This is a genomic window from Algoriphagus boritolerans DSM 17298 = JCM 18970 (assembly GCF_900108085.1).
Lineage (GTDB): Bacteria > Bacteroidota > Bacteroidia > Cytophagales > Cyclobacteriaceae > Algoriphagus > Algoriphagus boritolerans.
The window spans coordinates 1-57,671 of the sequence record NZ_FNVR01000011.1 but is presented as its reverse complement, the minus strand read 5'-3'; the positions used below and the strand labels follow the sequence as shown (position 1 = coordinate 57,671).

General features: G+C 43.5%; 48 protein-coding genes and 1 tRNA gene (1 of these 49 running past the window's edge). 30 read left to right on the top strand and 19 right to left on the bottom strand.

What is annotated here, in order from left to right; all coding sequences use genetic code 11:
• From C4S61_RS11380 to lpxK, 5 genes are all read right to left on the bottom strand, one after another.
• Positions 1–543, bottom strand: partial view of a GMC oxidoreductase gene (locus C4S61_RS11380; protein WP_103924983.1) — the 5' end (the start) only. It extends 1,149 nt beyond the left edge of the window; 543 of the gene's 1,692 nt are visible here — the first part of the coding sequence; its start codon is at positions 541–543; its stop codon lies beyond the left edge, outside the window.
• 140 nt (positions 544–683) lie between these two features.
• Complete coding sequence (locus tag C4S61_RS11375) at positions 684–1,928, bottom strand: ABC transporter permease (RefSeq protein WP_103924923.1); 1,245 nt, start codon at positions 1,926–1,928, stop codon at positions 684–686.
• Between the two features lie 220 nt (positions 1,929–2,148).
• On the bottom strand, positions 2,149–2,760 hold the full coding sequence (gene miaE / locus C4S61_RS11370) for a tRNA-(ms[2]io[6]A)-hydroxylase (RefSeq protein ID WP_200820569.1): 612 nt from the start codon (positions 2,758–2,760) through the stop codon (positions 2,149–2,151).
• 299 nt (positions 2,761–3,059) lie between these two features.
• On the bottom strand, positions 3,060–5,018 hold the full coding sequence (locus tag C4S61_RS11365) for a putative porin (protein ID WP_317046051.1): 1,959 nt from the start codon (positions 5,016–5,018) through the stop codon (positions 3,060–3,062).
• On the bottom strand, positions 5,015–6,061 hold the full coding sequence (lpxK, locus tag C4S61_RS11360; RefSeq protein WP_103924922.1) for a tetraacyldisaccharide 4'-kinase: 1,047 nt from the start codon (positions 6,059–6,061) through the stop codon (positions 5,015–5,017). Before lpxK ends, C4S61_RS11365 begins: the two co-directional genes overlap by 4 nt.
• A 40-nt stretch (positions 6,062–6,101) precedes the next feature.
• Between lpxK and C4S61_RS11355 the strand changes: the two genes are divergently transcribed.
• The 3 genes from C4S61_RS11355 to C4S61_RS11345 all read left to right on the top strand — a co-directional run bounded on the left by C4S61_RS11355 (position 6,102) and on the right by C4S61_RS11345 (position 8,502).
• Positions 6,102–7,202: a Nif3-like dinuclear metal center hexameric protein gene (locus tag C4S61_RS11355; protein WP_103924921.1), complete on the top strand. Its 1,101-nt coding sequence runs from the start codon at positions 6,102–6,104 to the stop codon at positions 7,200–7,202.
• Between the two features lie 3 nt (positions 7,203–7,205).
• Positions 7,206–7,976 (top strand): zinc ribbon domain-containing protein, encoded by a 771-nt coding sequence (locus C4S61_RS11350; RefSeq protein WP_103924920.1) that lies wholly within the window; start codon positions 7,206–7,208, stop codon positions 7,974–7,976.
• A 103-nt stretch (positions 7,977–8,079) separates the two neighbouring features.
• Positions 8,080–8,502, top strand: a complete 423-nt coding sequence (locus C4S61_RS11345) for a hypothetical protein (protein ID WP_146064384.1) — start codon at positions 8,080–8,082, stop codon at positions 8,500–8,502.
• Here the strand turns inward: C4S61_RS11345 and C4S61_RS11340 are convergent.
• Positions 8,480–9,109 (bottom strand): histidine phosphatase family protein, encoded by a 630-nt coding sequence (locus C4S61_RS11340; protein WP_103924918.1) that lies wholly within the window; start codon positions 9,107–9,109, stop codon positions 8,480–8,482. The two genes, C4S61_RS11345 and C4S61_RS11340, sit on opposite strands and share 23 nt — an antisense overlap.
• Positions 9,110–9,162: 53 nt before the next feature.
• Between C4S61_RS11340 and C4S61_RS11335 the strand changes: the two genes are divergently transcribed.
• The 3 genes from C4S61_RS11335 to menD are packed head-to-tail and all read left to right on the top strand — an operon-like array spanning position 9,163 to position 12,478.
• Complete coding sequence (locus C4S61_RS11335; RefSeq protein WP_103924917.1) at positions 9,163–9,585, top strand: hotdog fold thioesterase; 423 nt, start codon at positions 9,163–9,165, stop codon at positions 9,583–9,585.
• A complete protein-coding gene (locus C4S61_RS11330; protein ID WP_103924916.1) occupies positions 9,582–10,799 on the top strand; it encodes a chorismate-binding protein in 1,218 nt (405 codons plus the stop codon). Before C4S61_RS11335 ends, C4S61_RS11330 begins: the two co-directional genes overlap by 4 nt.
• Positions 10,796–12,478 carry a 2-succinyl-5-enolpyruvyl-6-hydroxy-3-cyclohexene-1-carboxylic-acid synthase gene (gene menD, locus C4S61_RS11325; protein ID WP_103924915.1) on the top strand — a complete coding sequence of 561 codons (1,683 nt, stop codon included), beginning with the start codon at positions 10,796–10,798 and terminating at the stop codon, positions 12,476–12,478. Before C4S61_RS11330 ends, menD begins: the two co-directional genes overlap by 4 nt.
• A gap of 305 nt (positions 12,479–12,783) precedes the next feature.
• Here menD and C4S61_RS11315 read toward each other — a convergent pair whose 3' ends face one another.
• Positions 12,784–13,650, bottom strand: a complete 867-nt coding sequence (locus C4S61_RS11315) for a LysR family transcriptional regulator (RefSeq protein WP_103924913.1) — start codon at positions 13,648–13,650, stop codon at positions 12,784–12,786.
• 180 nt (positions 13,651–13,830) lie between these two features.
• Here C4S61_RS11315 and hutH point away from each other — a divergent pair, with 180 nt between their 5' ends.
• The 3 genes from hutH (at position 13,831) to C4S61_RS11300 (ending at position 18,782) form a co-directional block, all read left to right on the top strand.
• Entirely contained in the window at positions 13,831–15,396 is a 1,566-nt protein-coding gene (hutH, locus tag C4S61_RS11310) for a histidine ammonia-lyase (RefSeq protein WP_103924912.1), read from the top strand.
• A 91-nt stretch (positions 15,397–15,487) separates the two neighbouring features.
• Entirely contained in the window at positions 15,488–16,738 is a 1,251-nt protein-coding gene (gene hutI, locus C4S61_RS11305) for an imidazolonepropionase (protein WP_103924911.1), read from the top strand.
• 43 nt (positions 16,739–16,781) lie between these two features.
• Positions 16,782–18,782, top strand: a complete 2,001-nt coding sequence (locus C4S61_RS11300) for a urocanate hydratase (protein ID WP_103924910.1) — start codon at positions 16,782–16,784, stop codon at positions 18,780–18,782.
• Positions 18,783–18,824: 42 nt separating this feature from the next.
• Here the strand turns inward: C4S61_RS11300 and C4S61_RS11295 are convergent, their stop codons facing one another.
• A complete protein-coding gene (locus C4S61_RS11295) occupies positions 18,825–19,448 on the bottom strand; it encodes a Uma2 family endonuclease (RefSeq protein ID WP_103924909.1) in 624 nt (207 codons plus the stop codon).
• Positions 19,449–19,530: 82 nt separating this feature from the next.
• Between C4S61_RS11295 and hutG the strand changes: the two genes are divergently transcribed.
• A complete protein-coding gene (hutG, locus tag C4S61_RS11290) occupies positions 19,531–20,487 on the top strand; it encodes a formimidoylglutamase (RefSeq protein ID WP_103924908.1) in 957 nt (318 codons plus the stop codon).
• A gap of 149 nt (positions 20,488–20,636) precedes the next feature.
• On the opposite strand, the gene C4S61_RS11285 is transcribed toward hutG, so the two are convergent.
• Positions 20,637–21,470, bottom strand: coding sequence for a 1,4-dihydroxy-2-naphthoyl-CoA synthase (locus C4S61_RS11285; RefSeq protein WP_103924907.1), 834 nt, complete (start codon positions 21,468–21,470; stop codon positions 20,637–20,639).
• A gap of 109 nt (positions 21,471–21,579) precedes the next feature.
• Between C4S61_RS11285 and C4S61_RS11280 the strand changes: the two genes are divergently transcribed.
• Both C4S61_RS11280 and C4S61_RS11275 read left to right on the top strand, forming a co-directional pair.
• Positions 21,580–22,653 carry an AMP-binding protein gene (locus C4S61_RS11280; protein WP_103924906.1) on the top strand — a complete coding sequence of 358 codons (1,074 nt, stop codon included), beginning with the start codon at positions 21,580–21,582 and terminating at the stop codon, positions 22,651–22,653.
• Positions 22,650–23,075: a DUF2141 domain-containing protein gene (locus C4S61_RS11275; RefSeq protein WP_103924905.1), complete on the top strand. Its 426-nt coding sequence runs from the start codon at positions 22,650–22,652 to the stop codon at positions 23,073–23,075. The genes C4S61_RS11280 and C4S61_RS11275 overlap by 4 nt, the downstream gene beginning before the upstream one ends.
• Here the strand turns inward: C4S61_RS11275 and C4S61_RS11270 are convergent.
• Positions 23,072–23,683, bottom strand: coding sequence for a 2OG-Fe(II) oxygenase (locus C4S61_RS11270; protein ID WP_103924980.1), 612 nt, complete (start codon positions 23,681–23,683; stop codon positions 23,072–23,074). The two genes, C4S61_RS11275 and C4S61_RS11270, sit on opposite strands and share 4 nt — an antisense overlap.
• A gap of 72 nt (positions 23,684–23,755) precedes the next feature.
• Between C4S61_RS11270 and C4S61_RS11265 the strand changes: the two genes are divergently transcribed.
• Together C4S61_RS11265 and C4S61_RS11260 are read left to right on the top strand one after the other, a co-directional pair.
• Entirely contained in the window at positions 23,756–24,520 is a 765-nt protein-coding gene (locus C4S61_RS11265; RefSeq protein WP_103924979.1) for a hypothetical protein, read from the top strand.
• Between the two features lie 66 nt (positions 24,521–24,586).
• Positions 24,587–25,672: a toll/interleukin-1 receptor domain-containing protein gene (locus C4S61_RS11260; protein WP_103924904.1), complete on the top strand. Its 1,086-nt coding sequence runs from the start codon at positions 24,587–24,589 to the stop codon at positions 25,670–25,672.
• Here C4S61_RS11260 and C4S61_RS11255 read toward each other — a convergent pair.
• The gene (locus C4S61_RS11255; RefSeq protein ID WP_103924903.1) at positions 25,669–26,442 is read right to left on the bottom strand and encodes an XRE family transcriptional regulator; all 774 of its coding nucleotides are present in this window, start codon (positions 26,440–26,442) and stop codon (positions 25,669–25,671) included. The two genes, C4S61_RS11260 and C4S61_RS11255, sit on opposite strands and share 4 nt — an antisense overlap.
• Complete coding sequence (locus C4S61_RS11250; RefSeq protein ID WP_103924902.1) at positions 26,439–26,696, bottom strand: hypothetical protein; 258 nt, start codon at positions 26,694–26,696, stop codon at positions 26,439–26,441. Before C4S61_RS11250 ends, C4S61_RS11255 begins: the two co-directional genes overlap by 4 nt.
• Positions 26,697–27,004: 308 nt before the next feature.
• Here C4S61_RS11250 and C4S61_RS11245 point away from each other — a divergent pair, with 308 nt between their 5' ends.
• Both C4S61_RS11245 and C4S61_RS22660 read left to right on the top strand, forming a co-directional pair.
• Entirely contained in the window at positions 27,005–29,761 is a 2,757-nt protein-coding gene (locus tag C4S61_RS11245; protein WP_103924901.1) for an outer membrane beta-barrel protein, read from the top strand.
• A 99-nt stretch (positions 29,762–29,860) separates the two neighbouring features.
• Positions 29,861–30,028 (top strand): WCX domain-containing protein, encoded by a 168-nt coding sequence (locus tag C4S61_RS22660; RefSeq protein ID WP_332912351.1) that lies wholly within the window; start codon positions 29,861–29,863, stop codon positions 30,026–30,028.
• Between the two features lie 245 nt (positions 30,029–30,273).
• Here C4S61_RS22660 and C4S61_RS11235 read toward each other — a convergent pair whose 3' ends face one another.
• The gene (locus C4S61_RS11235) at positions 30,274–32,520 is read right to left on the bottom strand and encodes a Tex family protein (RefSeq protein ID WP_103924899.1); all 2,247 of its coding nucleotides are present in this window, start codon (positions 32,518–32,520) and stop codon (positions 30,274–30,276) included.
• Positions 32,521–33,004: 484 nt separating this feature from the next.
• Between C4S61_RS11235 and C4S61_RS11230 the strand changes: the two genes are divergently transcribed.
• The 3 genes from C4S61_RS11230 to C4S61_RS11220 all read left to right on the top strand — a co-directional run bounded on the left by C4S61_RS11230 (position 33,005) and on the right by C4S61_RS11220 (position 37,946).
• A complete protein-coding gene (locus C4S61_RS11230; RefSeq protein WP_103924898.1) occupies positions 33,005–33,571 on the top strand; it encodes a TlpA family protein disulfide reductase in 567 nt (188 codons plus the stop codon).
• 99 nt (positions 33,572–33,670) lie between these two features.
• The gene (locus C4S61_RS11225; RefSeq protein ID WP_103924897.1) at positions 33,671–36,004 is read left to right on the top strand and encodes a glycoside hydrolase family 95 protein; all 2,334 of its coding nucleotides are present in this window, start codon (positions 33,671–33,673) and stop codon (positions 36,002–36,004) included.
• Positions 36,005–36,149: 145 nt separating this feature from the next.
• A complete protein-coding gene (locus C4S61_RS11220) occupies positions 36,150–37,946 on the top strand; it encodes a hypothetical protein (protein WP_103924896.1) in 1,797 nt (598 codons plus the stop codon).
• Positions 37,947–37,959: 13 nt separating this feature from the next.
• Here C4S61_RS11220 and C4S61_RS11215 read toward each other — a convergent pair whose 3' ends face one another.
• Together C4S61_RS11215 and C4S61_RS11210 are read right to left on the bottom strand one after the other, a co-directional pair.
• Entirely contained in the window at positions 37,960–39,102 is a 1,143-nt protein-coding gene (locus C4S61_RS11215) for a hypothetical protein (protein ID WP_160111233.1), read from the bottom strand.
• 407 nt (positions 39,103–39,509) lie between these two features.
• A complete protein-coding gene (locus tag C4S61_RS11210) occupies positions 39,510–39,758 on the bottom strand; it encodes a hypothetical protein (RefSeq protein ID WP_146064383.1) in 249 nt (82 codons plus the stop codon).
• A 216-nt stretch (positions 39,759–39,974) separates the two neighbouring features.
• Here C4S61_RS11210 and C4S61_RS11205 point away from each other — a divergent pair.
• Positions 39,975–40,063, top strand: a tRNA-Ser gene (locus C4S61_RS11205).
• A gap of 275 nt (positions 40,064–40,338) precedes the next feature.
• On the opposite strand, the gene C4S61_RS11200 is transcribed toward C4S61_RS11205, so the two are convergent.
• Together C4S61_RS11200 and C4S61_RS22655 are read right to left on the bottom strand one after the other, a co-directional pair.
• A complete protein-coding gene (locus tag C4S61_RS11200; protein WP_200820568.1) occupies positions 40,339–40,803 on the bottom strand; it encodes a rhodanese-like domain-containing protein in 465 nt (154 codons plus the stop codon).
• A gap of 148 nt (positions 40,804–40,951) precedes the next feature.
• Positions 40,952–41,092, bottom strand: coding sequence for a transposase domain-containing protein (locus C4S61_RS22655; RefSeq protein WP_160111232.1), 141 nt, complete (start codon positions 41,090–41,092; stop codon positions 40,952–40,954).
• Between the two features lie 365 nt (positions 41,093–41,457).
• Here C4S61_RS22655 and nirB point away from each other — a divergent pair, with 365 nt between their 5' ends.
• The 9 genes from nirB to C4S61_RS11150 all read left to right on the top strand — a co-directional run bounded on the left by nirB (position 41,458) and on the right by C4S61_RS11150 (position 55,889).
• Positions 41,458–43,968, top strand: coding sequence for a nitrite reductase large subunit NirB (gene nirB / locus C4S61_RS11190; RefSeq protein WP_103924892.1), 2,511 nt, complete (start codon positions 41,458–41,460; stop codon positions 43,966–43,968).
• 17 nt (positions 43,969–43,985) lie between these two features.
• Positions 43,986–44,363 carry a nitrite reductase small subunit NirD gene (gene nirD, locus C4S61_RS11185; protein WP_103924891.1) on the top strand — a complete coding sequence of 126 codons (378 nt, stop codon included), beginning with the start codon at positions 43,986–43,988 and terminating at the stop codon, positions 44,361–44,363.
• Between the two features lie 10 nt (positions 44,364–44,373).
• Complete coding sequence (locus tag C4S61_RS11180) at positions 44,374–44,964, top strand: DUF4202 domain-containing protein (RefSeq protein WP_103924890.1); 591 nt, start codon at positions 44,374–44,376, stop codon at positions 44,962–44,964.
• Entirely contained in the window at positions 44,957–46,765 is a 1,809-nt protein-coding gene (locus C4S61_RS11175; protein WP_103924889.1) for an ATP-binding protein, read from the top strand. The genes C4S61_RS11180 and C4S61_RS11175 overlap by 8 nt, the downstream gene beginning before the upstream one ends.
• A gap of 59 nt (positions 46,766–46,824) precedes the next feature.
• Positions 46,825–47,487, top strand: coding sequence for a response regulator (locus tag C4S61_RS11170; protein WP_103924888.1), 663 nt, complete (start codon positions 46,825–46,827; stop codon positions 47,485–47,487).
• A gap of 282 nt (positions 47,488–47,769) precedes the next feature.
• Positions 47,770–49,194, top strand: a complete 1,425-nt coding sequence (locus C4S61_RS11165) for an MFS transporter (protein WP_103924887.1) — start codon at positions 47,770–47,772, stop codon at positions 49,192–49,194.
• Between the two features lie 220 nt (positions 49,195–49,414).
• The gene (locus C4S61_RS11160; RefSeq protein WP_235009934.1) at positions 49,415–52,939 is read left to right on the top strand and encodes a nitrate reductase; all 3,525 of its coding nucleotides are present in this window, start codon (positions 49,415–49,417) and stop codon (positions 52,937–52,939) included.
• Complete coding sequence (locus tag C4S61_RS11155) at positions 52,936–54,378, top strand: rubredoxin (RefSeq protein ID WP_103924885.1); 1,443 nt, start codon at positions 52,936–52,938, stop codon at positions 54,376–54,378. The genes C4S61_RS11160 and C4S61_RS11155 overlap by 4 nt, the downstream gene beginning before the upstream one ends.
• Before the next feature lie 236 nt (positions 54,379–54,614).
• Complete coding sequence (locus tag C4S61_RS11150) at positions 54,615–55,889, top strand: alginate export family protein (RefSeq protein WP_103924884.1); 1,275 nt, start codon at positions 54,615–54,617, stop codon at positions 55,887–55,889.
• Between the two features lie 75 nt (positions 55,890–55,964).
• On the opposite strand, the gene cobA is transcribed toward C4S61_RS11150, so the two are convergent.
• The gene (gene cobA / locus C4S61_RS11145) at positions 55,965–56,771 is read right to left on the bottom strand and encodes a uroporphyrinogen-III C-methyltransferase (protein WP_103924883.1); all 807 of its coding nucleotides are present in this window, start codon (positions 56,769–56,771) and stop codon (positions 55,965–55,967) included.
• Between the two features lie 2 nt (positions 56,772–56,773).
• Positions 56,774–57,349, bottom strand: coding sequence for a molybdenum cofactor guanylyltransferase (locus C4S61_RS11140; RefSeq protein ID WP_103924882.1), 576 nt, complete (start codon positions 57,347–57,349; stop codon positions 56,774–56,776).
• 126 nt (positions 57,350–57,475) lie between these two features.
• On the opposite strand from C4S61_RS11140, the gene C4S61_RS21825 reads away from it, so the two are divergent.
• Positions 57,476–57,652, top strand: coding sequence for a hypothetical protein (locus tag C4S61_RS21825; RefSeq protein ID WP_160111231.1), 177 nt, complete (start codon positions 57,476–57,478; stop codon positions 57,650–57,652).
• Positions 57,653–57,671 lie beyond the last annotated feature (19 nt).

The following is a 57,671-nucleotide window of genomic DNA, read 5'->3' as shown; positions in this document are numbered from 1 at the left end:
CATCTGCCATGCCGGTAAAAACTCCCCATCCGGCAAGGTGTCCAAGCCATCATAATTTCCGCTAATCCCCACAAATCGCTCCACATGACTGTACCAAGGAGCAAGGTCCTCATACCGTATCGGCCAGTCTACCGCAAATCCATCTCTGCCAGGACCCTCAAAATCGTACTTGCTCCATCTTTGTGTCTGCCGAGCCCAAATCAATGACTTACCTCCTACCTGATAGCCCCTTACCCAGTCAAAGGGTTTCTCCTGAATATAAGGGTGTTCAGAATCTTTGACAAAAAAATGGGCCGTGTCTTCCTTGTAGGCATAGCAGCGATTCACCACCGGGTTTTCAAGCTTGTCTTCTCTTGGCATCTGATTGCGGTGTGGCATGTCCCAGGGATCCGCCGTCATCGTTGGGTAATCCTTAAGGTGTTCGACTAGTCTTCCCCGTTCGAGAACAAGCGTTTTCAGACCTTTTTCACACAATTCTTTTGCGGCCCATCCACCTGAGATTCCGGAACCGACCACAATGGCGTCGTATTGATGCGTATTCATAGGAAGGAAAAATAAAAGATTCCAACCGGACTTTTTGAAAAAAAACAAAAAACTGTTTACCTAATTTTTAGAAAAAAGAAATCCCAAATCCAGGCTTTGGCCGGAGTTTGGGATTATTTAATCATTGCTAAATATAATATCTACTCGTATCTCAGTGACTCAATCGGATCGAGTCTGCTTGCTTTGAAAGCCGGAATATAACCTGCCAACAAACCTACGATTATACATATTCCGAAAGAAACGATCATCCAAAGCCAAGGAACCAAGAATCCCCCAGGTCCTATAAAGTTGGCAATGATGTTTCCAATGCCGATGCCCAAAATCATTCCGAATATCCCCCCAATCACGCAGATCACTATTGCTTCTATCAAAAATTGCTGCCGGATACGTAGTGGAGTGGCACCAAGCGCTTTTCTGATTCCTATTTCCCTCGTTCGCTCGGTGACAGAGACCAACATAATATTCATCAATCCAATAGATGCTCCCAATAAGGTAATAAAACCGATTCCAAACCCACCGATCCGGAGGTAACCGGCCACTTCCTCCAGGCTTTCTGCGACCGATTGACTTTTGGTAAGCTCAAAGGAATCTTCCTGCGCCACTCGATCCTGTCGGATTTTGCGCATGATCCCAATAGCCTGCCCCATTTCATAATCTATTTTACCCGGATCAGAGGCGACCCCGGTGATTCTATAATTAAAAGTCCCCTGAGTATCCAATCTGGAGGCGTTTTCGATTGGAATCAATATTTGTCTATCTGCTCCCTGATCCTGACCTACTCCACCTTGTTTGTCCAGTACTCCTATGACCGTATATGGCCTACCCAAAAAGGTAATTTTTTGATTAATTGGGTCTTCTCCAGAATTAAAAAGAAGTTCCTCGAGCTCTTTTCCTATAATGGCAACTGAATTCCCGTACCGTACTTCCATGTTGCTGAAGTTTCGGCCTTTTGCAAGTTTCACCGCTTTGATGGAAAGGTAATTTTCGTCCCCGCCTCGGATTCGGGTATTTGGATTGGTTTTTTTGGAGCCTCTTTTCACTTCAGCAGATCCAGTTACGACGTTAAAAACAGTCGCAATCCCTATGGAAGCATATTCTTCTTTGAATTGCTTCGCTTCTTTATAGGTGATGCTCGGGTAGGTTTTTTCGGTTTTTCCTTCCTGAACTACCCTTCCGCCGCTGAATCCTTTATTTCGGACATCAAAAGAATTGGCACCCAATCCCGCAAAACTTTCAGCTATCTGCGCTTTGATTCCGTCTATGGCGGTCAACATTCCTACCAGAGAGGAAATCCCTATGGCAATAATCGCACCGGTAAGGACAGTACGAAGCAAGTGGACTTTTACAGAGTTAAGTGCCTCGCGGACATTTTCGATCAAATTCATGGATTGTTCGTTTTTAGAACAGCTTATTCAAAAATCCTCAATAGCTTTTCCTAATTATAAGCAAATACGGCGAAATTGATGATTTGAAGAGGAAAATTTAACAATCAACTGAATTATATTGAAGTTTTCGGGACACAGGTTCGGGATGAGTTAGCTTTCAAAATACCATCCTATTAAAACAATATAAATAACTCTAATTCAGTAATTTAATTTACAAATGCTAATGCATCCGATCCCCTCTCACATCCAGATTTTTCAATACTTGTCCTTCATATTCGAGCCACTCTTTCCAGCGGGAATTTACTTTCTCCGGATCTTGATATTTTTTGGCCAGCTCAACGAATGTCACGAAGTGGCCTGCCTCTGAGATCATGAGTTCATAATAAAATTTCCGGAGCTCCTCATCCTTGATGTTTTTTGACAAAAGCTTAAACCGCTCGCAACTTCGGGCTTCGATCAATGCATTCATCAGCAACTGCTCTGTGAGCTGCTGCCATCGGTTGCCCCCTTTTTTGACAAACTCATTCAGCTTGATGACATATTCATCCTTTCGGGGAAAGCCAAATTTCATGTTTCGCTTTCGGAGTTGCTCCAGCACTCGCTCAAAATGCCCCCATTCCTCTGCCACAATTGGCGTCAAAGTATCCACTAATTCGTCCAAATCGTTGAACCTAAGAATCAGACTAATGCAGGAAGAAGCCGCTTTCTGCTCGCAGTAGGCATGATCCACTAGGATATCCTCAATTTGCATTTCGGCTATCCCTACCCAGCGCGGATCGGTTGGCAGCTTCAGATGAAGCATCTTTTGTCTGGTACTTTCCTCCCAAGTCATCTTTATATTAAGTCTAGAAGAGTTAATGAATCATCTTCTTCGGTATTCGAAATTCAACATTCACTATTCATTATTATGAATATACGGAACTTTGCCAGTAGCTTACTTCGAAGTTCAAATGAACTGGTAAATGCCAATTCTTGGACTTCTTCGGTCTTCCGTCTTCGGTCTCCCAGCCCAAAATCAAGGGTATATTCGTCTACTGACAGAATAGCGTATAATCAGATTCATTGTTTTAAAAATTTCATCATCTGAATTCTGGAAACAAAAGAGTCCCAGTGCTCGACTCATATTTCCTATCAATCAAACAAATACCAGGAAATCCCCAGATCCAAAAAGGAGCGATACCCGGTGTAATCCGGAGTCACGAAATACCCATCCTGCTGCATAAAGCCTGAATTCAGGTGATTATATTTGAATAAAACCCTCGTCCGATTAATTCTAAAATCAAGAAAAACATCCGCTACAGGATAAGCAAAGACATTAAAGCCGTCCTGGAGGTGAAATTGCTGAAAGGAAGGATTGTAGGCTTCTGCAAAATAAGACGACCGATACCTGAGGTCAATTCCCAATTGCACGTAGACATTTTCGTCAAACATCGGACTGTCAAAATAGAATCTCGTGTTGCCGAATAACCGAGGAATCCTGAAATTATCAGCCCCACCTCCGGTTACTTCTGTATAGACAACCTCTGCATCCAATTTGAACTTCTTCCCGATTTGGACCGTGGCAATTAGGCCTGGCATGAGCATAAATGCTTCTCCCGATGCTTGTGTGGCAATTCGTTCTTCATTGAAAAAAACGTAATTGTTGACTCGATTGATCGTCAGATTTGGTCTCAGACTGACCTTTTCAAAGTCCAAAATAACCCTTCCTTTGATCTGATCCACACCGATGTTATCAAAATCATTATTCCATTGGTAGTGATTCCCGAAGTAAATCTGCTGCATCGAAGTGGGCTTATACAGTGCTTTGGTATATTCCAGTTCCAGCCAGGGTGACTTGAAAAGACCATGAATTCGGAATGCGTCTGGAATCAGGTATTCGCCATCGGCGCTGATAGACCACTTTTCGGAGAGTTGACCGATCAGTTCTCCTCCGATATAGACCTCATTGAATGCTTCCCTAGTATCAGGAAAAAAGGGACTAATCATCCTCCCATTTCTAAAACGGGTAAAAGCATTGTAATAAAATCCCTTGTAAGAGCCCTTTACACCGAGTTCATTTCTCCACTCCGCAAAATCGCTTCGGTTTTGAGTAGTGTCCTGCTGATCATTCAGTCGGTCTGGGTTGAAAAAAAGAGAATCAGAAGATGTAAGATCAGTCTCGAAAACTATATTCTGATTTTTTCGATCCAAGGTATGATAAATCTGAAGGCCATTTCCCAATTTATATTCATGATACAGATGATAATCCTGTCTCAGGTCTCTTGCACGGGAATTTTGAAGCCAAACTTTGGCATCCTCGTAAGTAAAGTAAAGCGAGGTGGTGTCAACCTCAGGCGGAATGATTCCTCCAATTTCAAAAACCTCATGCCTCATCCTCGAAAAAGAACCCAACAGCCAATATTTCCCGTTTTCAGAGCGGTAATTGGTATGTAAGGAGTAGGCATTTTGCTCCACCATGTTATCATCCCGACGTATGGGATTGAGCGCTTTTCTTACCCGAAGCGTATTATAATCTATCCCGATATTCCATCGTGAGTTTACATTCCTGGCAAAAGAAATATCCAGCATATTTCTGTGACCACCTCCGAAAAAGGCCGCCATTTCCGTAAACGGGGATTTAGTGTCGTAAAACTTCCGCTTGGCAGGGTCACGGAAGTACAAATCATAGGCATGAAATCCTGAATTCAATCCAATAACCTCGGGGATTTCATAAAATACAGGCTTTGCTGCACTTCCTATGTTGCCGAGATCCTGATACTTCCAGCCTTGCTTTGCTACCGGATCATAATTGTGAAAATTGCGGAGAAGGGTATCCTGCTCATAGAGTTGAAGTCGATTGCGTTTGAGGTCTTTTTCGAAAAAATAAAGCGTGGTCTTAGGGCCGTATACTTGCCTCGTACTATCATCCAAGAGGGGCCTTCTTCCGTCCGTATCTTCCTGATCCTCTTGCTCTACCACTTCCCGAGCTGGACGGGTTGTTTGACCAAATCCGCCTGTATTCTGCTGCATTGGAATGGGCCGTTGCGCAAATAAACACTGCAGCGAAAGTAAGGTAGCAAGCCCCACAAAAATTACTAATCTTTTGATCACTGCTTTTTGAATTTTCTCCGAATGTAACTGAGCAGCATTTCTTTGTCTTCTTGATCAAATTCTGCTTCAATAGGAAGCACAAAAATCGGAATTTCCCCCAAATATCCCTGATTTGCCAAGGATTTAAGTTTGATTGCGTCTTTTTCTGTAGTGAGTAGAACGGGACTTTGGGATTTGTGTTTTTGCATCAAGTTCAAAATCCTGTGACCATCTTTCGCTCCATAGTCATGATGATCGGGAAAAGAAACTACCTCCTGTACAGCGTACTTTTGGGCACAGTATTCAAGAAAGGGTTGATCATTGGCCAATCCTGAGACCAAAATTACATTTTCACAAAAAGGTGTTTCATGGTCAATCGGATAAGGATCTCCATAGCCAATCTGTGAAAAAAACACAGGCGTACTCTTTTGGATATAGGGTTTCAATTCCAACAAACTCCCGGCTCTTTGATTTTCAGACAAATTCGTGGGGCATTTCGTCACTACCACCAAATCAGCTCGCTTTGCCCCTCCCCGGCTTTCTCTCAATCTTCCCATCGGCAAAAGAAAATCCTTGTAAAACGGGGCTTCGAAAGGCGTCAACAAACAATAAAAATCCCCTATGAGCTTTCGATGCTGAAAGGCATCATCCAACAAGACTAATTCCGTCTTGGGGGTCATTTCTGCTATTTTTTTCAGCGCGGAGACCCGATCTTCTCCCACAAAAACAGGGACTTTTTCTTTGAATTTACGGAAAATCTGAAGTGGTTCATCGCCGATTTCCAAAGGGGTACTTTGGGTATTCGCTTTCAGAAAACCTTTTGTTTTTCTACCATACCCTCTACTGAGCGTGGCGATGGTTTTATCATTGCCAAGATTTCGGATTAAAAATTCTACCATGGGAGTCTTGCCTGTACCGCCTACACTGAGATTGCCTATGATCAGGGATGGAATAGGTGATTTATAGCTCTTGAGAATCCTATGGTCAAACAGAAAATTTCTAACATCGGTGATCACCCGAAAAATCAGCGCAAAGGGGGCTAAAAGGAAGGCGTACCAAGTCATCGACAGGAATTGTTATTTTTGACCAAAGAAAAGAAAAATTATGGGATACAGGATTCAGGATGTGATTTCTTACCTGGAGCGTTTGGCTCCACCGGCCTATCAGGAAGGTTACGATAATGCGACTTTGATCTGTGGGGATCGTAAGGAGGGATTGAAAGGTGTAGTCTGCACACTCGATTGTACGGAAGCTGTGGTGGATGAAGCCATTCAGCTTGGTGCAAATCTGATTGTTGCCCACCATCCGATCGTTTTTAAAGGCCTAAAAAGCTTAACCGGAAGAAATTACGTAGAGCGAACGGTCATCAAAGCGATCAAGAACGACATTGCTATTTTTGCCATACACACTAATCTGGATCATGTAGCATTGGGCGTGAACAAACGAATCTGCGAAAGACTTGGGCTCACCCATACCAAAATTCTCCAACCCAAAAAACAGGTCCTGAGCAAATTGGATTTTTTTGTTCCAGTCGAAAAAAAAGGGGAAGTCTTAGACGCTGTATTTGCGGCTGGTGCCGGACAAATCGGTGAATACAAAGACTGTTCGTTTCAGCTCGAAGGCATGGGTACTTTCACCCCTTCGGATAATGCCAAGCCTTATTCTGGTAAGCCAGGCACACCTCAGTTTGAAAAAGAAATCAGAATTGAGGTAATCCTCCCGACCTATCTGAGCAATAAAGTGATCAGTGCTATGAAAAAAGCCCATCCCTATGAAGAGGTGGCCTATTATTTAATTTCCTTGGAAAACGAAAATCAGGAAGTCGGAGCAGGCATGATTGGCACGATGCCCAAACCGATGGATAGCGGAGAATTTTTAGATTATCTCAAAGAGAAAATGAATCTCCGGATCATCAAGCATACTACAATGATTTCCGGAAAAATCACCAAAGTGGCTGTCTGCGGCGGAGCCGGAGTTTTTCTTTTACCTGATGCCAAACGAGCCGGAGCAGACGTATTTGTCACTTCCGATGTGAAATACCACGAGTTTTTCGACGCAGAAGATCAATTGATCCTTTGCGACATCGGGCACTATGAGAGTGAAATTTTTACAAAAGAATTATTAGGGGAGCTTTTGTCACAAAATTTCCCTAATATTGCAGTCTATTTGACAAAAGTAGTTACCAATCCAACATCCTACCGATAGTACATGGAAAGTACAGTAGCACAAAAGCTAGAAGCTATCTACAACCTTCAACTTATAGATTCAAGACTAGATGCCATCATAAAAGTAAGAGGAGCCCTTCCTGAAGAAGTGCAAGATCTCGAAGATGAGATAGCAGGCTACGAAACAAGACTCGATAAATTCAAGAACGAAATTGAATCTTTCGAGGAAGAAATCAAACGTTTTAAAGAAAACATCAAAGATTCCGAAAAGCTGATCAAGAAATATCTGGAGCAGCAGATGAATGTGCGAAACAATCGTGAGTACGACGCCATCACCAAGGAATTGGAGCTCCAAGATCTTGAAATCCAGGTTTCTAAAAAGAAAATAACCGAAGCTGGTATGAAAATCGACCAGAAAAAGGCTGACTTGGACGAGCTGAATGAGCTGATGAAAGAACGCCAAAAAGATCTTGATCTTAAGAAAAACGAACTGGATACCATCGTCTCCGAAAGCGAGTCTGAAGAATCAAAACTTCAGACTGACAGAGAAAAGGCGTTGAAAAAAGTAGACGAAAGACTTGCTAAATCATACACCAAAATCAGAGCAAATGCCAAAAATGGCCTTGCTGTAGTAATGGTCAAAAGAGGCGCTTGCGGAGGTTGTTTTAACACCGTTCCCCCTCAAAGACAAGCTGATATCCGTGAAAAGAAGAAGCTGATCGTCTGTGAACATTGTGGAAGAATCCTCGCCGGAGTCGAAGACGAAATCGAAGAAGAAACTGCAAAAACAAAGCGAAGAACAGCGAAAGCTTAATTCTGATAAATTCATCAAGAATCCCCGGGGAAAACTTCTCGGGGATTTTTTTTGTGCTAAACATTCTTGCTTTGTAGGAATTATATATGCTATATTGGAAGCCATGAAAAAGTTAGTAACTCTTCTGTTTTTGATGCTTTGCTGTGATTCGGTTTTTGCAAAAGATCCAGAATCCAAAACTTTTTTGGTGCTTTTCAAAAGCAAAGAATTAAAAGAAATCAAAACGTCTATTCGGGATATCGAATCACAATTTTCTTCGTTTTATTCCACAAAATATTATGCCGGAAATTCTGAACTCGCGCTACTTATAGCTATTCCTTCCTGTGATTTTGACGAGTGCTTTTTGGGTGAATTCCTGGTAAATCTCGAGGATGGCAGAAAAGTCCAACTTCAAACCATAGCTTTTCGCCTTTTTGATTTAACCGAAAATAAAAGTCTGCATCAACAGTACATAGCAATGTACGAGGCCAATGTCGCTGCAAAGAAAAAAACCTCAAAAGCGGTTAAAGCTGACTCAAAGCCCTGAGGTGTTCCCTGTCATTAAATTTCCGCACTACAAACGATTCATCGGAAAGCTGCTCCAGTAAGTAAAGGCCTAGATTACTGTGCTCAAACTGATCCATAAATCGCAGATCATAATGTAGGATCAAGCTCAGGAAAATTCGCATAGCACGTCCGTGCATGCACACAAGAATAATTTCACCGGGACCATTCAGGATTAGTTGGATTCCCTTTTTCATGCGCTCAGCGACTTTATTGGGACTCTCTCCACCTGCGATCGAATAGTCAAGATTTCCCTGCTGCCATTGATGCAGCATATGCTGATAATATTGTCCCTCCTCGGGTGTCATGGGTGTTCCTTCATAATCTCCCCAAGAAATCTCATTGAGTTCGGGCAAGGCCCGTGTTGGAATCCCAAGGTCAATAAACTGCTGAATGGATTGCTTTGTCCTGATGAGGGCGGTGTGATAAATCTGATCAAATTTAACCTCCTTATACGAATCAAAAAATGCATCTGCCTGGGCCTTTCCAGTCGCATTTATCGGAGCATCGATTCCACTTCCCTGCACTACCCCCTGAAGATTAAAGTCAGTTTGTCCATGTCGGACGATGTAAATTTTTTTTCGATTCAAGTTTCTCTATTTTTGTTCGGAGTCCAAATAAACTTCATTTAGCCCGAATTTTAATGATTTTTCTTTCCTCACCTTCGCTAGATCAACTCAACTCAACGAGTAAAAATACGATGGTCAGCTATTTGGGCATAGAGTTCACCAAGATCGGATCGGATTACATCGAGGCAACAATGCCTGTAGATCATCGAACCAAGCAGCCCATGGGTTTGTTACACGGGGGAGCAAATGTAGTTTTGGCAGAGACGCTTGGAAGTATCGCAGCTTCCTTGACTATTGACCTCAAAAAATTCTCTTGTGTGGGTCTGGAAATCAATGCCAATCACCTCAAATCAGTCCGAGATGGGAAAGTAAGAGGTGTGGCAAAAGCCATTCATCTCGGCAGAACTACACAAGTCTGGGAAATCAAAATTTTCAATGAAGGTGATCAGCTTTGCTGCATTAGCCGGATTACAATGGCCATTTTAGAAAAAAAATGAACGTAACGGGAAGTTTAATCCTAACAACAAAATCCGAAATTCTGGACCTCCTTTTTCTGAAGGGATTCTCTTCCGGAGGTTCTTTTGCACTTTGGAGAAAACCAAAAACAAGCCACTTGGAATTTCTCATGGATCATGAGCAAAATCCCTCAAAGGTTGACTTGGCTTTTGAAGAGCTCCCGGCGGGATTTATCGTTCATCCATTTGCCGATCAGGCAGACAAAAAGGCCTTTTTTATCAAAGCAAACCAGTATTTCAGCTTTCACCTTGACCAAGATTTGGACAAGGAAGAACTACCTGAATGGCTTACAAATACAAATGAGGATGCTATTGATTCCATTAAATCTTCCATTAAAAAATTATTAATTCAAAAGTCCCCTGCTCCAGTTTGGGAAAATGGCAGTGCCGGTGAAAAAAATCATTTTACAAAATTAGTTCAGCTGGGAATCGAAGCCATTGCGGCCGGGATTGTAGAAAAAGTGGTACCTGCCAGAACCAAATCCATTGAAGTGCCTGAAAACTTTGATTTGGGAACAACCTTCCTGAATATGATCGAGGCTTACCCAAATTCTTTTGTGAATTTTTTTCATATTCCAACTATTGGTACTTGGATCGGAGCAAGTCCGGAGACTTTGATCAAAACCAAAGAAGAACAATTTCATACCATGGCTCTCGCGGGAACTCAGCCAGCGTCAGGTGAAAATCCGCTTAAATCAGCAGCTTGGACACAAAAAGAGATCGAAGAACAAGCCTTGGTCTGTCGCTATATCGTGGATTGCTTTAAGAAAATCCGCCTCAGGGAATACGAAGAGCATGGGCCAAAAACCATCATGGCAGGCAATCTTCTTCACTTGAGAACTGATTTCAAAGTGGACATGAAAGCAACCGGATTCCCACAACTTGGATCGGTGATGTTGGATTTATTACATCCTACTTCCGCGGTTTGTGGGATGCCCAGAAAAGAGGCACATGATTTTTTGCAGGCACATGAAGGCTTTGACCGCTCTTTCTTTGCGGGATTTCTAGGACCGGTAAATATTGAAGCGGAGACCACAATTTTCGTAAATCTTCGCACTGCGTCATTTGTGGGAAATAAAGCCATCTTGTATGCAGGTGCAGGTGTCACCGAAGATTCTGATCCTGACAAAGAATGGGAAGAAACCGAACTCAAATGCCAAATCATCGGTAAATTCATCCAAAATCCATCCGCTTGATTATCCAGCCTATACTTGATTTAGTGGCCATTTGTGCCAAAAAAGGAATCGAACATGCCATTCTTTCGCCTGGTTCTCGCTGCGCACCCCTAACCTTGGCCTTTGCACGGCATCCGGATATTCATTCCAGGACTATCTCTGACGAACGCTCCGCTGCATTCATAGGATTGGGGATGGCTCAACAACTGGGACAGCCTGTCGTCTTGGTCTGTACCTCAGGTTCGGCAGCACTGAATTATTACCCAGCAGTTGCAGAGGCTTTTTTCCAGCAAGTTCCCTTATTGATTTTGACAGCAGACAGACCTGCAGAGTGGATCGATCAGTGGGATGGTCAGACGATTTTCCAGCCGGAAGCCTACGGCAAACATGTCAAAAAAAGCTTCCAATTCCCTGATTCATTTGCCAACGACGAGCAAGTCTGGCATGCAGGGCGAATCGTAAATGAGGCCATAAACCTAGCCAAGCAATTTCCGGCCGGACCGGTCCACATCAATATTCCACTTCGGGAGCCATTCTATCCTTCGGAAAATGAAGCTTTCAATTACCCGGAAAACCCACGGGAATTCACGACCGTTAGCAGTCAAACTCAACTGAGCGAAGAAAGCCTAAAGCACATCAAGAATAGGCTAAATGATGTCAGTCGCATTTTAATTGTTCCAGGTCAGCAAAAACCCAACTCCCAGCTTCAATCCTTGCTGGATCAGGTTTCCAAAAACCTGAACGTTGTCATCGTCACGGATACCATTTCCAATCTGCAAAGTGAATCCACCATCAACCTTCACGACCACTGGTTGGGAGGTGAAAATTTGCATCAATCCCTCACGCCGGATTTGGTGATCAGTTTTGGAAAATCAGTCATTTCAAAGTCTCTGAAGCAGTTTCTGAGAAGGACCGGAAGTTCCCATTGGCATATCCAACCGGATGGTCAGGCCAAGGATACTTACCAACAGTTGACCCGGATACTGGCATGCTCACCCGTTCAGTTTTTGAACTGGCTCAGTCAAAATCTACCAATTCAGAATGAAAAATATTATTCCAGGTGGATGGGTCTGGAAAGAACGGTCCAAAACACCCTAGCCAAAACTTTTAATGAAGTGGATTTTGGCGAATACTCAGCCTTACACTTTCTTCTTCCAAAAATCCCGACTCAAACCAAGCTTCATCTGGCTAATAGCATGGCGGTACGCTATGTAAATTTCCTTGGAAAAAGATCACAAGAAATCATTTGCAACCGAGGCACAAGCGGAATAGATGGCTCAAATAGTACTGCCGTTGGCTGCACCTTTACCACCAAAGAACCTGTCACACTGATTACGGGAGACATGGCTTTCTTTTATGACCGAAATGCATTTTGGCACAATTACTCCATGCCAAACCTTCGAATCATCATCCTAAACAATCACGCAGGAGGAATCTTTCGATTGATTGACGGTCCCGCAAAGCAACCGGAACTGGAAGAGTTTTTCGAAACAAAACAAAAACTTTCAGCCAACCATCTGGCTGAAGAATTTGGTTTTTTCTACATCAAAGTGAAAAACCACCAAGAACTGGAAAGCGCTTTGATTGATTTCTACGAACCCTCAATTCATCCAAAAATCCTTGAAATCGAAACTTCAAGTCCAAAAAATGCAGAGATTTTGAAGCAGGTAAAGGAAAAAATCAGGCTAGCAATTCAGTAGAAAAATCAGAATCGGGAAACCTGGGCCTTCCGATTTTTTGAATAAAATAAAGAAGGTGATGAGCTTCCCGCCGGCAGAGCATTTTCATTTTTCACAAATCCATTTTCGATCCGTTCGTATTCCAGCCCGATCTCGAAGAAAGCCTTAAAGAAATAATCAGCCCGGTTGAAAAGGCCAAATAGAGGTAAGCTGGCTGGGAATGTAACTAGGGGAAATCTTAGGGGTTGAAGGATTAGAAAGTTGAAAAATTGCAATGCTTCGGCTCCGCTCAGCACTTGGATTGGAAAATTTGGCGACCCAATCTTTTAAATTAAAGGAAGTACTTTGCTCAAAGCCGGATTTCGATTTGCTGGTTTCCAAATCACCGAAAGCTCGGTAAACTGAGGAATTCCAGGAATTTCCATAAAACGGACATTCAGGTCATAGCCCTCCTTTAGCGAACTTGGAACGATGGCCACACCCAGGCCATTTTCCACCAATCTGAAAATGGTAAGTGCGTGTACTGACTTGTGACGGATTTTTGGAGAAAAACCGGAGTCACGGCAAATGCTCATGATCTGCTCATAGTAATAGTTGGAATAGTCGCTGGAGAAAAGGATAAAGGAATCATCCTTAAACTGCGACACGGATCGAAATCCCAATTCACCAATTGGGTGGTCTTCAGGAACCACAATAGAAAATGTATCACGCAAAACAGACCTCATCTCCAAATCATCTGGCACCGAGGCTAAGCGCACAAAACCCAAGTCCAATTTGTCTTTCTGGATCATCTCCACCTGAACAGCATTGCTTAATTCTTCCAAACTCGTGGTAATTAAAGGTTCCGATGTATTTAGCTTGGTAAGTAAGTCAGGTAAAACGCGATTCGAAGCCGAACCCAAAAAACCAATCCGCAACTCTCCTACTTTTCCTGAATCGATCAGTTTCAACTGATTTTTGGTGGATTCAAGGTGGTTGATTACAAAGTCAACTTCCGCTTTCAGATACGATCCAGCCACAGTCAATTCGACGTGTTTTTTATCCCGCTCAAAAAGTTGAACGCAGAGCATTTCCTCCAGCTGCTTGATCTGCCTGCTAAGCCCCGGTTGAGAAATAAAAAGTCGCTCGGCTGCCTTTCTGTAGTTTAATTCCTCGGCTACTGCCTGAAAGTAAAGTAAGTGTCTTAGCTCCATTGATGCTTAACAGTTATTGATTACTGATAAAAATAGTATCAAAAAGCATCAATCCAAAGTGGTAATTTTGATTTGTCAGACCTGGCAGGTTTTGAAAACCTGCCAGGTCTAGTGTCCACAATTTTCCAAGAATAAACTAATCCTTCAAGGTTTTTGAAAACCTCAAAGGATATCAATCCAATGAAAAACTTCCACTATGGTCAAGATCTCCTCACTTCGTCTTTGGCGCTAAAACTTGCCAGAAAAGAGATCAAGGGAATTTTCAGCCCTGAAACCAACAAAAAAGTAAACGCCTCGTCTGCCGCTGTTGCACAAATTGCCAAAGGAGAAAAGGCGGTGTATGGAATAAACACAGGTTTTGGGCCACTTTGCACGACACGGATTTCAGCAGATGATACCACTATTTTGCAGGAGAATTTGCTAAAAAGCCATGCAGTAGGAGTTGGCGATTACATCCCCGAAGAAATCTCCCGTTTGATGCTAGTGCTGAAAATCCATGCATTGGCCCAGGGTTTTTCAGGAATCCGGCTTGAAACCCTCGAAAGAATTCTTTGGATGCTGGAAAATGAGGTAATTCCTGTAGTCCCCGAACAGGGCTCAGTCGGGGCATCAGGCGATTTGGCGCCACTATCCCATCTTTTTTTACCTTTAATCGGTTTGGGAAAAGTTCATTTTAAAGGGGAGATAATAACTTGCAAAAAAGCACTTGAACATTTTTCAAAAGAGCCATTATCTCTAGGTCCAAAAGAGGGTCTTGCACTAATAAACGGAACTCAATTTATGGCAGCTTTTGGAGTGAAAATCGTCGATCGCCTGCACAATCTCCTCACCCATGCAACTATTACCGGGGCGATGATGATCGAAGGATTGATGGGTTCGATCAGGCCATTTACCGCTCAACTGCATCAATTACGCCCTTTTGCAGGAAATCAACATGTCGCACAAAGCATCCTCAATCTCCTTCACGAATCAGAAATTGTAAATTCGCATCTGAATTGTGCCAGAGTTCAGGATCCTTATTCGCTTCGCTGCATGCCCCAAGTACATGGTGCCAGTTGGAACGCCTGGCTACATCTGAAGGATAGCATTGAAACTGAAATCAATTCGGTCACTGACAATCCCGTAGTTTTTGATGCAGAAAATACGATTTCAGGTGGGAATTTTCACGGACAACCCATTGCCCTTCCGTTGGACTATGCCTGCCTTGCCGCATCAGAAATCGGGAATATTTCTGACCGGAGAATCTATTTGTCAATCGAAGGAGACACCCCTGGAGTACCTAAACTTCTGCTTGAGGAAACGGGACTTAATTCTGGCTTGATGATTCCACAGTACACCACAGCGGCCTTGGCTTCGGAGAATAAAGGCCTTTGTTTTCCGGCTTCGGCGGATTCCATTCCAACTTCACTTGGTCAAGAAGATCATGTCAGTATGGGAAGTATTGGCGCAAGAAAAGCACTCAGTGTCATCGGAAACGTGGAAAAAATCTTGGGTATTGAGCTTTTCTATGCAGCTCAGGCTATGGACTATCATGCTCCGCTGAAATCAGGGAAGATCATGACCGCAATCTACGAGCGGGTCAGAGAATCGATAAATCCTGTCGTATCTGATCGGATTTTATACGAAGACATGGAGACGGCTATTGACTTGGTGAAAAGTGGAGAGCTGATCGAATTGGCAAAAATGGTGGCTAAATCTGAAGGGTTGGCTTTTGATACCGAGTGGAGTGAATTATTCAGTTACTAAAAACATCTCCAGCTGATCATCGCGGAAAAATTCGCTGATCTGCGATGATCCTCGAAAATAAATCAGCGTGAATCTGCGGGAAAAATCACCCATGAAAAATCTAAAACTAATCGGCCCGATCACCCAAGTCCTCACCATGGTAAGGCTTCCTCTAAAAGGAGCTTTAAAAGACGAACAACTGGAGATCATCCAAAATGCCGGTATCCTGCTTGAAGGTGATCGATTTCTTCAAGTTGATTGTTGGCAAAAGCTAAAAAATGAGTTTCCAAAAGCTGAGATTTTTGAACTTGAGAAAGATTACATTGCTCTTCCGGGACTCATCGATTGCCATACCCATATCTGCTTTGGAGGTAGTAGGGCCAAGGATTTTGCGATGCGGAATGCTGGAAAAACCTATCTCGAAATCGCAGATTCCGGTGGTGGAATTTGGGACACAGTCAGCCAAACTCGAAAACTCAGTATAGAAGCCTTGGCGAAATCAACCGCTAAAAACGCAGATCGACACCTTTCCGAAGGAGTGACTACGATCGAAGTAAAGAGTGGATATGGACTTTCTGTGGAGGAAGAGCTTAAAATGCTTCGAGCCATTCAACTAGCCAATCAAAACTCAGCCGCAGATTTGATCCCGACTTGTTTTGCGGCCCACATGAAACCAAGAGACTTCGATGGTACAATTCCTGAATATCTTAATTACATTTCCAATGAACTTTTTCCCATTCTCCAAACCGAAAAGCTAAGCAATCGCATCGATGCTTTTGTAGAAAAAAGTGCTTTTTCGCCAAAGGAAATCAATCCCTATTTCCAAAAGGCAAAGAATATGGGCTTTGAACTGACAGTTCATGCTGATCAATTCACCATGGGTGGATCAGCAGTGGCTGTGAAATTCGACGCTTTGTCAGCAGATCATTTGGAAGCTTCCGGTGAAAAAGAAATAAAAGTATTAGCGCAATCCAACACCATTGCTGTGGCTTTGCCGGGAGCGAGTCTCGGACTGGGATGTGGATTTACTCCTGCACGCAAAATCCTGGATCAAGGCGGTGGATTGGCTATCGCTTCTGACTGGAATCCTGGTTCGGCGCCAATGGGCGACCTGCTTGCTCAGGCTTCAATTCTTGCAACGTTTGAAAAACTCAGTACTGCAGAGGTCTTTGCAGGAATCACCTTCCGAGCTGCAGCTGCTTTGGGATTGAATGATCGGGGGAAAATATGGCCGGGATTTCTGGCCGACTTTATCCTCTTTCCGACTTCGGACTACCGGGAGATTTTGTACCAACAAGGAAAGTTGAAGCCGGAAATGGTGTGGAAGAGTGGAGAGAGGGTTATTGAACAATTGAAAAATTGAAAGATTGGGCAAATTCCTTTGAACTCAAAAATGTAAACCAAGCATGAAATTTCAAGATCAAATCAAGCAAGGGATCCCACCTAATTTACCAGCAAAAAAGCAGCGAAATCCATTCATTTCACATGCTCCAAAGCGGAAGGATATTCTTACTACCCAAGAGAAAAAACTGGCGCTCCGCAATGCCTTGAGGTATTTCCCTCAAGAGTGGCACGCGGAATTGGCTCCTGAGTTTTTAGCTGAACTGAAAGAATTTGGGCGAATCTACATGTATCGCTTTATGCCTGACTATCCGATTTTTGCGCGAGCAATAGAATCATATCCTGCCAAATCCAAGCAAGCGGCAGCCATTATGTTGATGATCCAAAACAATCTGGATCCTGCCGTGGCTCAGCATCCCGAAGAACTAATCACCTATGGAGGAAATGGGGCTGTTTTCCAAAACTGGGGGCAATACCTGCTCACGATGAAATACCTATCAGAGATGACCGATGAACAGACCCTGCATCTTTATTCCGGTCATCCGATGGGACTTTTCCCTTCTTCCAAAGAAGCTCCGCGGGTAGTCTTGACCAATGGCATGATGATTCCCAACTACTCCAAACCGGACGATTGGGAAAAATTCAATGCACTTGGGGTAACCCAATATGGCCAAATGACTGCCGGTTCATTCATGTACATCGGCCCTCAGGGAATCGTCCATGGCACCACGATTACCGTAATGAATGCCTTTCGGAAAAAACTAAAGGCCGGAGAAAGCCCAAAAGGAAAAGTTTTCCTTACCGCAGGTTTGGGTGGAATGTCTGGAGCTCAGCCCAAAGCCGGGAACATCGCAGGCTGTGTGACAGTCTGTGCGGAAGTCAATCCAGCGGCAGCCAGAAAAAGACATGAACAAGGTTGGGTAGACGAACTCATCGAAGACTTGGGTGAACTGGTTATTCGAGTGAAAAAAGCCAAAACAAATGAAGAAGTTGTTTCGCTAGCTTTCATAGGAAATATCGTGGATGTCTGGGAGCGTTTTGATGCAGAAAACATCCTGGTAGAGCTCGGATCTGATCAGACTTCGCTACACAATCCGTGGGCAGGAGGCTACTATCCGGTTGGGCTTTCTTTCGAAGAATCCAATCAGTTGATGGCAGAAAATCCGGAAGCTTTCAAAGTCAAAGTTCAGGAATCCCTCCGACGCCAAGCTACCGCAATCAATAGACACACTGCGAAGGGAACTTACTTTTTCGATTATGGTAATGCTTTTTTGCTGGAAGCTTCCCGTGCAGGTGCGGAAGTAATGGCAGAAAACGGGATCGATTTCCAGTATCCAAGCTATGTGCAGGATATTTTGGGGCCAATGTGTTTTGACTATGGTTTTGGACCCTTCCGCTGGGTTTGCACCTCGGGAAAGGCGGAAGATCTGAAAAAGACCGATCAGATTGCTGGGGCAGTTTTGAAAGAACTCATGAAAACTGCCCCTGACTCCATATCCCAACAAATGCAGGATAATATCGCTTGGATCGAAGAGGTGGAAAAGAACAACTTGGTCGTCGGCTCGCAAGCGCGCATCCTCTACGCCGATGCGGAAGGCAGAGCTAAAATCGCCCAAGCTTTCAATCAAGCAATCCAATCTGGCGAAATATCCGCCCCGATCGTTTTGGGTAGAGACCATCACGATGTCAGCGGCACGGATTCCCCCTATCGGGAAACGAGCAATATCTACGATGGAAGCCGGTTCACAGCTGATATGGCGATTCAAAATGTCATCGGGGATAGTTTCCGAGGAGCGACTTGGGTATCGATCCACAATGGTGGCGGTGTAGGCTGGGGCGAAGTGATCAACGGGGGTTTTGGTTTGGTTTTGGACGGAAGCAGGGAAGCCGAAAGACGACTAAAGTCCATGCTTTTCTATGATGTCAACAACGGAATTGCCCGGAGAGCTTGGGCAAGAAATTCCGGTTCGATGGAAGCTATCCAGCGGGAAATGGACAGAAGTCCGGGTTTGAAAGTCACCGTTCCGAATTTGGTGGATGATGAGGTTTTAGAAGACCTATTATGAAAGTAACTTTTCTAAAGTTTCTATTTGGAAAAGTATTGCTTCTCAATCCTCGGAAAAAACATCCTCAAGTTCCAATTCAAATCCGGGAAGCACAGTGGACGTTACTTTTTGACCAGAAGTAAAAAGTCGGGAAGGTTGATAGATTCCATTCACTAAAACATTGATTTGAAGGGTATTTTCTGCAGGATGGATTATCCAGTACTCCCTTACTCCAAATTCCTGATACAGGTCAAATTTGTTTTGAAGTTCAACTTTACTGTTTCTTGGAGAAAGAATTTCCACAATCAAATCCGGTGCACCAAAACAACCTCTTTCGTCTAATTTACTTGAATCACAAATCACCGAGATATCAGGCTGAACGACTGAATCAATTTTCCTGAAATCAGGATCCTTTGAAAAACGGACATCAAAAGGTGCAGAATAAACTTTACAGGACTTTTTCTCAAGATGATTCCACAACCTTGAGGACAGTTTAATTGATACCTCTTGATGCTTTCTACTTGGGGCCGCAGCTTTTGCAAAAATTTTACCTTTGATCAATTCTACAATTTCCTCAAAATCCCAGTTGAGGTAATCCGCATAGGTATAGCCTGCAAAGGAATCATTTGGCTCCTGAAAGGTATCCAAATCAATATTATCTTTTTGGGGAATTCGATAGGGTTTCATTATCCAATCCTTGTGACAATAAAATTAACAAACAACTTTCCTTAAGTTAGTGTAAAATAAAAATTCCTCAAATCGAATACCCATGAATCTCCATCAAAACCCCTCTCCTTTCAATTGGTCCGGCAGAAAATCAGATCAGGTGGAATATTGGCATCAGGCCATCCAACCTGTAGTCAACTTGAAAATCAAAGATGATTCGACTAAGAAAGTTGGCATTTTGGGGTATTCCAGTGAAGAAGGAGTCATCCGCAATCAAGGACGGACAGGCACCATCGAAGGTCCTGCTGTAATCCGGAAAATGCTGGGATCGGTAGCACTTCATTTACCGGAAAACCTGCCTCTTTACGATTATGGAGATGTATTCACGCTGGATCAGGATATGGAGTCCTCCCACGAACTGATCTCAAAAACATCTTATGAACTACTGAAAACAAATCACTTCCCAGTTATTTTAGGAGGAGGACACGATCTAGCCTATGCACATGGAAAGGGAGTTTTGAAGCATGTAAAAGAAAGAGGCGAAAAGCTGGGTATCATTAATCTTGACGCTCATTTTGATCTACGCCCACCTATTAAAGGAAAAGGCCATTCCGGCTCACCTTTTTACCAATTGGCGGAAGAAAACCCTGCTCATTTCCACTACCTCGCACTTGGAATCCAACGTGCCGCCAACCCAAAATCACTGTTTGATACAGCTGAAAAACTCAAGGCTCGATACATCGTCATGGAGGAATTCCGTCTGCACAATTGGGAGTACATCGAAGAGCAGATCATTTGGTTTATCGATTCAGTCAACAAAATCTACCTCAGCATTGATTTGGATGGGTTTTCATCAGCTTTTGCACCGGGAGTTTCCGCGCCATCCCCGATGGGCTTCAATCCCCAGATTGCGTTCAAGGTTTTTGAATTGATCGTGAAAAGCAAAAAATTGGTCAGTTTGGACGTGGTCGAGCTCAATCCGCAGTTTGATCAGGACAATGCAACAGCAAGACTCGCAGCTAGATCTATAGAGTATATCGTAAGGAAAGCCTTTTCTTAAGAAAAAGATTTAGTTGGTTTTGCTGCTTCTCCTGAAGCAGCATTTATCTGGTCCTGCTTCTGGAGAAGCAGGACAACCACTGGAAAAAATAAAGACAAAAAAGAGGCTGAATTTGATAAACTCAGCCTCTTTTTTTTTAATTGAATCAATCAGGGTATCCACTTAATATTCTTGAAATTCGGCTTCCTCTTTTCTAAGAATGCATTTCTTCCTTCAATTGCTTCTTCGGTTCCATAAGCCAAGCGGGTAGCTTCACCTGCAAAAACCTGCTGTCCCACCATGCCGTCATCGGTCAGGTTCATGGCGAATTTCAGCATTTTGATCGAGGTAGGTGACTTTGCCAAAATCTCCTGTGCCCATTCATAGGCAGTAGCTTCAAGTTCGGCATGCGGAATCACAGCATTCACCATTCCCATGTCAAAAGCTTCCTGCGCGGAGTAATTTCTGCCCAAAAAGAAGATTTCTCGCGCTTTCTTTTGCCCCACCATTTTGGCCAAATATGCCGAACCATACCCTCCATCAAAGCTCGTTACATCTGCATCTGTTTGTTTAAAAATCGCGTGCTCCTTGCTCGCCAAAGTCAAGTCACAGACCACATGCAGGCTGTGTCCTCCTCCTACCGCCCAACCGGGAACGACTGCAATCACCACTTTTGGCATAAATCGTATCAATCGCTGCACTTCCAAAATATTCAAGCGGTGATAGCCATCCTCACCAACATAGCCTTGTTTTCCTCTGGCCTTTTGATCTCCTCCTGAGCAAAAAGCCCATCTGCCGTCTTTTGGCGAAGGTCCTTCCCCACTCAAAAGCACCACTCCAATCGAAGTATCCTCCTGCGCATCATAAAAAGCATCGTAGAGTTCTGCTGTAGTTTTTGGCCGAAAAGCATTTCTGACTTCGGGTCGATTAAAGGCAATCCGGGCGACTCCATTACATTTTTTGTAGGTAATATCTTCGTATTCCTTAGCAGTAATCCACTCCATGGTGCTCATTTGGTTTAAATTTCGATTTTTGTGCAAGATAACAGCCTTCCCTGAAAATTGTTAATTCCAAAAGACAAGTCATTGAAAGCCAAAAATCAAATCCATTTTCATGTTCCAGCTTCATTATAGGAATCAGATTTTTCAGTCAAAAGAGGATTTTAAGGAAGTGGAGTCCGCACATCCAACTTTCGCCAAAGCTGCATTTTCATTTTGCGAAGCATGGCTTTCCGGTGAAAATAATTTCATCCAAAAAACCTCCGGATCGACTGGGACACCAAAATCCATTCAAATCATCCGGCATCAGATGCTTGAAAGTGCAAAAGCCACCGGAGCTTTTTTTAATACGAATTCAACAACCAAACTCCTCTGTTGCCTGAATCCTGAATACATCGCAGGCAAAATGATGCTGGTCCGAGCGATGGTTTGGGACTGCCCGATTTGGCTCATTGAACCAAAGTCAAATCCATTTTCAGACTTAGATAACGATATTTCACCTGATTTTGTGGCCATGGTTCCACTTCAGGTGGAGACGTGTCTCGGAGATCCGAAAGCCTTGATTAAACTAAAAAAAATATCCCACCTGATCATCGGTGGCGCGCCACTATCACAAAGCCTCAAAAGCCAACTTATTGAAAATAAAATTTCAGCCTGGCAAACCTACGGGATGACCGAAACGGTCTCTCACATTGCGCTGGCGAAAATTGACAAAGGGGAATTGGAATATCAAACCCTTCCAAATGTTGAAATCGGGCAGGACAGCCGAGGAACGATCTGGATCAAATCGCCAATGAGTGGACCAGAGCAGATTCAGACCAATGATTTGGTGGAATTAACTTCCGAAACATCCTTTAAGTGGCAGGGACGAGTGGATTTTGTGATTAATTCCGGTGGGGTAAAATTTCACCCAGAGCTTCTCGAGAAGCAGTCAGAAGTAATTATTGACGCATTTTTTCCGGGATGTCGCTATTTCTTTTTTGGTGAAAAAGATGAAAAATTAGGACAAAAGTTGGTTTTGCTTATTGAAAAATCAAAGCCAGACGAAGAATTGGCGGAGCTTTTGCAATCAAAATTGGAAATAGCGCTGGGAAAATATCAGACTCCAAAAGCAATCTATTTTCTTCCCACTTTTATTGAAACGGAAAATGGGAAAATCAATCGGGAAAAGACTTACCAACTAATATGAATTCGTTCGTTTTAAGTATCACTTACCTTATCTTGTTTTTCAGCGCTCAACAGAACACGAGTGTACTTGATTTACAAATTTCCGGAGCGAAATCAGATAAAGGAGTCGTCAGAATTCTGGTCTTCGATTCTGAAAATGGCTATCCGGATCAGCTTGAACTTGCTGTTAAATCACTCACCATCCCAATAGTGAAACAGAAATGTACAGTTAAAATTAACGATCTAAAACCCGGAAACTATGCAATTTCAGTAATTCATGATGAGGATAGTAATGGAGCATTGAACACCAATCCTTTTGGCTACCCCTTAGAGAAATATGGATTTTCAAACAATGCAAAGGCATACTTCAGTGCGCCCCCATTTTCAAAAGCGGCCTTTGAACTTAAAAGTGAAGTGAAGACAATTCAAATTCAGCTCCGTTAATCGATGTCTTTTAGCCAACCTGTAATACTGATTCGCTCTTTTTTGGTAGGCAGGACTTCATGAGGAATCTCACCACTGAGAAATACCACCAATCGCCCACCAATCGGAAGCACATCTTCTATCAGTTCAGTTCCGTCTTCCTGAGGGAAATACATTCGAAGTGCTCCTTCATCATCCGAAGACCAGGATTCATTCAGGTACAAAATCACCGTCACCACACGATGTGGGACAGCATGGAACTGATCCAAGTGGCGCTTGTAAAATGACCCAACCGGATACCTGGCAAAATGTCCTTCAAAGGATCGCAACCCCAAAAAGCAGCGCTGATTGAGCACTTTTCGGATTTCTTCCACTTTTTCCCAATAGGTTTTTTGCAAAGGAGATAAGTCATCAGAATCCATCCAATGCACTTCATCACTTCGGATTTCGGTTCGGACTTGCTTTTGCCCTCCTTTTCCTACTGCCGCGTGGCGGAATTTCCCCTGCCTGACCAATTCAATTTGTTCGGCGAGCAATTCACCACGAAACTCCTCATCGATGAAATCATCAATAATAACATAAGATTTTTGATAAATCTCAGATGAAATATGGTCTAACAGGTTCTCCATGAAAATTTGATTGGGCTGCAAAATAACCACTTAATTGCCCGAAAAACCATACTTTTGCGCAAAGCTTACACCATGACCTCCATAAAAAACAGCATCACCGGCTTAGTTTTAGAATACGATTCCGGCATAATACCGCCACCCTATAGTCACGTTTTTCGATTGGCATTGGACTGGTCCAAAGGAGACTTGAGTACTGCACTGGACCTACACTACACCGAACGCGAAGAGCTGAGCGAGGAGGAGATTTTTGATGAGGGGTTTACTCCCGATGACGACTACAGGTACAAAGGACAATTGAATTCTGTCTGGATCAAGCCGCTACAGCAGCTTTTTGATAAAACCCGTTGGACCAGCAAAGACATCGAAGATGGGGGAATAACCGTAACGGCAATCGAAAAAGGTAAAGATGAAGGCGTGAAAATTCCTTCCAACCAGGAAGAATGGCAACTGATGGCCCAAGACTTGATCCAGGCGATCTATGAAACTGCCAAAAAAGAGGCACCCCTAAAAATCGATTACCGGCAAGTCGAAGGAGATCAGCTTACAGATTGCAGCCTAACCGTTCATTTTTCGGTTCGGGAAGTTGTATTTGAAAAAAATGGAACCTCTCGTGTGGTCAATTGGGACTTTGCGATTCAATTGATGAAGATTGTTTTCACCCCTGACTATCATTATGAACTGGCCAAGGAAGAAGCCGGAACCAAACGTGGCGCATACATAAATTGCGGAGATGGCTATTGGCACGAACTGGGAAAAGGAGTAGTAAATATTGATCCCGGTTTTGATGCAGTTAAAAAAATAAGAATTGGATTTACTGATTTAATCCAAGGAGAATAACCAGCCTGATTTGCTTTTAATTACCTGATTTATTTACCTTTATAAAGGTATTAACCAGGAATTTTTATGTCAAACGGGAAAATTTTTATCAGCTACAGGCGGGAAGATACCTCCGGTGAATCTGGGAGGCTCAAGGACAAACTGGAGCAAGTATTCGGTCAGGAAAATATTTTTTATGATGTTGAGACCTTGGAGGCCGGATTGAATTTTGATCTGTCCATTGCCAAAGCTTTAAATGAAAGCAAGGTGCTGCTTGCAATGATTGGCCCTCACTGGCTGAAAGCTACTGATTCTAACGGCACCATGCGTATCCAAAAGCCAAATGACTGGGTTAGAAAAGAAATTTCGGAGGCACTAAAGAGAAACTTGCGAGTAATCCCCATTCTCGTAAATGGTGCAGAAATGCCAGATCCGGAAGTACTCCCTGATGATTTGAAAGAACTATCGCTCAAACATGCCCAAGAATTGACCAGCTCAAGGTGGAATTATGATGTGGGAGAATTGACCAAAGTGCTAGAAAAATTAATTCCCAAAATACCAGTGCCTAAGTCTGATCCTATATCAAATCCGAGAACTTTTATTCCACCTCTTTCTAAACCCAAAGGTTGGTGGGCTAAAAACTACTTGTGGGCTTTAGGAGGATTGGTGTTTTTTTTAATCTTGTTGATAATGTGTGTACCGGAGGAAGAAGTCATCTATCCCGATCCCGATAATATCACCATCGATGATTCAAAAGAAGAAGCCCAAGTGGATATAAGAACACAAAATCCAGAAGGAAATGAGATTTACAACAGCCTCCAATTGGAAAACCAGGAGCCAGCACCTCCTCAGCCTTCTACGGATTCACAGGACGCTTACGACGTATCGGGTTACTGGCTTTTAAAGGATCTACAAGGCAATCAATCGACTTTAGCATTTTCCCAAAACGGATCTGAATTTACGTTTTATGAATACAATATCCTCAATATTCAGATTGGAAATGGCTCAGGCAGGATTGAAGGCAATCAGTTATACGCTGAATACTACAATACACTCCTTGAGATAGGCGGTCGGATTGAGCTGAATACCAGCAACTCCGGCCAAAGCTGGTCTGGACTAGTGATTTTTCCATCAGCAGGTACTTCTTCTGAGATTACACTTTCAAGAAACTAGCCTCTTATTTTCCTCAGATCCGCATGGATGTCCCGGATCATTTCTCCCAAGTCGTCGAGCGTTAGCGGTTTCTTTTTGTCTCCGGGATTTGGGAAATCAGTACTGATAAACGCCTTGGCCTCCCAAATTTCGAGAACGTCCTCTCCTCTGATTTCATAGGGTTTGTAATGTTCATTATCTGAAACAAGAAATAACTTTCCATTTTCTTCCAAGTAGTTAAAGACACGCTTGTAAACTACCCCTTCGCTTTGTGTGACAAGCACATACGTCTTCCCGCTTTTAATTTGCTTCAGTTGATCCACATACCCACCAATGACTATCGTACCTGGAATCAGTGGGAGCATCGAATCGCCCGAAAGCTCAAATGCACGATAAGTAGCCTGTCGGGAAAGATTGGGCAAATGAAATTGGGGCAGCGTTTCCATGTATTCCGGATCTGCAAAGCCGTTCAGGTAGCCAGCTGAGGCCTTTTGACCTACAAGCGTAATATTCTCTTGATCATTTTCATCCGCTGCTATGGTCAATATATTGATTCCGCGTTGTTGCACGGCTTTCCTCCCCAGCCTTTCGATGTCATGCTCGAGCAGTTCTTCTACACCAACTTCCAAAATCTCACCTAACTTCTGAAGCGTGGTCAATTTGGGTTCGGATCTGCCGTCTTCATAGGCTGAGATCATCGTACGCTGGACATCCAACTGATCTGCCAGATCCTGTTGGGTGATGTTCTTTTGCTTTCGCAAAAACCGAAGATTCGAGGCCAGGTAACTCATGCTGAAAACAGGTAAAAATTAGGATCATCCGATACCGGAGACAATGGAAAAAATGGATTCACATTCTTTTCATCCATTCTTCTTCTTTCAAGACGGCTTTTAATCTCTTCAATGATATCACCAACCGGCTTGGGTTCTGTTACCAGCAGATAGCCATATTGAGGTCTTTGTTCATCCTCGACAAAAAACTTAACCTGACAATTTCCCGATGCAAGGGTTTTTGAAGTGACGCTGATTTTATCTTTTGTTTCCATAACTGATTCTCTTTACGAATGCTAAGTTACAAATGTTGTTTTTATAAACACACAAATGATGTAAAAACAAACATTTTCATGTGACAATAGTTGTCAGGGTTTATATTTCCAGAATATCCATTTAATTTTTAGAATACTACATGACAGCTTTTAGTCCTTTTTACTTGAGAGGTTACTGTTCATTTGACTAATCTACCGTTCAGCCAATTCTTTCATTAAAAATAAAACTCGGGACTATTTCTTTGTATATTCAAAAAGACCAACTGAAATATTTATAACCTACCATTATCCCAAACCAATTAATCCAAATGAAATATTTATTCTTTTTAATTTTTACCTTAAGTTCTTTCACCGTCAGTTACGCTCAATCTTACAGCGTCAAGGGTAGAGTATTTGAATATGGAAAACAAAACCCTGTACCTTACGCCAATATTCTGTTACTTTCTGTGTCGGATTCAGCACAAGTCTATGGGACAATCTCTGAAATGGATGGAGAATTTGAAATGAATAATGTAAGACAGGGAACTTACCTGTTTAAAATCCAATATTTAGGATTCAAGAATTATTTCAAAACGATCGAAGTCAATTCCAATTACGATTTTGGTTCACTCAGTATTCAGGAAGAAGCTACCGCCCTCCAAGAAGTAGTGGTGTCGACAAGAAGATCCACCGGAACTCAAAAGAATGACACCACGATGTACAATGCGGATGCTTTCAAAACGATGAAAGACGCGAGTGCTCAGGTGTTGATAGAAAAACTACCCGGAGTTGTCTCAGAAGGTGGGGCACTTCAGGCTCAGGGTGAAAACATCGGTCAGATTTTGGTAGATGGAAAACCGTTCTTCGGAACGGATGTCCAGGCAGCTCTTCAAAACTTACCTGCAGAGGTCATTCAAAGTATTGAAATTTTTGATCAACTGAGTGAAAAAGCTCAATTGAGTGGATTTGATGATGGCGAACGGATCAAAACCATCAATATCATCACCAAGGCAAACAGAAGAAAAGGACAATTTGGAAAAACGACCGCCGGAATAGGCACAGATGACCGTTACCTTATCGGTGCGAGTATCAATGCCTTTGATGAAGACCAGCGGATCACCTTTACCGGTCTGTCCAATAATGTGAACATGCTGAATTATACCAGTGATGCCAACACCCAAGCGGATGGAAGACCTCAAGAAGGCATAGTAACCACTAATATTCTCGGACTCAATTACTCTGATATTTGGGGTGAAAAATTTAAAATTACCGGAAGCTATAATTTTTCCAAGCGAGAGAATCTAGGAATCACCAACAAGTTTAGGGATTTCGTCACAACCAGTGAATCAAACCAACAATACTCAGAAACTGAAAGAGACGTCCGGATTAACAATGAACATAGTGCCTTCCTACGACTAGAATATAACCCCACCGATAAAACAAGAATTCTCTATATACCCCGTTTCTCATCCGAGTCATCAACTGAAAACTCATCATTTCTTGGCGAAACCACAGATGGAACTAACCTAATCAATCAGGTGGACAACTTGAAAACAGGGCTTTACCAAGAGTATGATTTTTTCAACCGATTGATCATCGGGCAAAAGTTTAACAAGGCAGGCAGAAGTCTTACCTTTAGTGGCTTGCTCCATGATGGCTGGGACAATGATGAATCTGACAGAAAGGCCAGAAACGTCTATTTTGAAGGAGCTAATCAACGTGTTGAAAATATCGATCAAAGAACCACCCGATCACGTCAAGGCACGCGCTGGGAAGCGGGTCTTTCGTTTACCGAAGCATTGGGAAAAAACGGAATGCTGGAAGCTGAATATGAAATCGGAAATCGGGGAAACAATTCAGAACAACTTGTTTTTAATGTAGAAGGGGGAGACTTTGAAGGCGGTACCATGCTACTGGACACCGCGCTAAGCAATTCCTTTCAAAGCGACTATCTCACTCAAGAATTTGAGCTAGGCTATCAGTACAGCAATGAAAAAGTAAGATTGCAAACTGAAATTGAGTATCAGGATGCCAAATTGGACAACAACCAGGAATTTCCACAGCAATTTAATCTGAAAAGAAGCTTTACCGCTGTCCTCCCGAGTGTCAGGTTCGAATATAAATTCACCCCGAACACTAATATTCAACTTGACTTTGACACCAGAACCAGTGAACCTCAGGTTCGTCAACTTCAGCCCGTAATAGATAACACTAACCCGCTTCAGTTGAGAACTGGTAGTCCGGATTTGGATCAGTCCTACAGCAAAGAATTCCGATTGAGATTCAGAAGTCAAAATCCCGACACCGACAAAAGCTGGTTTCTGTTTACTCGATCTCAGTTTGTAAACAACTTTATATCCAATAGTACCTTCATTGCAGAGGAACCGACAGAAATCCAGGATGGAATTATCTTGGAAAGAGGTTCTCAAATCAACAGACCGGTCAACCTGGATGGATATTTTGATATCAGATCTTGGCTAAGTTATGGAATGCCCTTGGACTTCATGAAATCCAAACTCAACCTTAACGCAGGAGCTAGCATCACCCGGAGACCCGGTCAGGTCAACGATCTGATCGGATTCAACAATTCCCAAAGAATCAATGGTGGGTTCTCGATCAACAGCAGTATCAGTGACCAGATCGATTTCAACATTTGGTCCAGATCTACCTTCAACACCGTAGAAAACACACTCAATCCAAATCTTAACGACAACTTCTTTCAACAGCGATTCCGGGTTAATTTCAACTGGATCATCTGGAAAGGAATCATCTATCGATTAGATCTCAATCATCAGATTAACTCCGGACTTAGTGAAGGATTTGACAACAACTTCTCACTTGTCAATATGAGCTTGGGTAAAAAAATCTTCAAAAATCAACGCGGAGAAGTGAGTATCATGGTCTATGATCTACTTGGCCAAAATGCCAATGTGCGCAGAAACATCACCGAGACTTTCATCGAAGACATTCAGACTAATGTCCTACAGCAGTATTTTATGGTTTCATTCACATACAATCTCAGACGATTCAGTAAAGGAATGGATGAAGACGTCTACAATGAAATGTATCAGGACCAAAATAATTAAGCCCTAGAAAGCATCTGTGGTTTTGATTAAACTTATACTCAAAGAAAATCCTGGAGAATGACAGCCGTATGTCAGTAGGTTTTTGGATTTTTTCACTTAATTGAAAAAAGAACAGAAACTGGGATTGAAATGACTTTTGTGACTTCATCCTTAGAGGGATTTATCCACTGGATCCTGATGATGGCCGATAAAATCAGAATCATTTCCCCTCCTGAAGCAAAAGATAGATTGCGGGAATTGCTTGAGGAGATTAAGAGGAATATGTGAGTTTGAAAGGATTAACAATCAATTTTTTTTAAATTCTAAAAAACGTCGAATCAAGTCGACAGTTTGATCTGCAATTCGTCGTTTCAATTCGACGATTTAAATACTTCAAGGATTCGAACTCAAATAAAGATTTGATTCTAGCACCCCACTGCGAAAGTCTCTACTCAATTTTTCCCACAATAAACCCTGCTAGCATTGACACTAGCCGGAGCACAAATAACTTTTAACTGATAACCCAATAACCCTTACTTCCCAAATTTCCCTTTCAACAGCGCCAGCTTATCGGCCATGGTTCCTTGAGGTTCTTCGGATTTTTGAGGTTTCGCAGCTGGTTTTCCAGAATTTTTTCCCCGTTCCGCAAAAGGATCAGCTTTCATGCTTAAGGCCACTCGCTTTCTGGCGATATCCACTTCCATGACCGTTACCTGCACTTTCTGATTGACAGTCACGACTTCGTTCGGGTCTTTGATAAAGCGGTCGGCCAAATGACTCAGGTGAACCAAACCATCCTGATGTACTCCCACATCCACAAATGCCCCAAATGCAGTAATATTCGTTACTACTCCGGGCAGCTTCATCCCAACTTTCAAATCGGACATGGAATTGACTCCCTCCTGGAAATTAAATACTTCAAAAGTCTCCCGTGGATCGCGGCCTGGCTTGGCCAATTCGGCCAAAATATCCTGAAGCGTTGGCAAACCAACTGTTTCGGACACGTAGTTTTTCAGGATAATTTTGCTCCGCAACTCCTCTGAATTGATCAGATCTTTGACCGAGGAGTTGAGATCTTTTGCCATTTTCTCCACCAAGTCGTACCGCTCCGGGTGAACGGCCGAAGAGTCGAGCGGATGCTTAGCTTTGCTGATCCTGAGAAATCCTGCTGCTTGTTCGAAGGCTTTATCCCCCAATCGCGGCACTTTTTTGAGTTGGGCTCGACTGGTAAATGGGCCGTTTTCGGTTCGGAAATCCACGATATTCTGTGCCAGTACCGGTCCCAATCCTGAGACATAGGTCAACAATTGTTTCGAGGCCGTATTGACCTCCACTCCCACTCCGTTCACCGCTGACATCACGGTATCATCCAGCGCACTTTTCAATGCATTTTGGTCGACATCGTGCTGGTATTGACCCACTCCGATGGATTTGGGCTCGATTTTGACCAATTCCGCTAAAGGATCCATCAGCCTTCGACCAATCGAAACCGCCCCGCGAACGGTCAAATCCAAATCAGGAAATTCTTCTCGTGCCACATCCGAAGCCGAATAAATCGAGGCTCCCGCTTCATTGACCATCGTTACGATCACCGTTTTGGGCAAACCAAGGCTTTTTACAAAAGTTTCCGTCTCACGACTTGCCGTACCGTTGCCGATGGCAATAGCCTGAATGGAGAATTTTTGAACCAAACCTTTCACTGTCATTCCAGCCTCAGCAGATCTGCGTTGAGGCTCATTGGGATAGATAGCTTCGTAATGAAGAAACTGACCTTGAGGGCCCAAGCAAACCAACTTGCAACCCGTTCGGAAACCGGGGTCTATCGCCATCACGGATTTTTCCCCCAAAGGAGATCCAAGAAGCAACTGCCGGAGATTTTCTGCAAATACCCGGATAGCTTCCTGGTCTGCTTTTTTCTTGGTCAACAGCCGTACTTCGGTTTCCATGCTCGGCTTGAGCAATCTTCTGTAGCAATCTTTGATCGCCAGTTTTACCTGATCCACAGCGGAGTTGGCGGCATTTTCCAAAATATGCCGTTCGATTACCGCTATCGCGGAAAGCTCTTCAGGGCAGGCATCCAACATCAGAAACAGCTCCTTCTCCCCTCTTCGCATCGCCAAAACCCGATGAGATGGAGCCGTTTTGATGGGTTCAGACCATTCGAAATAATCTTTGTATTTGATGGCTTTGTTTTCTTTTCCGGGAATAACACGGGAGGTAAATGTGCCCTCTTCAAGAAAAAGCTTTCTCATTTTTTCGCGAAGCGAAGCATTCTCATTGATCCACTCGGCCAGAATATCCCGGGCTCCCTGAAGTGCTTCCTCGATGGTTTTGACCTCATTTTCCTCACTCAAATAGTTCGCTGCCTCCCGATCCAAATCAAAGGATGTCTGAGTAAAAATCAGCTCAGCAAGCGGCTCAAGTCCTTTTTCACGCGCAATTGTGGCTTTGGTTCGCCGCTTAGGTTTGTAGGGTAAATAAATATCCTCCAGCTTGGACATGGTCTCAGCCGCATCGATTGATTTTTTTAGTTCTGGAGTGAGTTTGCCTTGCTCCTCAATGGATTTAAGAATCGCTTCCCTTCTTTTGTCCAATTCCCGAAGTTGCTCAATTCGGTCCCGGATCGTAGCCACCTGCACTTCATCCAAGGTACCGGTCGCTTCCTTTCGATATCGGGAAATAAAAGGAACTGTCGCCCCTCCATCCAGTAATTCAATGGTGGCTTTGACCTGTTGCGGTTTTACCTGGAGTTCGGTAGCGATTTTAATCTCGTATTGCATAGTCTTCGGTAATTCGATTCAAATTGGGGCTGCAAGATAGCCGAGCTTTTGGAGACTGAAAGCGGAAAATGTGCGTCTTATCACTAAGGAACTGATTATTTGATTGTAAAATTGCAATATTGAAAAATTGAAAGATTGGTTAGAAAGCGGGTAGGTTGGATTTGGGTCAACGGTCGACAGACGACGACGGTCCACTGCAAGACAAGGTCCAGTTTGTATGCTGTCTCCGGCTTCTTCATCATTCGATATTCAGTGGTCGATAGTTACAAATTGGAACATTGTAAAATTGAAAAATTAGTCACCAGTCAAACCTTCGAGATTCCTTAAAACCTCAACTGTTATTTGATTTATCTCAGCTACGGTAGCAGCTATATTTCTCCGCGAAGCGGAATATTTCGCTTAGCATATCTCGTTATCAAACAAGACCACAAGTGTTATTCACACGATACTTTGTACTTGGTACATTGTATTTCATACATTTAAAATGAAAAAAGAAATTAAGTCTTGGGGTCTGATTTTGGCCTTTTTCGCTTTTCTCTACTTCACAGGATTACTTCCGGTGATTCAGGGTGGACTTCAGTCGGTACTGCTCGGTACAGGTCTGATGAAACCAAAAATCGAAGTCCCAGACCTGACTAATCAAAAGTTTGACTATCGAGGTCAGTTCAAGGACTTTGAAGGGAACATTATTGACTTGCAGGACTATCGTGGAAAAACGGTCTTCATCAATCTTTGGGCTTCCTGGTGCGGGCCTTGCCGGGCTGAAATGCCACATATCGCCGAGCTTTACAAATCCGTAAAAGACACCCCTGATCTTGAGTTCCTGATGATTGGACTGGATAATGATATTGAGAAAAGCAGAGGATTTATCGAAGGAAAATCCTGGGAATTCCCAAGTGTCCACGCAAGTTTCGGTATCAACCAAAGTCTTCAAAGTGAATCCATTCCTACCACCTTGGTCGTGAATAAGGAAGGAAAAATCGTCTTTTACCAACAGGGAATGAGCAATTTCAATACACCCGAATTTCGGGAATTCCTTCTTTCGCAATAGAAAAACAGTCATTTTAAGCTTCAAATGCGCTTTTTCTTATCGTACAGGTTGGCCAGATTAATGATTTGTCGTAATCTTAATGCCCAACCCGAATAACCGATGAAAAAGCCATTAGTACTAATCCTTTGTTTAATTTTTGCAGGGCTCCAATCCTTTGCGCAGAAATCTGTGCTTTGGTATGAAAAACCAGCGGAAATCTGGGAAGATGCACTTCCAATTGGGAATGGCAGACTTGGTGCCATGGTGTTTGGAATCCCCGGCAATGAACGAATCCAACTCAATGAGGACTCGCTTTGGCCGGGAGGACCGAGAGATTGGGGACTTGCCGAAGGAACGAGGGCTGATTTGGACCGGATCCGCGAATATTTAATCGCCGGAGACCACGCCAAAGCAGATTCACTCTTGGTACTGAAATTTTCCAGAAAGGGAGTGATCCGTTCCCACCAAACCATGGGAGATTTATGGTTGGATTTCCATTGGGACGAGGTCACTGAATATAAGCGCAGTCTGGACTTGGATGAAGCGATCACGCTTACAAAATTTAAAAGTGAGGGGCATGAAGTCACTCAAGAAATCTTCGCTTCGGCTCCCGACCAGGCTATTTTGATCAAACTTCAAACTTCGCATCCCGAGGGATTCAGAGGTTTGATCCGCATGGACCGCCCAATGGATGAAGGCTTTCCTACAGCGGAAACCAAAGCCGTAAACGACAATCTACTTGAAATGAAAGGGATGGTTACCCAGCGGGGAGGTCAGATCGACTCCAAACCATTCCCGATTTTGAGCGGCGTAAAGTTTAAAGTGCTGCTCCTCGCCCAAAATCAGGATGGTGAGATCAAAGCAAGCGATGCCGGACTTCAAGTAAATGGAGCCAAAGAAATTCACCTCAAATTGGTCGCTGAGACAAGTTATTATCATTCAGATTTTGAAGAAAAAGCGAACCTAAGACTAGATCACATCGCATTCAGGAGCTGGGGGCAGCTACAGCAATCCCATGTACGGGAATACAAATCGTGGTATGACCGAATGAGCCTGACTTTGGGTCAAGAAAAAACAGAGGAAATCCCCACTGACCTGCGTATTCAAAATGTAAAAGCGGGTCAAACCGACCTTCATCTGGAGAAAATACTCTTTGACTTTGGCCGATACCTCTTAATCTCTTCTTCAAGACCCGGTACCAATCCTGCCAATCTTCAAGGCATTTGGAATCGGCATATTTCCGCTCCCTGGAACGCAGACTATCATTTGAACATCAACCTTCAGATGAACTACTGGCCGGCTGAGGTCACCAATCTCAGTGAGTTGCACATGCCTTTGTTTGACTTTACGGATGGGTTAATCGAAAACGGGAAAAAGCCAGCTTCCACCAATTTTGACATGCAGGGTGCCATACTTCCCCACACTACTGACCTTTGGAAGATTCCTTTTCTCCAGGCTGCGACAGCCTATTGGGGAAGTTGGGTAGGTGCAGGTGCTTGGCTGGGCAGGCATTATTGGGAGCATTTTCTATTCACCCAAGACCTGGATTTTTTGGAAAAGAGAGCGGTTCCTGCCATTGAGCAGGTTGTACTTTTCTATTCAGACTGGTTGATCATCGACCCTAGGGATGGTAAGTTGATCTCTGCACCTTCCACTTCTCCTGAGAATCAGTTTATCAATGAAAAAGGGCAAAAAGCCGCCTCCACCTTGGGCGCTGCCGGAGATCAGCAAATGATAGCGGACATTTTTGAAATCTACCTGAAATCAAATGAAATCCTGAGTAAACGCTCAGAACTCACAGACAAAATCCAAAGTCAACTCGGGCAGCTACGCCCTGGAATCCGATTGGGTTTGGACGGAAGGATCCTTGAATGGGATCGGGAATTTGAAGAACCTGAAAAGGGACACCGACACATGTCCCATCTCTATGCATTTCATCCCGGCGCATCCATTAACAATCGGGAAAACCCCGAATATTTTGAGGCGGTCAAAAAGACTTTGGATTTCCGATTGGCCAACGGCGGTGCAGGTACCGGTTGGTCACGGGCTTGGCTGATCAACTTTTCCGCCAGGCTATTGGACGGAGAAATGGCCTACGAGCACATCCAAAAACTCCTGAGTACTGGTCTTTACAACAATCTGTTTGATGCACATCCTCCCTTCCAGATCGATGGAAATTTCGGCTACACCGCTGGAGTAGCTGAGATGCTGCTGCAATCTCACGAAGATGGAGTGATCAGCGTTTTGCCGGCTTTGCCAAAAGCATGGCAAAGCGGTGCTGTGAAAGGCATCAAAGCTCGGGGTGGATTTACCCTTGATTTCACCTGGGAAAGAGGAGAAGTCAAAACCGTACGATTGCACTCCGCCCAAGGCAAAAAAGTGATTTTATTCGCTGACGGTTCGGAAATCGATCTGGAATTAAGAGCAGGAGAAAGTATTGAAATGGAGTTTTGAGTAAAAAAGAAAGTGCAACGAATCCTGTTTTTTACTGATAAAAATCAGCTGGAAACAAAGTTTATAACAGCTAAATATCATGGCTTTGGAGCCTCTGAAGGGGTAATTTTGAATCTTCATTGACTTGCAAACCTGCATTACGCTTATGCCTCAAACATCAGGACTTCACACCTTCCACATCCCGGTAATGGGATTGGGTTATACCGTTGACACCCCACTTAAAGTTGCCAGATTTGGTATCTCCAGCGTAGTCTCCATCATGGATGATTTCCTGCTGGAAGATATGCGGAGAATTCATTCCAAAAAGCTGGGGTTACCCTTTTCCCCAATTGCCGAAACCGAAGAAGATGCTCGTGCAAAGCGGGTTCAGGCCTACCTCAACCTTCTCAACATGGGAATCCAAAAGCAGATGGAGGATCTCAAAACTGAAAATTGGGAAAATGAGGGCACAATGGATTACTTGGTTGCCTTACTTCCCGAAGAAAGTGAAGTTTCACGATTATTTGAACAATTCAGAACTGCTGACCCTTCAGAAAAATCGGGGCTAAAGTCCAAAATCATTGGACTTCTGACCCCCGGATCCATCGATGTCAATATCATGACCAAGGTCGATAAGCTAAATTATGATAAAGAAGGCAATGCGCTTTCCAGGGAATTTTCAGACGCATTGTCTGCGTTGAGAGGCTTCGCCAAAAGTGATTTGGAGGCAGCTGTGGTTTTTTCCGCAGGAATGAATCCCGCACTCTACAGCTACGCAGAGCAGTTTCCGGACTTTTTTCCCAACGAAAAGGGGGAAATTAAAAAGCGGATCATTCTCAAGGTGAGTGATTACAGATCAGCCTTGATTCAGGGAAAGTTCTTGGCCAAAAAAGGCTTATGGGTTTCCGAATTCCGGGTCGAATCCGGCCTGAATTGTGGTGGACATGCGTTTGCCACTGACGGTTTTCTGGCTGGTCCGATACTCGAAGACTTCAAAACCAACCGAAAAGAGCTGATTGAAACCATCCGCCAAACTTGTAATCAAGGTTTGGCAGCAAAAGGTCAAGCGATTTTACCCGAAACCGAAACCATCAAGATCACTTACCAAGGCGGAATCGGAACCGGGGCTGAGGATAGTTTCCTGAGAAATTACTATCAACTGGATGGGACAGGCTGGGGAAGTCCGTTTTTGCTTGTACCCGAAGCCACCTCAGTGGATGAAGGGACCATCAAAAAAATAATAGAAGCCAAAAGATCAGACTATTTTCTAAGCCATGCTTCACCACTCGGTGTTCCTTTCAATAATCTACGAACGAGCAGTGGAGAAATTCAGCGAAAGCAACGAATCAACAAAGGTCGCCCCGGAAGTCCGTGTTTTAAAAAATTTCTAACTTTCAGCACTGAGTTCACCGAAAAGCCCATCTGCACCGCCTCCAGACAATACCAGAATCTGAAATTAAAAGCCTTCGGGGAAGGTAAAGTCAGTCAACAGGAAATAACTGAAATTCTGGAAAAAGACTGCCTCTGTGAAGGATTGAGCGCTCCTGCTATCCTGGCAAACGGTTCGGCTCCGAGGCGGAATCTCAATGCAGTAACAATTTGTCCCGGTCCAAACTTGGCTTATTTCAAAAGTGTATTCAGCCTCAAGGAAATGGTCAATCACATCTACGGCCGGATCTCTTTGAAACTGGAAACTGACCGTCCGCATGTTTTCGTAAAGGAAGCACAACTCTACGTCGACTATCTCAAAAAGGAATTTCAGAAGATAATCCCGGAGACTGCTGCAAAACAGGAAGCCTATTTGTTGAAATTCAGAACCAACTTAAGTCTTGGCCTTAGTTATTATCATGATTTGGTCAATACCATTAAGTTGGATTCGGAGGAAATACTGGAAAAAATGAAGTCACAATTGAAAGAACTTCAAGCTGAAGTTGAGTCCCTTCAGCCAATGATTTCGGCCTAATAAGATATGCACCTCAAATGAAGGTGCTTATTTTTTTTGAATGCTGACGGATGGCGGAGTCCAGCTCTTTTGCCAAAGGTTTCAAATAGCGGAATAATTTCAGATTTTCTTTACCCATTTCACTGCCATCCATCAATTCCAAGATTCCCATCATGGAAGATAATGGGCCTCTCAGAATATGGGAGGGGCTCAAAGCCAATTCTCTTAACCGGTCATTTTCACGCTGAATCTGCATCAGCTTGTTCCTTTCAGAAGTGGAATCCATGATTTGGATCAAAACTCCTTCCAATTGATTATGAGTATCCGCTATTGGCTTTATGGCAGCATTCCAAAATGCAAACTCCTGATTGGGCATTAACATCTTCAACTCAAGGTCTGTGCTTTGACCTTTTTGAGCATCGTCAATAGCGGCTAAAAGTTTTGAAAATCGCCTAGGCTGATCGGGAAAATTGAACAGGAATCCTTCAGAATATGCTTTGCCCTTCCAAATTTTACCCAGATTTTTTGCCTGTTCATTTTGTTGAACCAGCTTCCCTAGCTTATTTAAAACAAAAACAACCCCTGAAAACAAAGAAAGTGTTTGAGGTGAAATCAGCGGTTTTGCAGGAATTGTATTATAAGGAACTGACTTAGGCATCAAAAACAGGTGATATCCTTTTTTGGAAACTGTCAAAATAGCTGCCAAAGTGGGCCATTCGTCGTAGCTTGAATTCATTATAAAGCATCTCGGTTTATCCCCCGGAAGGAGTTGAGGGCTCAATTCCTCAATATTTTTAAAGTCTTGAAAGGAAAAAACATCCGATAAATTCCGTTCTGACCAATTTTCTTTTTCCGGATCAAACCAGCTTTTGATTTTTTCATCCCAAGACAAGAACTTAAAATCGCTGTCCAGTACAATCTCACCAAAACCAAGAACATCCACCAGATTATTCCATGGCATGTCTTGCTCCAAAAACTGCATTCCTACTCCTATCCCAATGATACCTGAAATGTCCATCTCAGGGGTGGTGACTACTGAAAACTCCCACCAAACCTGGGAGAAACCCTCAGCTCGCAAGGCAGGATGATCGAGCATCAAATGTCTCCTGATTTTTGGGGAACCGAGCATCAACTCCAGCGAATAATTAAACTCTTCCACGGAGTTGGGAGAAAGCATTTCGGAAAACTGAAGATTTGAAGGATTCGGATTTAGTCTTTCAAAACCCTTATTGAACTTCAAAACCTTCCCTTCAACATCTGCTACAAGCAGAAAGAAGTGTCTTGAATCCATTAGGAAACCGGGAATCAGACTTTCGATGCAAGCTGTACTTATCAAAATTTCGGATGGTAAACGAGTGATATTTCGAAAGTTGCGTAAAAAATTTTATTAAAAAAAAGTAGGCGTAAGAAGAATTAAATATCTCATTTTGTAATAATTCAGTATATTATTCTAATCAAGATATAAAAAAGAAGCTGCTGAATTAAAAAATGCTTTTCGTCCCAAAATCTGTGGAAATAAAAAAGAAAGCATTTTTTTAAAAAAAAAATCAAAGCCCTGAAATAGTAAATGAGCAACACCCAAATCTAGTCGTACTTCAACACCGAAAACTCGGTATAATTAATCTCCTTGACCATAAGTATCAAGGCATTTGCGAAGTTCTGCTTACACGTACAGACCACATATTTCCAGTCATCCTTAGAAGAATACTCCACCTCTGAGGATCCAAAAAATCTCTGAATTTCTTCTAAGGAGTCCGAGTAAATGAAAACACAACCGTCTATCCGATCACTGTTTTCAATCAAAAATTCACAATTGGATGTTTGAATAATCATATCAGAAATAAGTTTACCTAAAGGTAAGCTTCGGATCAATCAAAAAAATACCCAGTACTGGGTATTTTTCAATTAAACCCAAGAAAAATTAGACTTGATTTCCAGGGTATTAAATACATTTTTTCGAAAGTGCGTCTGATTAGTCACCAGGTCTTGCTAAAATCTTTCCAATTGAATTATATTTGCAGCACTTTAGCCAATGCGCTAACCAGGATTAGAGGGTTGGGTGAGTGGCTGAAACCAACAGTTTGCTAAACTGTCGTACGGGTTAAACTGTACCGGGGGTTCGAATCCCCCACCCTCTGCTATTTTATTTATAAATGCCTGATAATCAACTAGATATCAGGCATTTTTTTTTTTCATGCTAGCGATTCACTTGCGAAAACCTTTCGGATTTATTTAAATTTCTAAAAATAGAATATTAGGTCAGACGGAACGATCCACCAAACAACCAAACGTTGTTGTCTGTGGGCTAAAAATATCCCGCGTTAGTGAAAATACCCAGGCGACCTAGGGCTAGGGCATTTGTTAAATGACCGAAGGAATGACAAACGCGACAACACCGTAAGAAGTCCCCTGGCTATTCAACAATAGGTTTACCTGAATCCTTCCACGCTTTTAATCCGCCATCTAGGTGAGCCACGTTGGTAAAGCCCATTTCCTTTAATGTGGTTACCGCTAGAGCCGAACGGCCTCCAGATGCACAATACAAAATAATTCTCCTGGTTTTTTCAAATTCTGGTTTAAAGTAAGGCATTGCAGGGTCAGCATAAAATTCAAGCATGCCACGAGGTGCATGAATCGCTACTTCAATTCGGCCACTTTGCTTTAACTCTTCACTTTCACGTAAGTCAATTAAAATTACGTCCCCTTTGGCCAATTCATCCTGCACCTGTTGTGGTGTGAGATTTTCGATTTGATTTTTTGCTTCGACTACAAGTTCCTTAGCTGATTTAGGCGTTGGGCTAACCTGTGCCATGAGCAAAGGTGTAGCAAACATAAATACCATTACAAGGAGACTGATGTTAAAATTTGATCTTTTCATAAGTGGTGGGATTTGATTACAACTATACTAAGAATATTATTTTGATTTATCAATATTTTTTTTTAAGGATCTGATAATATCCATGGCGGTGCATCTGCGTACAATAAAAAGCCTTGCCCGTGGTGTATCCCCCCGAGCAACCGCTTCTTTAGTCTTTCCTATTTTTTGCTAAGGACAGTTTATAATTTTTAGGCAGGAGGTCGTATATTTTCTGGATGTTGGTGTCCATGATATTGTCGAAGACGTACTTGAGCCACTGCTGTAGGTTGACTTCTTCGGTTTTACACATGGCAAAAAAAGAGTAGGTCATTGCTGCCCGGGGGATACAATCCTTTTCAAAGCTCATTATCGGAAACGGTGATGGACTTTTTTTTTGAAGTCATCCCCAATCCCTACTCTGCTACTTTCCCTTATTACTTTTAAAAAACTACCTCTTTCATTTCCCAATACATCTCTGCAAAATCTCCAAGAAATCACCTCTTCTTTTTAAAGATTTTTTTATCCGAAAATCTATTTGCCATTTTAACTACTTACTAATACTCAAAACTTTCTTGTGATAATTAAGAATATTTACTTATAAAAATCAAAATACCACTTGTGAAAATGAATAATAAATAAGTATATTTACGTATTATTAATTCAAAATACGTAGTCATGAACCGGATAATCTTAATCGGAAATGGAATGGTGGGTTACAAATTTTGCGAAAAACTCATCGCTCATCCCAAAAGAAACCAGTATGATCTCCTGGTCTTTGGAGAAGAAATCAGACCAGCCTATGACCGGGTTCACCTGAGCGAATACTTCAGTCTTCAATCACCCGATGAGCTACTTTTGGCATCGAGAAACTGGTATCAGGAAAATGGGATCACGCTCAGAACCTCTGAGTTGATTTCTTGGATTGATTTTGAAAACAAAAAGGTTCTCACACATAAAGGAGAATCATTTGACTATGATTACCTGGTTTTGGCGACCGGATCTTCCCCATTTATTCCTCCCATCAAAGGAGTCGAAAAAGCGGGGATTTTCATTTACCGTACCATTGAAGACTTGGAATCCATTCAGAATTATGCGGATAAGCTTAAAGCGAAAGGACGATTTCAGGCAGCAGTTTTGGGAGGAGGGCTTTTGGGTCTTGAAGCTGCCAATGCCAGTAAGGAACTGGGAATGACGACGCACGTGATTGAATTTGCTCCCCGATTGATGCCTAGGCAATTAGATCAAAACGGCAGTGACCTTTTGCAATCCAAGATTGAAAATATGGGAATAAAAATCCATTTGGGAAAAAATTCCAAAGAAATCGTGGGTGAAGGAAAAGTAGAACGGATAGATTTCACAGACGGAACCTCCCTCCCCGTGGATATGATCATCATCTCCGCAGGCATCCGACCACGGGATGAAGTTGCCAAAAACTCCGGAATTGCTGTCGGAGAACGCGGCGGAGTCCTCGTCAATAACAAAATGGAAACTTCCATTCCGGGCATCTATGCTATCGGAGAAGTCGCTCTTTACAATCAAAACATTTACGGATTGGTGGCTCCGGGCTACGAAATGGCCGGAGTAGCTCTCGATCAAATCCTAGGTGGCACCAAACTCATGAGCCCCTCGATCGACATGTCCACCCAACTCAAACTGGTTGGGACAGAAGTTGCATCATTTGGGGACCCGTTTATTGAGGGTGAAAGCGCAATACCTATCCGCTATGAAAACAAGCAGCGTGGAATCTACAAGAGGATCAATATCAGCAAGGATGGAAGTAAGCTTTTGGGCGGAATTCTGGTTGGTGACTCGGCTGATTACAATGCCCTGTTTCAGCTTTACATCAATGAAATGAAATTGCCAGAAAATGCTGAGGATCTCATTTTAGGACAGCGGGGCTCAGGTTCAAAAAGCCTTCTCGGATCTGTGCTCGACCTTCCTGATTCTGCCCAAATCTGCTCTTGCGAATCCGTGAACAAAGGTTCCATTTGCGAAGCCTTGAAAAGCGGTGCATGCACAGATCTGAAAGGCGTCATCCAGCAGACGAAAGCTTCTACCTGCTGCGGAGGTTGCAAGCCGATGGTGGTAGACTTGGTCAAAGAAACGATGAAATCTTTGGGCAAAGAAGTCAAAGAAACCATTTGCGAGCATTTCGAATACAGCCGTCAGGAGCTTTTTGATCTGGTCAAATTGAACAATACTTCAGGATATAACGAAGCTTTGGATCAATTTGGAAAAGGTCACGGTTGCGAAATTTGCAAGCCTGTCATGGCCTCGATTTTCGCCAGCATTTTCATGGAAACTGCCAATAAGCAGATCGCAATCCAAGATTCCAATGACCGGTTTCTTGCCAACATTCAAAGAAACGGCACCTATTCTGTTGTCCCGAGAGTTCCAGGTGGGGAAATCACCCCCGAAAAGCTTGTTGTCCTGGGCCAAGTCGCACGAAAATATGACCTCTACACCAAGATCACCGGAGGACAGCGAATCGACCTTTTTGGGGCGAAACTGAATGAATTGCCACTGATCTGGAAGGAACTGATCGATGCAGGATTCGAAAGTGGACATGCCTATGGCAAGTCTTTGAGAACTGTTAAAAGCTGCGTGGGTTCTACCTGGTGCCGTTTCGGCATGCATGACAGCGTGAGTTTTGCGATCCGGATCGAGGAGCGCTACAAAGGCCTTCGCTCCCCGCATAAGTTGAAAGGCGGAGTCTCCGGATGTATCAGGGAGTGCGCCGAGGCCCGTAGCAAAGACTTTGGAGTGATCGCGGTCGAGGGCGGCTGGAACCTCTATGTCTGTGGAAATGGTGGCGCCAATCCCAAACATGCCATCCTGCTCGCCTCCCAATTGGACGATGACACTTGCATCAAATACCTAGACCGTTTTCTGATCTATTACATCCGGACTGCCGGGCCACTGATCCGAACTTCCACTTGGTTGGAAAAGCTGGAAGGAGGAATAGAATACCTCAGAAAAGTCGTGGTTGAGGATTGCCTGGGTATGGCGGAGGAATTTGAGAATGATATGGATGGACTGGTCGAGAAATACACCTGCGAATGGAAAGAGGCAATCGAAAACCCGGAAACGCTCAAAAGATTCAAGCCTTTTGTCAATTCTGAAGAGTCCGATGATCAACTGGTGTTTGTACCCCTTCGCGAACAAAAAATGCCCAGACCTTGGTAACCCCCAACTTAGCACCCATGGAAGAAATCGTAAGTCTTTATCAAACCGTCCAATTCTCCGAGGTAATTTCCTGGATCAAAGTTGGAACCGTAACAGATTTTCCGGAAAATGCCGGAGCTTGTATTAAGCACAACTCCAGGCAGATTGCAGTCTATCATTTCACCCGAACACAAAAATGGTACGCCTGCCAAAACCTTTGTCCCCACAAAATGGAGATGGTACTCTCCAGAGGACTGATCGGCGATATGAGCGGAGTGCCTAAGCTCGCCTGCCCCATGCACAAAAAGACCTTTTCACTGGAAGACGGGTCTAATCTGAATGGCGAAGATTACAGCATCGCCACCTATCCGGTCAAGATTGAAGACGGAATTGTCTATATTGGATTTGCCGAATAACCCCTGTTCAATGACCCGATTCGAAAAAGCAATGGAGTTGATTGACCAAATCAACGCCGAAGACCCAGTTAAAGAAATAGGGAATGGAAAATCTTTTCCCAAAGAACTGCTTTACTCCCTGCGAATGACCAAAAAACTGGAAGATTTTGCCCCTGAAGCCTCTGAACACCTGAAAATTGCAGCCCGAGCCCAGCATATCGGACGATGGCGGATTCAAAGATCAGCCTATCCTATGGACCGAACGGGCTACCTTACCTGGCGGGAGGAACTCAAAAAAATGCATGCGGAGACAGCCGGAAATCTACTTTTTGAAGCAGGGTATGAAGCTGAATTTATCGCCAAAGTCAAGTTCTTGATCCGTAAAAAACAGCTCAAAACCGACCTTGAAACCCAGACTTTGGAAGACGTAGTTTGTCTGGTTTTCTTGGAAAATTACCTGGAGGAATTCACAGCCAAACATGATGAGGAAAAGGTCAGGGACATTCTGAAAAAAACCTGGGGTAAAATGTCCGAAAAAGGCCATAAAGCCGCTCTTCAACTCAATTTTTCACCGGAATGCCTACGCATCATTCAGGAAGCCCTATTGCAAAACAATGACTAATAATCCCAATACGCTTGATAAGGTTACCTTTAACAGGCTCAGAAAGCTTTACATCATTGCCCTTGGAGCGATAGCTATTTCTTTGGTAACCAGCCAAATACTCATCCGACAATACCTCGCCGACCAAGAGGATGACAGCAGATTGATCAATGTGGCCGGCCGTCAGCGAATGCTCAGTCAGAAGCTCAGTAAGGAAGCTCTTCTTCTGTCCCTTGATCAACCGGAAATGGGGCGAAGAGCGCTGGAAGACACACTTTTGGCTACAAAATCCGACTGGCAAGCTGCACACAATGCCCTCCTGAACGGCGATGAAAAATTGGGTCTGGATCAGGGGAGCAGTCCTGAAATATCAAGGATGTTTGAGGAAATTCACCCGCTTTTTGAAAGCATGGTAGTAAATACCGATTCGCTGATCCGTCATTCCAGACAAAGCATCCGTGATTCTGCGGCTTTTCAGCGGTCACTTCACCACATTTTGGAAAGCTCCAAAGCGTTCCTCGCCAGAATGGAGCGCATCGTCAACCAATATGACTTCGAGGCAAAGCAAAAAGTCGAAAGCCTGAAACAGCTTGAACTGATTATCACAGTTTTCACCCTGTTGATACTCCTCGCTGAATTTCTGATCATCTTCTGGCCTTCGGCTAAAGCCATGCGCGCCAGCATCCAGGTCTTAATGGATGCCGAAAAAAAAGCAATAAAAATGGCCAAAGACGCCGATTTACTCAGTCAGGCCAAGGAAAAATCCGTCCGTGAACTTCGTGCCTTGAGTCAGGCGATGGATCAGATTCTGCTCTTTGCACGAATTACACCGGACGGACACATTACCCATATTGGTGACCGATTTGCCAAACTGGTGAGGTTTCAGAAATTCAATCAAAACGCCAAACTTTCAGAAATCATTTCCACTGTGGAAAATGAGCGCTTGACGATCGACCGAATCATCTCGGAAAACAAGAAATCAGGTTGGCAGGGCGAATTGAAAGCCACTACACCAAGCGGACAGGATCTTTGGCTGGATTTCTCCATGATTCCCTTTCATACAGGAGAAAAATCCGAACTGATCATCATCTGTCTGGATATTACCAAGCGCAAAGAGGCTCAACTGGAAGTGGAGCAACTCACCAAAGAAAGCTTTGAGGAGAAGATTCTCCAGCAAAATGCCATCAGTCGCCAAATCATCGAAAATCAGGAAAACGAACAAAACCGTATCGCCAAAGACATTCATGACGGGATTGGTCAGATGCTCACAGGATTGAAATATTTATTGGAAAGTGTGGATTTGACTGAGGGTGAAAAAACTCAGGTCAAACTGGAAAAACTGAAAGAACTCACGGCAAATATCATCAAAGGAGTACGGACAGCCACGTTTAACCTCACCCCTCCCGAATTGAAGGATTACGGCATAGTACCTGCCCTGACAGAACTCACTCAGGAACTCAGCAAGCTTACCGGCAAAAACATTATTTTGATGAATAAATCCGATTTCAACCAGCGATTGGATTCCTTAGTCGAAATCAACCTGTACCGGATTACTCAAGAAGCCATCAACAATGCAATCAAATACGCTGAATCCACCCTGATTTTGGTCACGATCTCCCACAGTAAAAAAATACTGAGTATCATCATCGATGATAATGGAAAGGGTTTTGACAAAAAAGAACTAAAAGCCAAACCGGACAAAGATGGAGGGATGGGCCTCACCTTCATGCAGGAGCGGATCAAATACATCAAGGGAAGACTCTTTATTAATTCCTCCCCACAAAAAGGAACCAAAGTCACGCTGAATATTCCGTTGGTTTAATTTTTAGACTCCGATTACGTAAAATTTCATTACTTTACTACGTAATAACTTTAGATACGATGAACCCAACCCGAATTTTACTGGCCGACGATCATGAGCTCGTCCGCGACGGAATCAAATCCCTGCTGGAAAACGAACCTGAATTCACTGTGGTCGCCGAAGCTTCAGATGGAAAAGAGGCCTTAAAATTAATCGGTCTGGATCAACCCGACCTCTTGATTGTGGATATCCGTATGCCGCAGATGAACGGCATCGAAGTAGTCAAAAACCTGACGAAGAGTTTTCCTAAGGTAAAAAAACTGGTTTTGTCCATGCACGATTCGGAAGAATACGTGGTGGAGTCCATCGAATCCGGTGCAGATGGATATCTCCTAAAGGGCAGCAGCAAGGCGGAATTTATCAAAGCACTTCACACAATCGCAGGCGGCGGGAAGTATTTTTCTGGTGACATCTCGGAAATTATCATTGACAATTTCGTCAATGGCAAATCCAAAGCTGAAAAAAAGCCACTTACCACGCCGGCTGAAATCTCAATCCTCACCAATCGGGAAAAGCAAATTTTGGGATTGATTCTGGAGGGAAAAGGAAACCATGAAATCGCCGAAATCCTGACAATCAGCAGACGCACTGCCGAAGTCCACCGATTTAACCTGATGAAGAAACTGAACGTCAAGAATCTGATTGAGCTGACTCAAAAAGCAAAAGAATTGAACTTGATTTAGTCTCGGTCTAAGTAGTTTAAGAGTTCCAAAAGAGGCTATCTCACAAATGCCGCTTGTCCTACTAAGAACCTGACCAATCCGAGTTGGGAAGTTCGAAATATAGCCTCCTTCACAGGAAATAGCCTTACATTTCTGTCCCACTGAGCGAAGTCGAAGTGTCAGGCGGACACCGCAAACCTTTTGAAACAGTCTCTTTTCAGTATTTATCTAAATTTTTTACGTATTATTTGTTTTTAATAAGTATTTATACTTACTTTTATTTCAAATAAAAATAAGTATATCATGCAAAAACAAGCTACTCTAAAAGCGACACGCTTAAATCTGGGAGATTTTAGCAGTGTGCCGATCCGAACGTTCTGGATCACATCCTTTGCGTTTTTCATTTGTTTTTTTGCCTGGTTTGGCATCATTCCCTTTATGCCGGATGTGGTTCGGGATCTTGCGCTCACGCCAGAACAAAAATGGAATTCAGTCGTTTTGGCGGTTGCAGGGACGGTTTTTTCCCGGCTTTTGATTGGGAAATTATGCGATAAGTATGGACCCAGGTTGTGCTACACTTGGTTACTTATTTTAGGCTCCATACCGGTTGTTCTGAGCGGACTGGTCACTACACCCATGCAATTTTACATCTGCCGACTACTTACGGGATTTATCGGAGCATCCTTTGTGATCACTCAGGTTCACACTTCCTTGATGTTTGCACCCAATGTGGTGGGAACAGCCAATGCAACCTCTGCCGGCTGGGGAAATTTAGGCGGTGGGGCCAACCGATTGGGAATGCCTTTATTGGCAGCGCTTGTCATTGCCTTTGGCATTGCTGAAGCGGATGCTTGGAGGTATTCCATGGGGATTATCGGAATTGTTTGTTTTCTGACGGGCTTGCTTTACTACTTTTTCACCAAAGATACCCCTGCAGGAAATTACGCTGAATTAGTAGCCAGAGGAGAGAAAATCCCAAAAGGCAAAAAAGACAGTGTTGGCTTTTTGAAAGCAGCAAAAGACTACCGGGTTTGGGTTTTGTTTATGGTTTATGCGGCCTGTTTTGGCATCGAACTCACGGTATATGGCACCATGGATGATTACCTCCAGAATACCTTCGGATTAAACAGAATCACTGCGGGTAACTTGGTCCTGTCCTTTGCGCTGATGAATATTTTTGCCCGAACTTTGGGTGGGTATTTTGGTGACAAATTTGGAAAAACAAGCGGACTGAAGGGCAGAGTATGGTTTTTGGCTGCCATCATCGTAGCTGAAGGACTGATGTTAGGTCTTTTTTCCATAGCCACTACCTTGGTCTTAGGAATATTCTTATTGATTCTCTTTAGCCTCACCGTACAAATGGCAGAAGGAGCTACCTTTTCTGTAGTACCTTTTATCAATAAAAAAGCGATCGGTTCCATTTCGGGAATTGTCGGAGCCGGAGGCAATTTCGGAGCCTTTCTAGCTGCTATTTTCTTAAAATACAAGTCCGCAGAGGCAGAAAAGCTCGCTTTTCAGGCAAATGAACTGTTAGGTGAGGAGGCAGCCAGAGCTGCCCAAGCCGCAGCAGCAGGAGCGGCAGTGTCAAGTGGATACTTGATCATCGGGCTGATGATAGTTATTTCCGGAATTGCTACCTTAATCATTCGATTCAGTTTGGAGGATGAAAAGATCGCCAAACAGGAAATGGAACAACTGACCCCTGAACTGGTCCGAATAGAAGAATAAACTTAAACTTGGAATATGCATTAGAATTCCTATTCCGAGCCCAAAATGTTTTGAAATCAATCGCTTCGCTGCGGTTAATTCATTCACCGTAGCGGGGCTATGCCTTATTCGTTAAATACTTGATTTTCTTGCATTTGGAGCTCTCATGACGAATCCTGATCAAAATCCGGGTAAAATATGCTGTTTTCTAAATCCCCTAAGTCAAGCCAAATTCATTGAAGTGAATTCCCAGAAAAAAATAAAAACGACTTGCTCTTATTGTGGGGTGGGCTGCGGAATAGTAGCAGGAATCAATCCCCAATCCAAAGTAAGTGTAGAAGGTGACACCGAACATCCGGTCAACGCAGGAATGCTCTGCTCCAAGGGAATGAACCTCCACTACGTAGTCAATGACGTATCTGACAGGATTCTTTATCCCGAAATGCGCTGGAGCCGATCACATCCTCGGGAACGGGTAAGTTGGGAGGATGCAATGGACCGAGCAGCGGCAGTTTTCAAATCCCTGATTCGAAAATACGGGCCCAACAGTGTCGGATTTTATATTTCAGGACAATGCCTGACCGAGGAATATTACATCGCTAACAAGCTGACCAAGGGATTTCTGGGTACGAATAACATCGACACCAATTCCCGTCTATGTATGAGTTCGGCGGTCGTCGCCTACAAGAAGACATTTGGGGAGGATTCAGTCCCGATTTCCTATGAAGACATCGAGTTGGCGGATGTTTTTCTGATTGCAGGAGCAAATCCAGCTTGGAACCATCCCATTCTTTTTCGCAGGCTGGAAATACACAAAGAAAAAAATCCGAATGTCAAAGTCATCGTGGTCGATCCACGGACTACAGCCTCCGCGAATTTTGCCGATATTCATCTTCCGATCATCCCGGGCACAGATATCATTCTGTACAATGCCATCGGTCGGAGGCTAATCGAAACGGGCAAAATCGATGATGATTTTGTAAAAAACCACACCGAAAACTTCCTAAACTATCGGAAACAGGTGATGGACACTTCGCTGAAAGATGCCGCAAAACTTTGCGGCATCAGTGTGGAAGAAATCAAGGAAGTCAGTGATCTGATTGGAACATCCAAAGGGTTTATCACCATGTGGGCCATGGGCCTCAACCAAAGCTCCATCGGAACAGACAAGAATTTTTCCCTGCTAAACCTGTCTTTAGTTACCGGAAAAGTCGGTAAACCCGGCAACGGACCCTTTTCCCTTACCGGTCAACCCAATGCCATGGGGGGCCGGGAAGTGGGAGGCATGGCCAATCTGTTGGCCGTCCACAAAGACCTCCAAAATCCGCAGGATCGTCAGGATGTGGCGGATTTCTGGGGAGTGGACCAGATCTCCCCTACTCCGGGATACACTGCCACGGAAATGTTTGATGCCCTGGCCAGCGGGGAAATGAAGGCCGTATGGATCATCTGTACCAACCCGATGGTCAGTCTCCCCAATCTTGGGAAGGTGGAAAAAGCATTTGCCAATGCCAAGTTTGTCGTCGTACAGGATATCTCTCACCGATCCGATACAGTGGCCTATGCGGATTTGGTTTTGCCTGCAGCCGGATGGCTGGAAAAAGAAGGAACGATGACTAACTCCGAGCGGCGGATTTCCTATTTGACCAAAGGAATCAATCCTCCGGGTGAAGCCCGCGCCGATGTGGAAATTCTCTGTGATTTTGCCAAGCGGATGGGTTTCCGGGGGTTTAATTACACCAATACCGAAGAGATCTACGAGGAATACTGCGCCATGACCAAGGGTACGAATATTGACATTTCCTACCTCAGTTATGATCGGTTAAAAAACGAAGGAAGCATCCAATGGCCCGTTTCGGAGTATCGGCATCCTGGTACCCCTCGGCTTTTCACTGACAAAAAATTCTATACTCCAAGCCAAAAGGCGGTTTTCAACATTCCTGCACAGATTGAAAACACCTCAGAGAAAGTCAGTCCTCAATACCCGTTTATCCTGACCACCGGACGAATCAGAGATCAATGGCACACCATGACCAAAACCGGGAAAGTGGCCAGACTTCGTAAGCACTATTCACATCCTGTCTTGGAGGTAAATCAACTGGACGGCTACATCTATAAAATCAAGGACGGAGATGTGGTCGAAGTAAAAAGCAAAAATGGGGTAGTAAGGGTACGGGCCAAACTGTCAAAATCCATTCGAAACGGAGTCGTCTTTTTACCCATGCATTGGGGAAAACAGCTGGAAAATGACCTCAACCGGGCCAACAACCTCACCTTCACCCGCGTGGATCCGCAATCCAAAGAGCCTGATTTCAAATACACTACCGTCTCTGTCACCAAATATCAAAAACCTAAAGAAAAGATCGTAGTGATCGGGGCTGGTGCTGCCGCTTTTCGTTTTATCCAAAACTACCGGGAACACAACGAATCCGATTCCATTCACGTGTTTTCCAAGGAACCCGACCCATTTTACAATCGGGTATTATTGCCCGAATATGTAACTGAAGAACTTACCTGGGATCAACTCTTAAAGATCAAAGAAGCCGGTCTCGGTAAGCTAAAAATCAACCTGCATACCAGCCTTTCGATAGAAAAAATAGACCCTGAAAGTCAGACGGTATGGGACTCCAATGGAGATTCCCATACCTATGACAAATTAATTCTGGCGACAGGAAGCCGAGCCTTTATCCCAAAAGACGCCCAACTTGACCTGCCCGGCCGCTTCACCATGCGTAGTCGAGAGGACGCGGATCAGTTCAAAAAATACCTTAATGCCACGCAATTACCGAATGAAGATCAGCATGTGGTCATCGTGGGAGGTGGCTTACTTGGGCTGGAACTCGCCGCGGCACTTCAACACACCCAAGTGAAAGTCACTATTGTGCAGCGGGCATCCCGCTTGATGGAACGTCAATTAGATCTGATATCCAGCAGGCTGTTGGCTTTGGACGTCCAGGAACGGGGTATCCATATTTATTTTGATAATGAGGTAAGCACCGTTTTCGACGATGAGAAATCCAAAAACCTGAATATCACGCTGAAAACCGGGAAGATCATTCAGGCAAATGCCATTGTTTATGCCATCGGAACCCAGCCGAATATCAAAATTGCCAAAGAAAATGGAATCATTTGTGGGCGTGGAATTAAGGTAAACAAGCACCTTCAGACCAATTTTCCCGACATCTTCGCAATCGGTGAAATCGCAGAGTTTGAAAATCAACTCTTCGGGATCACCTCAGCAGCCGAAGAACAGGCATCGATTTTGGCCAATTTCATCTTGGGAGATATCAGTAGTACTTACAGTGGATCAGTTTTGATGAATATTCTGAAATTCAAAGATCTGGAGCTGTGCAGCATTGGCAATATTCTTATTCCGGAAAATGAAGAAGGATACGAGGAGATCGTGTTCACCGATCTGAGCAGAAGATATTACAAGAAATGCATCGTCAAAGATGATCTGCTGATAGGTGCTGTGTTGATGGGGGATAAAAGTGAATTTGCGGAATTCAAAAGCCTGATTGAGAATAAAATCGAGCTTTCGGAGAAGCGAAAATCACTCTTGATGGGTTCCTCGGAAAGTCGTCCCGTCATCGGGAAATTAGTTTGCAGCTGCAGCCGGGTTGGGGAAGGAAACCTCCTCGAAGCGATCACCGGAGGATGCACCGAATTCTCGGCTCTTTGTACCCAAACAGGGGCCGGATTGGGGTGTGGCAGTTGCAAAACTGAAGTGAGGGAAATACTAAACCAAGCAAAAGTAAAGGTATGAACCAGACCTTCTCCAGAGTAGTCGTCAAAGGCGGAGTTCTTTCCCCCGCAGAACTCAAGCAAATCCTTGAAATTGCCGAGCGTTCGGGCCTGGATACGATTTCTTTCGGATCCAGACAGGACATTCTGTTTATCAATCAAGGTGATCCTATCACCATCGATCCTCAGGACAAATTTCAGATCATTTCGCCCGGGGAGGAAGGCGCCGAAAACATCGTCTCCTCCTACGTTTCGGCCGATATTTTCTCCAACACTCCTTGGCTGACCAGTGATCGGTATCTCTATATTTTAGAGCAATTTCGGCTCCAACCTACCCTGAAAATCAACATTACAGATCCCCGACAGCGACTTGTTCCGCTGTTTACCGGGCATCTGAATTTCATCGCCTCAGACCATGAAGATTACTGGTATTTGTTTGTCAGATTACCCAATTGGGAATCCAATCGGCTGTATCCGGCTTTGATTTACAGTTGGGATCTGGAAAAAGTAGCAACCGCAATTGAGGAAAGTTTACGTGAGGAACCCGAAACCGTCGATTTTCTTTTTGACTTGGTCAATGATGCAGTAGACCTAAACAATCGAACAGTAGACAAACCTCTGGAGGTACCTTTTTATCCGTTTCCTTATTATGAAGGCATCAATCGTGTCGGTACTGATAGCTATTGGATGGGACTTTACTGGCGAAACAACAAGTATTACACTGATTTTCTAAAAGCCCTCTGTGATCTCTGCTCTGACTGCCGAATCGGAAAAATATCCATAACCCCTTGGAAATCATTGATAATCAAGGGAATTGGAGAAGATTACAAGCTTGAATTTGAAAAACTCCTCGGGCAATATGGCATCAATGTTCGCCACTCCATGCTGGAGCTAAACTGGCACTTGCCGGTGAATAACAAATCCGCCATCAAGCTTAAAAAGTACCTCGTTTCCTACTTTGACAAACACGACATCAGCACCTATGGACTGACCTTCGGAATTACTGACTATACCCGAAAAGCCTATTATTTCACCTCGATTATCATCGAAAAAAACGAGCCTCCACTAGAATTGAGCGGCTTGAAAATCAGGAGTACTTACAATCTGCTTTATGCAAAAAACTTTGACCCCAACACGCAGGAATACCTGGTATATGTACAAGAGGTCGACAAAACTAATTTGCCTGTATTACTTATTGAATTGAGCAAAATTTATTTTGAACAGTTGGGCAAAGAGAAAACATTACCCGAAAAACCTACCAAAACCAAAGAACTGATAAGTACAGATGCCTACCAATGCAGAGATTGCCTTACTGTCTATGACTCCAACTTCGGCGACTTGACTCAGGGGATTCCTGCAGAAACTCCCTTTGAGAATCTCCCGGAGGACTATCATTGCCCGCTTTGCGAGGCGCCAAAATCCAGCTTTTTAAAAAAGACATTCGTCAGGCAGGCGGAGTAAAATTGATAGGATTTAGAAATTCCTTTCTGGTGTAGGAAATTGATTTCTTAAACTTCATTTCAACCTTCCTTCTCAAGGACATTTTTTTCAAAAGGACAATCGAGGCGAAGGAAAAGAACCCTTCGACTCCGCTTAGAATGAATGCCGGGAATTAAAATAATACGTATTTTTTTAAGTAATTATTTATAATTAATAAGTATTAATACGTATTTTTAATGCAACCTATTCCACCTGTTATGAAAAAAATTCTATCCTTTCTTTTTCTTGGGATTGCCTTGTATTCCAATGCGCATGCCCAAACCGTTTCTTTGGATGCGGACATCAGGCCCAGATTCGAATACCGCCATGGTTTTGGAAATCTCCTACCAGCGGGCTCCAAACCTGCTGCTTTTGTCACCCAGCGTTCCAGATTAAATTTTGCCTATCAAGACCCCAAATTAAAAGTCTATTTCAGTGTCCAGGATGTAAGTACTTGGGGTGATACCCAACAGCTGGCGATCAGTGACGGAAACAACTCCTTTTCTCTTTTTCAGGCTTGGTTGGGTTATTCCTTCACGGAAAACTGGTCCATGAAGCTGGGGCGACAGACTTTGTCCTACGACGATCAACGAATACTGGGTGAAGTGGATTGGGCGATGCAGGGCCGGTTTCATGATGCAGCTATGTTTTCCTATTTCAAAAATGGTTTTAAAACAGATTTTGCCTTGGCCTTTAACCAGGAAAATCAACGAACCGATGGATCTGCTTATACGATCAATGGGCTTTATTCTTATAAAGTAATGCAAATGCTTCATGCCAAAAAATCCTGGGAAAAAGGGGCTATCAGCTTGCTTTTTTTGAACAACGGTTTTCAAAAGTTTACCGATGAACCTAGTCCCAGACCAGATGGAGTCTACTATCGGCAGACCACCGGTACCTTCTTTACCTTTCCTGTCTCAGCCCTGACTTTTACCGGTTCGGCATACATCCAGACGGGGAAATCAACGCCTACATCCGATTTAAGTGCCTACCAATACATGCTGGAAGCCAAGTACCAGCCCAGAAAGGTGGCTTTTGTCCTAGGTTATGAAGTCTTGAGCGGTTCGGATCAAAGTGCGGAGTCGAAGTCTAATTCGTTTTTCCCCCTGTATGGAACCAACCACAAATTCAATGGCTACATGGATCTATTCTATGTGGGAAATCACGCAAACCAGGTAGGCTTAAATGACCTGTATGCAAACACCTTGATCCCAACCGGACAGAACTCAAGTCTTGCCGCTCACCTCCACTTTTTTTCGGCAAATGCTGAGTTGATTGATAATCAAAGCGGGTATTTGGGTTCTGAATTGGACCTGGTGTTCACCAAGACCATCGCAAAAAATGTCAAAATGAACCTGGGCTATTCTCAGTTTTTCGAATCTGAAAGTATGACCGATATTAAAGGTGGGGTCGAACCTGCTCAAACTCAGAACTGGGGCTGGATTCAATTGATTGTCAACCCAAATCTGTTTAAGCACACCTGGAAGGAATAGTAATAATTTCAAAAAGGCCAAATAAACAATCGCGTAGTTAATTTGGCCTTTTCACCAGTTCTGACTTCGTCTTCGTCAAAAAGGAAAGCTATCCAGGTTTTGAAAAATAAATTCATCCTCGAAAACATAGCTTTCGGCCGAGAATTCTTTGACTTTGGCCAGATTAACCACTTCACCGATCACCAAAACGGCCGGGCCGCCAATCTTCTCTTTTTGCGATAGCTCGACTATAGATTGGATTGTTCCGATTACTTCACGTTGATTGGTTCTCGTGCCGTTTTGAATGATGGCAATGGGAAGATTGCATTTACCCAATCGCTTGTAAATCCGGGTGATCTCCACCAGCTTAGACAATCCCATCAAGATCACGATTGTTGCAGAAGATTGGGCTGCCAAGGCCACGTCGGCTGACAGCTCATGTGCACTAGTCGTCCCCGTAATCACCCAAAAACTCTCTGAAACACCTCTATAAGTCACCGGAATTCCAACAGATGCCGGTACAGCGATGCAGGAAGAAATTCCCGGAATGACAGTGGTCTTGACCCCATGAAGGTTAGCAAATTCTTCCTCCTCCTTTCCTCTCCCAAAGACAAAGGGATCGCCGCCTTTGAGCCGTACCACTGAACCAAACTCAAACGCATAGGTCACAATCATTTGGTTGATTTCATCCTGGGTAAAAGAATGGGCACCTTTACGTTTTCCAACGCAGAGCTTTACGGCATTGGCCGCCAATTCTAAAATATCCTCATTGACCAAAGCATCATAAAGTACAACTTCCGCTTTCTGAAGTGCTTTTACGGCTTTCATCGTAAGTAAATCCGGGTCACCCGGACCGGCCCCGATGAGGGTGACGTGGGGTGTGTTTTTTAAGGAAGTATTCATGGTTAATAGGTTTGAGATAGGCTATGAAGTTGATCTTTGGTATTGATGTTTTCAAGAGATTCACGCTGATTAGGATTCAGAATAATCCTTTGATGAGGCTGATTTTGGACAACTTGTCTCAGCTTCAGTTGCCCACATAAAATGGAGGTTTCAACGTGTTTCAAAATCAGTTTTGGATAAATTCCAATCAGTGGATAATCGTTTTTTCCGTCGGAAAGGAACGTGATTTTATCCGGGGACGCCTGTGATTTTTTGTCCAAAAAAGAAAGAACTTCCATCGTGATTTTTGGAATATCACAGCTCAGGATCAGTGTCAAACCTGAGGTGGAATGATTCAACGCAGTATAAATCCCTCCTAATGGGCCTTTGTCTTCAATCAAGTCTGAGATCATCTCCAAACCAAATTTCTGGTAAGCTGGGTTTCCAGTCACTAAAACCGGATTGGAGTTGAGGGGATAAACCGATTCCAATATCCAATGCATAAAGGATTTTCCATGGAACCGGACCAAGCCCTTCTCCTCCCCCATTCTGGTGCTTTTTCCTCCACAAAGAATGTATATCGATAGTTTGGAATCCATGATATCCTTGAATTGAAAAATAAATGTAAAAATAAGTACGTATTTTTACTTATTTTCTACGTATTTTTTTAGAATTTATAAGATGATTCCTGCCACACCCTTCTAATTTTTTGACTTTGAAAAAAAATGGATTTATTTTCAAAAGGCCTCTTTGACCAAAAATTAAAATACGTATGTTTGCATGCCGTTAGAAAAAACGGCATGGAGGCGAAATCTAAAAGAAAACTGGGGTGTAGCGTAGCCCGGTATCTCGTCCCGATTCAGATCGGGAAGGTCGTAGATGCCAAACCTGCCAACTTGTGATAAGCACAATTAATTACAT

What these genes read in the sequence shown, in the direction of transcription:
- hutG (WP_103924908.1), top strand. Translation starts at nt 19,531, where the DNA reads ATGAATCTCCATCAAAACCCCTCTCCTTTCAATTGGTCCGGCAGAAAA.
- C4S61_RS11200 (WP_200820568.1), bottom strand. Translation starts at nt 40,803, where the DNA reads ATGAAAAGATCAAATTTTAACATCAGTCTCCTTGTAATGGTATTTATG.
- C4S61_RS11260 (WP_103924904.1), top strand. Translation starts at nt 24,587, where the DNA reads ATGTCAAACGGGAAAATTTTTATCAGCTACAGGCGGGAAGATACCTCC.
- miaE (WP_200820569.1), bottom strand. Translation starts at nt 2,760, where the DNA reads ATGACTTGGGAGGAAAGTACCAGACAAAAGATGCTTCATCTGAAGCTG.
- C4S61_RS11235 (WP_103924899.1), bottom strand. Translation starts at nt 32,520, where the DNA reads ATGCAATACGAGATTAAAATCGCTACCGAACTCCAGGTAAAACCGCAA.
- C4S61_RS11250 (WP_103924902.1), bottom strand. Translation starts at nt 26,696, where the DNA reads ATGGAAACAAAAGATAAAATCAGCGTCACTTCAAAAACCCTTGCATCG.
- C4S61_RS11375 (WP_103924923.1), bottom strand. Translation starts at nt 1,928, where the DNA reads ATGAATTTGATCGAAAATGTCCGCGAGGCACTTAACTCTGTAAAAGTC.
- cobA (WP_103924883.1), bottom strand. Translation starts at nt 56,771, where the DNA reads ATGAATACTTCCTTAAAAAACACACCCCACGTCACCCTCATCGGGGCC.
- C4S61_RS11225 (WP_103924897.1), top strand. Translation starts at nt 33,671, where the DNA reads ATGAAAAAGCCATTAGTACTAATCCTTTGTTTAATTTTTGCAGGGCTC.
- C4S61_RS11150 (WP_103924884.1), top strand. Translation starts at nt 54,615, where the DNA reads ATGAAAAAAATTCTATCCTTTCTTTTTCTTGGGATTGCCTTGTATTCC.
- C4S61_RS11350 (WP_103924920.1), top strand. Translation starts at nt 7,206, where the DNA reads ATGGAAAGTACAGTAGCACAAAAGCTAGAAGCTATCTACAACCTTCAA.
- C4S61_RS11155 (WP_103924885.1), top strand. Translation starts at nt 52,936, where the DNA reads ATGAACCAGACCTTCTCCAGAGTAGTCGTCAAAGGCGGAGTTCTTTCC.
- lpxK (WP_103924922.1), bottom strand. Translation starts at nt 6,061, where the DNA reads ATGACTTGGTACGCCTTCCTTTTAGCCCCCTTTGCGCTGATTTTTCGG.
- C4S61_RS11345 (WP_146064384.1), top strand. Translation starts at nt 8,080, where the DNA reads ATGAAAAAGTTAGTAACTCTTCTGTTTTTGATGCTTTGCTGTGATTCG.
- C4S61_RS11255 (WP_103924903.1), bottom strand. Translation starts at nt 26,442, where the DNA reads ATGAGTTACCTGGCCTCGAATCTTCGGTTTTTGCGAAAGCAAAAGAAC.
- C4S61_RS11270 (WP_103924980.1), bottom strand. Translation starts at nt 23,683, where the DNA reads ATGGAGAACCTGTTAGACCATATTTCATCTGAGATTTATCAAAAATCT.
- C4S61_RS22655 (WP_160111232.1), bottom strand. Translation starts at nt 41,092, where the DNA reads ATGTGTAAAACCGAAGAAGTCAACCTACAGCAGTGGCTCAAGTACGTC.
- C4S61_RS11170 (WP_103924888.1), top strand. Translation starts at nt 46,825, where the DNA reads ATGAACCCAACCCGAATTTTACTGGCCGACGATCATGAGCTCGTCCGC.
- C4S61_RS11245 (WP_103924901.1), top strand. Translation starts at nt 27,005, where the DNA reads ATGAAATATTTATTCTTTTTAATTTTTACCTTAAGTTCTTTCACCGTC.
- nirB (WP_103924892.1), top strand. Translation starts at nt 41,458, where the DNA reads ATGAACCGGATAATCTTAATCGGAAATGGAATGGTGGGTTACAAATTT.
- C4S61_RS21825 (WP_160111231.1), top strand. Translation starts at nt 57,476, where the DNA reads ATGGATTTATTTTCAAAAGGCCTCTTTGACCAAAAATTAAAATACGTA.
- hutI (WP_103924911.1), top strand. Translation starts at nt 15,488, where the DNA reads ATGAAAAATCTAAAACTAATCGGCCCGATCACCCAAGTCCTCACCATG.
- C4S61_RS11300 (WP_103924910.1), top strand. Translation starts at nt 16,782, where the DNA reads ATGAAATTTCAAGATCAAATCAAGCAAGGGATCCCACCTAATTTACCA.
- hutH (WP_103924912.1), top strand. Translation starts at nt 13,831, where the DNA reads ATGAAAAACTTCCACTATGGTCAAGATCTCCTCACTTCGTCTTTGGCG.
- C4S61_RS11265 (WP_103924979.1), top strand. Translation starts at nt 23,756, where the DNA reads ATGACCTCCATAAAAAACAGCATCACCGGCTTAGTTTTAGAATACGAT.
- C4S61_RS11140 (WP_103924882.1), bottom strand. Translation starts at nt 57,349, where the DNA reads ATGGATTCCAAACTATCGATATACATTCTTTGTGGAGGAAAAAGCACC.
- C4S61_RS11355 (WP_103924921.1), top strand. Translation starts at nt 6,102, where the DNA reads ATGGGATACAGGATTCAGGATGTGATTTCTTACCTGGAGCGTTTGGCT.
- C4S61_RS11275 (WP_103924905.1), top strand. Translation starts at nt 22,650, where the DNA reads ATGAATTCGTTCGTTTTAAGTATCACTTACCTTATCTTGTTTTTCAGC.
- C4S61_RS11335 (WP_103924917.1), top strand. Translation starts at nt 9,163, where the DNA reads ATGATTTTTCTTTCCTCACCTTCGCTAGATCAACTCAACTCAACGAGT.
- C4S61_RS11220 (WP_103924896.1), top strand. Translation starts at nt 36,150, where the DNA reads ATGCCTCAAACATCAGGACTTCACACCTTCCACATCCCGGTAATGGGA.
- nirD (WP_103924891.1), top strand. Translation starts at nt 43,986, where the DNA reads ATGGAAGAAATCGTAAGTCTTTATCAAACCGTCCAATTCTCCGAGGTA.
- C4S61_RS11230 (WP_103924898.1), top strand. Translation starts at nt 33,005, where the DNA reads ATGAAAAAAGAAATTAAGTCTTGGGGTCTGATTTTGGCCTTTTTCGCT.
- C4S61_RS11315 (WP_103924913.1), bottom strand. Translation starts at nt 13,650, where the DNA reads ATGGAGCTAAGACACTTACTTTACTTTCAGGCAGTAGCCGAGGAATTA.
- C4S61_RS11295 (WP_103924909.1), bottom strand. Translation starts at nt 19,448, where the DNA reads ATGAAACCCTATCGAATTCCCCAAAAAGATAATATTGATTTGGATACC.
- C4S61_RS11215 (WP_160111233.1), bottom strand. Translation starts at nt 39,102, where the DNA reads ATGCTTTCTCCCAACTCCGTGGAAGAGTTTAATTATTCGCTGGAGTTG.
- C4S61_RS11285 (WP_103924907.1), bottom strand. Translation starts at nt 21,470, where the DNA reads ATGGAGTGGATTACTGCTAAGGAATACGAAGATATTACCTACAAAAAA.
- C4S61_RS11165 (WP_103924887.1), top strand. Translation starts at nt 47,770, where the DNA reads ATGCAAAAACAAGCTACTCTAAAAGCGACACGCTTAAATCTGGGAGAT.
- C4S61_RS11175 (WP_103924889.1), top strand. Translation starts at nt 44,957, where the DNA reads ATGACTAATAATCCCAATACGCTTGATAAGGTTACCTTTAACAGGCTC.
- C4S61_RS11330 (WP_103924916.1), top strand. Translation starts at nt 9,582, where the DNA reads ATGAACGTAACGGGAAGTTTAATCCTAACAACAAAATCCGAAATTCTG.
- C4S61_RS11280 (WP_103924906.1), top strand. Translation starts at nt 21,580, where the DNA reads ATGTTCCAGCTTCATTATAGGAATCAGATTTTTCAGTCAAAAGAGGAT.
- C4S61_RS11210 (WP_146064383.1), bottom strand. Translation starts at nt 39,758, where the DNA reads ATGATTATTCAAACATCCAATTGTGAATTTTTGATTGAAAACAGTGAT.
- C4S61_RS11180 (WP_103924890.1), top strand. Translation starts at nt 44,374, where the DNA reads ATGACCCGATTCGAAAAAGCAATGGAGTTGATTGACCAAATCAACGCC.